At 60.5% G+C, this 53,134-nt stretch carries 45 protein-coding genes, 1 tRNA gene and 2 pseudogenes; 18 read left to right on the top strand and 30 right to left on the bottom strand.

From position 1 onward, the window contains the following. The first annotated feature begins 107 nt into the window (after positions 1–107). Positions 108–4,724 carry a choice-of-anchor D domain-containing protein gene (locus tag BEN47_RS10435; protein WP_083322316.1) on the top strand — a complete coding sequence of 1,539 codons (4,617 nt, stop codon included), beginning with the start codon at positions 108–110 and terminating at the stop codon, positions 4,722–4,724. A gap of 54 nt (positions 4,725–4,778) precedes the next feature. Here the strand turns inward: BEN47_RS10435 and BEN47_RS21440 are convergent, their stop codons facing one another. From BEN47_RS21440 to BEN47_RS22040, 5 genes and pseudogenes are all read right to left on the bottom strand, one after another. Then, on the bottom strand, positions 4,779–4,922 hold the full coding sequence (locus BEN47_RS21440) for a hypothetical protein (protein WP_158010975.1): 144 nt from the start codon (positions 4,920–4,922) through the stop codon (positions 4,779–4,781). A gap of 248 nt (positions 4,923–5,170) precedes the next feature. Next, positions 5,171–6,583 carry a TolC family protein gene (locus BEN47_RS10430; protein WP_158010973.1) on the bottom strand — a complete coding sequence of 471 codons (1,413 nt, stop codon included), beginning with the start codon at positions 6,581–6,583 and terminating at the stop codon, positions 5,171–5,173. A 180-nt stretch (positions 6,584–6,763) separates the two neighbouring features. Continuing rightward, positions 6,764–9,841 carry an efflux RND transporter permease subunit gene (locus BEN47_RS10425; protein WP_083322314.1) on the bottom strand — a complete coding sequence of 1,026 codons (3,078 nt, stop codon included), beginning with the start codon at positions 9,839–9,841 and terminating at the stop codon, positions 6,764–6,766. 199 nt (positions 9,842–10,040) lie between these two features. Continuing rightward, entirely contained in the window at positions 10,041–10,706 is a 666-nt protein-coding gene (locus BEN47_RS10420) for an efflux RND transporter periplasmic adaptor subunit (protein ID WP_239691561.1), read from the bottom strand. 116 nt (positions 10,707–10,822) lie between these two features. After that, positions 10,823–11,074 (bottom strand): annotated as a pseudogene (locus BEN47_RS22040) (efflux RND transporter periplasmic adaptor subunit); the annotation flags it as partial. 360 nt (positions 11,075–11,434) lie between these two features. Between BEN47_RS22040 and BEN47_RS10415 the strand changes: the two are divergent. Then, on the top strand, positions 11,435–11,791 hold the full coding sequence (locus BEN47_RS10415; protein ID WP_070728199.1) for an MGMT family protein: 357 nt from the start codon (positions 11,435–11,437) through the stop codon (positions 11,789–11,791). A gap of 98 nt (positions 11,792–11,889) precedes the next feature. After that, positions 11,890–14,571 carry a TonB-dependent receptor gene (locus BEN47_RS10410; RefSeq protein ID WP_070728196.1) on the top strand — a complete coding sequence of 894 codons (2,682 nt, stop codon included), beginning with the start codon at positions 11,890–11,892 and terminating at the stop codon, positions 14,569–14,571. Positions 14,572–14,720: 149 nt separating this feature from the next. On the opposite strand, the gene BEN47_RS10405 is transcribed toward BEN47_RS10410, so the two are convergent. The 4 genes from BEN47_RS10405 to xseA all read right to left on the bottom strand — a co-directional run bounded on the left by BEN47_RS10405 (position 14,721) and on the right by xseA (position 18,039). Next, entirely contained in the window at positions 14,721–15,134 is a 414-nt protein-coding gene (locus tag BEN47_RS10405) for a response regulator (RefSeq protein ID WP_070728192.1), read from the bottom strand. Beyond that, a complete protein-coding gene (locus BEN47_RS10400; RefSeq protein WP_070728190.1) occupies positions 15,131–15,952 on the bottom strand; it encodes a sensor histidine kinase in 822 nt (273 codons plus the stop codon). Before BEN47_RS10400 ends, BEN47_RS10405 begins: the two co-directional genes overlap by 4 nt. A gap of 348 nt (positions 15,953–16,300) precedes the next feature. Next, positions 16,301–16,603, bottom strand: a complete 303-nt coding sequence (gene xseB / locus BEN47_RS10395; RefSeq protein ID WP_070728186.1) for an exodeoxyribonuclease VII small subunit — start codon at positions 16,601–16,603, stop codon at positions 16,301–16,303. 83 nt (positions 16,604–16,686) lie between these two features. Then, a complete protein-coding gene (xseA, locus tag BEN47_RS10390; RefSeq protein WP_070728182.1) occupies positions 16,687–18,039 on the bottom strand; it encodes an exodeoxyribonuclease VII large subunit in 1,353 nt (450 codons plus the stop codon). 311 nt (positions 18,040–18,350) lie between these two features. On the opposite strand from xseA, the gene BEN47_RS10385 reads away from it, so the two are divergent. The 3 genes from BEN47_RS10385 to BEN47_RS10375 all read left to right on the top strand — a co-directional run bounded on the left by BEN47_RS10385 (position 18,351) and on the right by BEN47_RS10375 (position 23,233). Next, positions 18,351–20,402: a M13 family metallopeptidase gene (locus BEN47_RS10385; RefSeq protein ID WP_070728179.1), complete on the top strand. Its 2,052-nt coding sequence runs from the start codon at positions 18,351–18,353 to the stop codon at positions 20,400–20,402. A gap of 161 nt (positions 20,403–20,563) precedes the next feature. Continuing rightward, positions 20,564–22,663 (top strand): M13 family metallopeptidase, encoded by a 2,100-nt coding sequence (locus BEN47_RS10380; protein ID WP_083322311.1) that lies wholly within the window; start codon positions 20,564–20,566, stop codon positions 22,661–22,663. Positions 22,664–22,834: 171 nt separating this feature from the next. Further along, entirely contained in the window at positions 22,835–23,233 is a 399-nt protein-coding gene (locus tag BEN47_RS10375) for a BLUF domain-containing protein (protein WP_070728176.1), read from the top strand. Between the two features lie 23 nt (positions 23,234–23,256). Here BEN47_RS10375 and BEN47_RS10370 read toward each other — a convergent pair whose 3' ends face one another. From BEN47_RS10370 to BEN47_RS10360, 3 genes and pseudogenes are all read right to left on the bottom strand, one after another. Then, entirely contained in the window at positions 23,257–23,976 is a 720-nt protein-coding gene (locus BEN47_RS10370) for a peptidylprolyl isomerase (RefSeq protein ID WP_070728173.1), read from the bottom strand. A gap of 118 nt (positions 23,977–24,094) precedes the next feature. After that, positions 24,095–25,261: a zinc dependent phospholipase C family protein gene (locus BEN47_RS10365; RefSeq protein ID WP_158010971.1), complete on the bottom strand. Its 1,167-nt coding sequence runs from the start codon at positions 25,259–25,261 to the stop codon at positions 24,095–24,097. Positions 25,262–25,551: 290 nt separating this feature from the next. Then, positions 25,552–26,845 (bottom strand): annotated as a pseudogene (locus BEN47_RS10360) (metal-dependent hydrolase family protein). Between the two features lie 72 nt (positions 26,846–26,917). Here BEN47_RS10360 and BEN47_RS22650 point away from each other — a divergent pair. The 3 genes from BEN47_RS22650 to BEN47_RS10345 all read left to right on the top strand — a co-directional run bounded on the left by BEN47_RS22650 (position 26,918) and on the right by BEN47_RS10345 (position 29,997). Next, positions 26,918–27,247 (top strand): acyl-CoA-binding protein, encoded by a 330-nt coding sequence (locus BEN47_RS22650; protein WP_070728169.1) that lies wholly within the window; start codon positions 26,918–26,920, stop codon positions 27,245–27,247. Then, a complete protein-coding gene (locus BEN47_RS10350) occupies positions 27,171–28,205 on the top strand; it encodes a hypothetical protein (protein ID WP_070728166.1) in 1,035 nt (344 codons plus the stop codon). Before BEN47_RS22650 ends, BEN47_RS10350 begins: the two co-directional genes overlap by 77 nt. Positions 28,206–28,590: 385 nt before the next feature. After that, entirely contained in the window at positions 28,591–29,997 is a 1,407-nt protein-coding gene (locus BEN47_RS10345) for a S8 family peptidase (RefSeq protein ID WP_070728216.1), read from the top strand. Between the two features lie 89 nt (positions 29,998–30,086). Here the strand turns inward: BEN47_RS10345 and BEN47_RS10340 are convergent, their stop codons facing one another. From BEN47_RS10340 to BEN47_RS10330, 3 genes are read right to left on the bottom strand one after another with little or no spacing between them, the layout of a single operon-like run. Further along, positions 30,087–30,317 carry a CDGSH iron-sulfur domain-containing protein gene (locus BEN47_RS10340; protein WP_070728162.1) on the bottom strand — a complete coding sequence of 77 codons (231 nt, stop codon included), beginning with the start codon at positions 30,315–30,317 and terminating at the stop codon, positions 30,087–30,089. Positions 30,318–30,346: 29 nt separating this feature from the next. Beyond that, on the bottom strand, positions 30,347–30,712 hold the full coding sequence (locus BEN47_RS10335) for a four helix bundle protein (protein ID WP_070728159.1): 366 nt from the start codon (positions 30,710–30,712) through the stop codon (positions 30,347–30,349). 33 nt (positions 30,713–30,745) lie between these two features. Continuing rightward, a complete protein-coding gene (locus tag BEN47_RS10330; protein ID WP_070728155.1) occupies positions 30,746–31,273 on the bottom strand; it encodes a GNAT family N-acetyltransferase in 528 nt (175 codons plus the stop codon). Between the two features lie 115 nt (positions 31,274–31,388). On the opposite strand from BEN47_RS10330, the gene BEN47_RS10325 reads away from it, so the two are divergent. After that, entirely contained in the window at positions 31,389–31,859 is a 471-nt protein-coding gene (locus BEN47_RS10325; protein ID WP_125921615.1) for a hypothetical protein, read from the top strand. A 15-nt stretch (positions 31,860–31,874) separates the two neighbouring features. On the opposite strand, the gene BEN47_RS10320 is transcribed toward BEN47_RS10325, so the two are convergent. Beyond that, positions 31,875–32,336: a hypothetical protein gene (locus BEN47_RS10320; protein WP_070728150.1), complete on the bottom strand. Its 462-nt coding sequence runs from the start codon at positions 32,334–32,336 to the stop codon at positions 31,875–31,877. A 125-nt stretch (positions 32,337–32,461) separates the two neighbouring features. On the opposite strand from BEN47_RS10320, the gene BEN47_RS10315 reads away from it, so the two are divergent. Then, the gene (locus BEN47_RS10315; protein ID WP_070728147.1) at positions 32,462–33,085 is read left to right on the top strand and encodes a deoxynucleoside kinase; all 624 of its coding nucleotides are present in this window, start codon (positions 32,462–32,464) and stop codon (positions 33,083–33,085) included. A 134-nt stretch (positions 33,086–33,219) separates the two neighbouring features. Here the strand turns inward: BEN47_RS10315 and BEN47_RS10310 are convergent, their stop codons facing one another. From BEN47_RS10310 to BEN47_RS10300, 3 genes are all read right to left on the bottom strand, one after another. Next, positions 33,220–33,924 (bottom strand): DUF2461 domain-containing protein, encoded by a 705-nt coding sequence (locus tag BEN47_RS10310; protein ID WP_070728143.1) that lies wholly within the window; start codon positions 33,922–33,924, stop codon positions 33,220–33,222. 92 nt (positions 33,925–34,016) lie between these two features. Beyond that, a complete protein-coding gene (locus BEN47_RS10305; protein ID WP_070728141.1) occupies positions 34,017–34,841 on the bottom strand; it encodes an MOSC domain-containing protein in 825 nt (274 codons plus the stop codon). 108 nt (positions 34,842–34,949) lie between these two features. Then, a complete protein-coding gene (locus BEN47_RS10300; protein ID WP_125921614.1) occupies positions 34,950–35,585 on the bottom strand; it encodes a tetratricopeptide repeat protein in 636 nt (211 codons plus the stop codon). A gap of 207 nt (positions 35,586–35,792) precedes the next feature. Here BEN47_RS10300 and BEN47_RS10295 point away from each other — a divergent pair. Continuing rightward, a tRNA-Lys gene (locus BEN47_RS10295) sits at positions 35,793–35,865 on the top strand. A gap of 163 nt (positions 35,866–36,028) precedes the next feature. Here the strand turns inward: BEN47_RS10295 and BEN47_RS10290 are convergent. The 10 genes from BEN47_RS10290 to BEN47_RS10255 all read right to left on the bottom strand — a co-directional run bounded on the left by BEN47_RS10290 (position 36,029) and on the right by BEN47_RS10255 (position 47,150). After that, positions 36,029–36,973 carry a Rossmann-fold NAD(P)-binding domain-containing protein gene (locus BEN47_RS10290; RefSeq protein ID WP_070728133.1) on the bottom strand — a complete coding sequence of 315 codons (945 nt, stop codon included), beginning with the start codon at positions 36,971–36,973 and terminating at the stop codon, positions 36,029–36,031. Between the two features lie 131 nt (positions 36,974–37,104). Further along, positions 37,105–37,368 carry a hypothetical protein gene (locus tag BEN47_RS10285; protein ID WP_070728130.1) on the bottom strand — a complete coding sequence of 88 codons (264 nt, stop codon included), beginning with the start codon at positions 37,366–37,368 and terminating at the stop codon, positions 37,105–37,107. A 146-nt stretch (positions 37,369–37,514) separates the two neighbouring features. Then, the gene (gene carB / locus BEN47_RS10280; RefSeq protein ID WP_070728213.1) at positions 37,515–40,745 is read right to left on the bottom strand and encodes a carbamoyl-phosphate synthase (glutamine-hydrolyzing) large subunit; all 3,231 of its coding nucleotides are present in this window, start codon (positions 40,743–40,745) and stop codon (positions 37,515–37,517) included. A gap of 89 nt (positions 40,746–40,834) precedes the next feature. Beyond that, the gene (locus BEN47_RS20925) at positions 40,835–41,242 is read right to left on the bottom strand and encodes a hypothetical protein (protein WP_125921613.1); all 408 of its coding nucleotides are present in this window, start codon (positions 41,240–41,242) and stop codon (positions 40,835–40,837) included. Positions 41,243–41,332: 90 nt separating this feature from the next. Next, positions 41,333–42,415: a glutamine-hydrolyzing carbamoyl-phosphate synthase small subunit gene (carA, locus tag BEN47_RS10275; RefSeq protein WP_070728126.1), complete on the bottom strand. Its 1,083-nt coding sequence runs from the start codon at positions 42,413–42,415 to the stop codon at positions 41,333–41,335. Positions 42,416–42,526: 111 nt separating this feature from the next. Then, positions 42,527–43,705, bottom strand: a complete 1,179-nt coding sequence (locus BEN47_RS10270) for an aspartate aminotransferase family protein (RefSeq protein WP_070728124.1) — start codon at positions 43,703–43,705, stop codon at positions 42,527–42,529. 33 nt (positions 43,706–43,738) lie between these two features. Continuing rightward, on the bottom strand, positions 43,739–44,290 hold the full coding sequence (locus BEN47_RS20920; protein WP_125921612.1) for a hypothetical protein: 552 nt from the start codon (positions 44,288–44,290) through the stop codon (positions 43,739–43,741). A 7-nt stretch (positions 44,291–44,297) separates the two neighbouring features. Beyond that, the gene (gene argC / locus BEN47_RS10265; RefSeq protein ID WP_070728119.1) at positions 44,298–45,278 is read right to left on the bottom strand and encodes an N-acetyl-gamma-glutamyl-phosphate reductase; all 981 of its coding nucleotides are present in this window, start codon (positions 45,276–45,278) and stop codon (positions 44,298–44,300) included. After that, positions 45,268–46,458 carry an argininosuccinate synthase gene (argG, locus tag BEN47_RS10260; RefSeq protein ID WP_070728116.1) on the bottom strand — a complete coding sequence of 397 codons (1,191 nt, stop codon included), beginning with the start codon at positions 46,456–46,458 and terminating at the stop codon, positions 45,268–45,270. Before argG ends, argC begins: the two co-directional genes overlap by 11 nt. 95 nt (positions 46,459–46,553) lie before the next feature. Further along, positions 46,554–47,150, bottom strand: coding sequence for a GNAT family N-acetyltransferase (locus tag BEN47_RS10255; RefSeq protein ID WP_070728113.1), 597 nt, complete (start codon positions 47,148–47,150; stop codon positions 46,554–46,556). A 391-nt stretch (positions 47,151–47,541) separates the two neighbouring features. Between BEN47_RS10255 and argB the strand changes: the two genes are divergently transcribed. From argB to argH, 3 genes are read left to right on the top strand one after another with little or no spacing between them, the layout of a single operon-like run. Further along, on the top strand, positions 47,542–48,351 hold the full coding sequence (gene argB, locus BEN47_RS10250) for an acetylglutamate kinase (RefSeq protein WP_317039500.1): 810 nt from the start codon (positions 47,542–47,544) through the stop codon (positions 48,349–48,351). Continuing rightward, on the top strand, positions 48,339–49,406 hold the full coding sequence (locus BEN47_RS10245) for a M20 family metallo-hydrolase (protein ID WP_070728109.1): 1,068 nt from the start codon (positions 48,339–48,341) through the stop codon (positions 49,404–49,406). The genes argB and BEN47_RS10245 overlap by 13 nt, the downstream gene beginning before the upstream one ends. A 10-nt stretch (positions 49,407–49,416) precedes the next feature. Further along, on the top strand, positions 49,417–50,730 hold the full coding sequence (argH, locus tag BEN47_RS10240; RefSeq protein ID WP_070728106.1) for an argininosuccinate lyase: 1,314 nt from the start codon (positions 49,417–49,419) through the stop codon (positions 50,728–50,730). Positions 50,731–50,779: 49 nt separating this feature from the next. Here argH and BEN47_RS10235 read toward each other — a convergent pair whose 3' ends face one another. Further along, entirely contained in the window at positions 50,780–51,202 is a 423-nt protein-coding gene (locus BEN47_RS10235; RefSeq protein ID WP_070728103.1) for an EamA family transporter, read from the bottom strand. A 142-nt stretch (positions 51,203–51,344) separates the two neighbouring features. Between BEN47_RS10235 and BEN47_RS10230 the strand changes: the two genes are divergently transcribed. From BEN47_RS10230 to BEN47_RS10220, 3 genes are all read left to right on the top strand, one after another. Continuing rightward, the gene (locus tag BEN47_RS10230; RefSeq protein WP_070728100.1) at positions 51,345–52,067 is read left to right on the top strand and encodes a PD-(D/E)XK nuclease-like domain-containing protein; all 723 of its coding nucleotides are present in this window, start codon (positions 51,345–51,347) and stop codon (positions 52,065–52,067) included. Between the two features lie 116 nt (positions 52,068–52,183). Continuing rightward, a complete protein-coding gene (locus BEN47_RS10225) occupies positions 52,184–52,774 on the top strand; it encodes a TetR/AcrR family transcriptional regulator (protein WP_070728097.1) in 591 nt (196 codons plus the stop codon). A 3-nt stretch (positions 52,775–52,777) separates the two neighbouring features. Beyond that, positions 52,778–53,134: hypothetical protein (locus tag BEN47_RS10220; RefSeq protein ID WP_204378305.1), on the top strand; the 357-nt coding region annotated here is incomplete at its 3' end.

The raw sequence follows: 53,134 nt of genomic DNA, 5'->3' as shown, positions 1-53,134 counted from the left end.
ATTGCGCCGAATCTGTTCACTGCCGCAGGCGGCGCAATAGTGTTGCGTATAAACCATAACCCCCAATACGCATTTCACCTTATATCAGACCACCGCCAAAAATTTACATGCAATGGCAGTCAGTCCGCTGGATGCGGCTGCTCACACTGTTGGCGCTGCTGCTGCCCTTGGCGGGGCGCGGGCAGGTAGTTATCAGCCAGGTATATGGCGGAGGTGGTAACACGGGTGCTACCATCAAGCAAGACTTTATTGAACTGTTCAATCGAGGGACCACTCCTGTAGACCTGAGCAGCTACACCCTCCAATACACCAGCGCGGCAGGTACGTTTTCCGTAGCGGCGAATACTAGCTTCACGCAGTTGAGTGGTATTATTCAACCTGGCAAATACCTGCTAGTTCAAGAGGCGGCTGGAACTGGAGGCACCACCAATTTGATGCCGGACATCACCGGATTTATACCTCTGAGCGGTACGGCAGGTAAAGTGGCATTGGCAAACAACAGCACGGCCGTTACGGCCACCGCTGGGCCAAATTCGACCTTTTCTAGCAACGTAGTTGATTTTGTCGGCTACAACACAACAGCAACGTCGTACGAAGGCGCCAACCCCGTGGCGGCGCTTACGAATACTACGGCCGCTATACGGGCTGGTAACGGCTGTACTGATGGCAACAACAACGGCGCCGACTTTGCAACTGGTGCCCCAACTCCGCGCAACTCCGCAACCGCTGCTGCTCCGTGCAGTGCCACGGCCACCCCAGCCGAAATCAACGTGAAGCAGGGCACCACCACCTACCTCACGGCCAGCACCTACAGCGGCTTTGCCACCACCACCATTGGCAGCACCGATGTTAAGGCGTTTACCATTGAAAACCTCGGTGGTACTATTCTTAACATTGCCAGCATTGTGGCCACCGGCGACTTCAGCGTGACGGGCACCGTGCCCACCACCGTGGCTGCCAATGGCATGGCCACGTTCAACGTCACTTTTACCCCCTCGGCTGCCGGCACCCGCACGGGCACCGTCACCATTGCCAGCGACGACAGCGACGAAGCTTCCTACGTCGTGAACCTGAGCGGCGAGGGCCAGGCCAGCGTCCCCAACCCGGAAATCAATGTGCAGGTGGCGGGCACGGACTACCTCACTGCCAGTGCGTACGCATTCGGGTCCACCCAGGTGGGAACCCCTGTTACGGCCACTTTCACTGTGCAAAACCTCAGCACTACAGACGCCCTGAGCGTGACTGCTCAAGGCGTGACGGGCAGCACTGGCGCCGGCTTTAGCCTGAGCGGCACCGCCACCCCTTATGTGGTGGCGGCCAACAGCTCGGCCACTTTCACCGTGACGTTTTCCCCCACTTCAACGGGTGCTAAAACGGGGGTAATCACCATCGCCAGCAACGACCAAAACGAAGCTAGCTACGTTATCAACCTGACGGGTACGGCCACCGCCGCGCCGCCTACGCTTACCGCCGCTACGGCTTCGTCCTTGCTGCTTGGCATTCCCAGCGTGGTGGTATTTACGGGCACGAACTTCACCAGTGCAAGTGTGATAAACTACTCCGGCGGCACGGTTTCCGGGTTCACATTTTCAAGCGCCAGTTCTATTCGGGCCACGCTCACGCCCACGGCCACCGGCGCCGGTACGGTTTCGGTGACCACGGCAACTGGTACCACGGCGACCCTGCCCATGGCCGCCACCACTCCCCCAACGGCCGATTTGTTTGAGCCTTTTGAGAGTGTTTTCCAGAGTTCCTACACCACCATGCCTACGGCATTAGCACTCAGCAGCGGCTCAGTTACAATTCTACAAGCCCTCCTTGGTAATGACGACCCGCGCAACAACAGCCAGTCGGCCCGCATCCGGGGCGGCGGCTACGTAGAGTTTGCCCGCACCGCCGGGGTCGGGACGGTTGGCTTCCTGGCTGCTCCTTTCAATGCCACCGATGCTGCTGCCTTTACCCTGAGCTACAGCATCGACGGCGGCACCACTTTTGTTCCCGTAGCGGGCACGCCTACTCCGGCGGCCTTCACGGGCACTTCGCTCACGGCGTATAGCTACACCCTAAACCAGGTAGGCAACGTGCTGGTCCGCATTGGCACTACCAATACGAATACCGGAAACAACCCCCGCGTGAACATCGACGACGTGCAGCTGAGCAACTACACCGCTCCAGTGGCCTGCGCGGCCCCGAGCACCCCCACCTTCGGCAACATCCAGCAAACTTCGGCCGAGGTGACGGTGGCCCCCGGCCCGAACGGCACCGGCCCCTTCACCGTGACGGCTACGCCCACGGCGGGCGGCCCGGCCATCACCGCCACGGGCGCTTCGCCCGTCAGCCTCACCGGCCTTGCGGCCGGCACCAGCTACTCGGTCACGGCTACTTCGAACTGCAACACCGGTTTCAGCAGCCCCAGCCAGCCTTCGGCGGCCGCTACGCTGACCACGGCGGGAGCTACCCCGGCGCCCACTCTGGCCGTAACCCAGGGCAGCACCAGCTACCCCAGCAATGGCACCGCGTACGGTTTTGGTAACCAAACGGTGGGCTCGACCAGTGCCCCGGTGGCCTTCACGCTCACCAATAGCGGCCCCGACGCCCTCACGATTAGCGGCATCAGCGCCACCGGCGACTACGCCGTGAGCGGCACGGTGCCCACCACGGTAGCTGCCAATGGCGGCACGGCCACGGTCAGCGTTACGTTTGCGCCTACCGCTACGGGCACCCGCACCGGCACGCTGGTAATCAATTCCAACGCTACCAACGCGGCTACTTACACCGTCAACCTCACCGGCAACGGCCAGGCAGCCCCGCTGGCTGACCTCGTGGTAAGCAACACCCAGGCCATCTCGGGTAGCTATAATAACGTGACCGTAACGGCCACGGGCCGGGCCACGCTGAGTGGTACGCTCACAGTAGCCGGCACCTTGCTGGTGCAAACGGGCGGTGTGCTGACGCAAAATTGCCAGGCCCTCAATGGCGCCGGCAACTTCACGCTGCAGGCCGGTGCGGGCCTGGTCATCTGCGACCCGGCCGGCATCACGACCACCGGCGCTACCGGCGCCATCCAGGTAACGGGCACCCGCTCGTACAGCCCCGGCGCGGCTTATGTCTACAACGGCACCGCTGCCCAGGTAACGGGCTCCGGCCTGCCTGCTCAGGTAGGTGGCCTGGGCGTAGCCAATGCCGCTGGCGTGACGCTGAGCCAGGCCGTGGCCGTGTCGCAGCAAGTGACCCTGCAAGTGGGCAACCTGAACACCAACGGGCAGGGGCTCACGCTGCTTTCGTCGGCGGCCGGCACGGCGTTCGTGGTCAATTCGCCCACGAGCGTGGTGAACGGCACGGCCACCGTGCAGCGCTACATCGACAACACCAACCCCGTGGGCTACCGCCATTATGCGGCCCCGGTGAGCAATACCACGCTGGCTGATGTGGCCACCGCGGGCTTCGCACCTACCTTCAACACGGCTTACAACACCAGCCCCACGCCCGGCACCGTCACGCCGTTCCCCACGGTGTTTGGCTACAACCAAAGCCGAATTGCTACGGTAAATTCAACGTATGGCGCGTTCGATAAAGGCTGGTTCTCGCCCGTAGCGGCCGACCCCATGCTGCCTAACCGCGGCTACACGGTGAACGCGCCCAATACAGCCCTCGTCGATTTTGTGGGTACCCTGAACAACGGCCTCCAGCCTTCGGGGCCGCTGGCCCGCGGCACCGATGCCCAGGCCGGCTGGCAGTTCCTGGGCAACCCGTACCCGGCGCCCCTCGACTGGAGCACCGTGGCCGATGCGCAGCGCCCGGGCATGGACGCCGCCATGTACGTGTTCCAGAGCAGCGGCCAGTACGGCGGCTCCTACCGCTCGTTTGCCAACGGCGTGGGCGGTTCGCCGCTCATTCCCATGGCTTCGGGCTATTTTGCCCGCGTAACTACGCCCGGCACCGCGGGCGCCGTGAACCTAACCAATGACAACCGCGTGACCACCGCCGCCGCAGTTCCCGCCTTTGGGCGCGGCACCGCCGATGTACGCCCCCAGCTGCACCTGCAGCTGCGCGGCACCGCGGGCCTCGACGAAGCCTACGTGTACTTTGAAGCCGGTGCCACCGCCGGTCTCGACCCTCGCTACGACGCCGTGAAGCTGGCCAACCCCAGCGGCCTGAACCTGGCGTCGGTTACCGGCAGCGAGCAGCTGGCCATCAACGGCCTGCCCACGCTGGGTGCCACTGCCCTGGTCGTGCCCTTGGCCGTGGCCGTGCCCCAGGCCGGCAGCTATTCCTTCGACGCGGCGGATGTGGCCAATCTGGTCGGTACCACCGTCACGCTGGTCGATGCCCTCACCGGCACCCGCACAGTGCTTGCCACGGGCAGCACGTATGCCTTTGCGGTGGCTGGGACTTCGGCCGCCGGCCGCTTCTCGTTGGAATTCCGCGCCAGTGGCGTACTGGCCACCCAGGCGGCCAAAGCCCTTGCGGCCCAAACCCAACTGTTCCCGAACCCGGCCTCAACGACCTTCCGGGTAGCCATGCCGCTGCTACGCCACAAGGCAGCCGTGGCTGCTACGTTGACCAATGCCTTGGGCCAAACCGTGTTGACCCGCTCGCTGAGCGCACCCGCCGGTCAAGCCATTGCGGCCGACTTTGACGTGCGCGGCCTGGCCCGTGGCGTCTACACCCTGCGCCTGACCATGGACGGCGAACAAGTGGTGCGTAAAGTGGTGGTGGAATAATCCTGCCTCCTGCACGGAGCAAAAACGGCCGGTCCCCATCGGGCTTGTCCTTACCTAAACCAAAAAAAGCGTCGGCCGGTAGGCCGGCGCTTTTTTTGGTTTGCTGGTCAAGTAGTTGCGCGCCGGCTCGCGCAGGCGCAGGGCAAACGTACCGGCGCTGGGCTGGGCCCAGGTTAGGTCGAAGAGTTGGGCGGCCACCACCACCCAGCTCTTGCCCGGGATTCGACGGCTTCGGGCCAGCTCGGCTCGGTCTTGCCCCTGACCAGCAGGTAGCTACCGGGCTCTTGTAAATACGCATGTCTACATGCTGCCGCCTACGTCCAAAAAAAGCGCCGACCCGCTAGCCGGCGCTTTCTCAATGAAGCCGTTTAGCCGAATGCCATGAGCGGCGCTTCGCGCTATTGCCCGGCAGTGCCCCTACACTAACCCACAAACTGCTTTAGATGCTACTGGCCCTGCACCATGCCGCCGCTCAGGCGGCGGAGTACCGTTTCGGCCTGCTTGGCCTGGAAGCGGATGTCGAGCAGCCGGACTTCGGCATCAAGCTGCGTGCGCTGGGCTTCGCGCAGGGCCAGGGGTGTGAGCAGGCCCAGGCGGTAGCGCTCCAGGGCGATGGCCACGTTCTCGCGGGCCAGCAAAATATTGCTTTCTTCGAGGTCCAGCAGCTGCAGCCGGTTTTGGTACCGCGCGAAAGCCTGCTCGGCATCGGCCCCAATCTGCAACTGGGTCTGGCCGAGCTGCAATTGGCTCTGCTCTTCGCCGACGCGGGCGTTTTGTTCCAGGCGGTGGCGGTTGAACCCGTCGAAAATGGGCACGGTGGCCACCACGCCGTAATTAAAGCCATTGGATAAGGTAGTAGCAGTGCCTTGCTCTCGCGAACCGGGCAAAAAAGCTGCGCCGTTGAAATTGCTGGTCCGAATATACCCGGAGGTCAAGTCAATTTGTGGGTAGCGAGCGGCCCGCGCCAGCTTGCGGTCGTACGTTGCCACTTCGGTATTGATTCGGGCTTGCTGCAGCCGTGGATTCGCCTTTTGAATGGCTTGGATGATGGCCGCTTGGTCCAAGTCGCGCGTTACCACAATGGAGTCGGTGGGCTGAAAGTCGAGGCGTGCCGCACGGCCTAGCAAATTATTAAGATTGATTTTGGCCGTGGTAAGCAGCTCCTGCTGCTGAATGAGCAGCGACTGGTCGGCGTTGTAATCTACACGGGCTGTGAGCACTTCCACTTTGGCACTCACGCCCACATCCACCCGGGCCTGGGTGAGGTCGATGCGGGCTTGGCCAATTTTCAGGGCTTCTTCAATGGACTTGATTTTGCCCGCTTCGCGCACCACCGAGTAGTAGGAATCGGTGATGCTGGCCACGGTTTCTTCGGCGGTGGCGCGGGTGAGCTGGCGCTGGCCTTGATTCAAGGATTTCAGGCGGTCGTAGGCGATGAACATTCCAAAACCATCAAAAATAGTCCACCTCGCGGCCACATTGTTGTTGCCCTGGATAGTAGGAACGTTGTTGTTGACGCGTGGGTCTCCCTGGCTAAACTCCTGCCGCAAGTTGTTGCGGTTGTAGGTGCGGGCGAGGTTGCCGTTCACTGTGGGCAGCTGGCCGGCGTTGCCACGGGTCACGTTGTTTTCGGCAATCTCCTCATCGGTGCGCGCAAGCCGGATATTGAAGTTGTTCTCCAGCCCCAGCTGAATGGCCTGCGCCAGCGTGAGCGGCGGCGCGTCGGCCACCGTTACGGGTTTGGCCGTTTGGGGCTTGGCGGTGGGCTTTTCAATGGATTGCTTCGGTATGAACACTGGCTGTTGGGCCTGCGCCGCACCAGTAGCAGCAAAAAGAAGAAGAAAAAGAAAACGGGACATGAGGAGCAGAAAGAACATAAAACTCTCCTCCTTACCAAGGAGGGGACGTTTCAGCGAAGCTGAAACTGGGGTGGTTGTGGCGTTGAGCAAACAGCATCCGCATCGTGCAACAACTTCACCACCCCCGTCCGAGCCTGCGGCTCGAACATCCCCTCCTTAAAAAAGGAGGGGAGTTTGGCCTTATACCGTTGCGGCTTCGGCTGGTTTTGGCTTGTGCTTTTTGGCCGTGGCGAAGTAGGAGTACATCACCGGCACTATGTACAGTGTGAGGACCGTGGCAAACAGCAGCCCGCCCACCACGCCAATGCCCATGGCCCGGCGGCTGAGCGCGCCCGCCCCTGTGGCAATGGCAATGGGCAGAATACCCAGAATAGCGCACAGCGAGGTCATCAGAATGGGGCGGAAACGGGCCGTAGCGCCTTCAATAAGGCCGGTCATGTAGTCCACGTTGAACTTCTCGACGCGCTGGTTGGCAAATTCCACGATGAGAATACCGTTTTTGGTCACCAGGCCAATCAGCATGATGATGCCGATTTGCGAGAACAGATTCAGCGTCTGGTTGAAGTACCACAGGCTGAGCAGAGCGCCGGAAAGGGCCAGCGGCACCGTCACCATGATGATGACCGGGTCGCGGAAGCTCTCAAACTGCGCGGCCAGCACCAGGTAAATCAGCACCAGGGCCAGGCCGAAGGCGAAGAGCAGGGACGAAGAGCTTTCCTCGAAGTCGCGGGAAGTGCCCGATAGCTCGGTGGTGAAGGTATCGTCGAGGTTTTGCTCGGCAATGGCGCGCATGGCCGTGATGCCGTCGCCCAGGGTTTTGCCGGGGGCCAGCGAGGCCGAGAACGTGGCCGAGTTGTAGCGGTTGAAACGGTAGAGCTGGGGCGGCGTGCTGCTTTCCTCCAGGCGAATGACGTTGTCGAGCTGCACCAGTTCGCCGGCGGCGTTTTTCACCGAAAGCAGGCGCACATCCAGCGGCTGGTTGCGGTCTTCGCGGGCCACCTGGCCGATAATCTGGTACTGCTTGCTGCCCCGAATGAAGTAGCCGTAGCGCTGGCCACTGAGGCCGGCCTGCAGGGTCTGGGCAATGCTCTGAACCGAAATGCCCAGGCTCTGGGCTTTCTCACGGTCGATGTTGACGCGCAGCTCGGGCTTGTTGAACTTCAGGTTCACGTCCACGAACTGGAAGGTGGGGTCCTGGCGGGCCAGCTCCAGAAACTTGGGCACCACTTCCCGCAGCTTTTCAAAGTCCTGGGTTTGCACCACGAACTGCACCGGCAGGCCGCCGCCGCCGCCGCCAATGCTCTGGTCCTGCGACACCGAGGTGCGGGCGGCGGGCAAATTCTTTACGCCCGCGCTCAGGGTCGTGGCCACCTGGTCCTGCGTTATTTTCCGCTGGCCGGCCTCGTTCAGCAGCACCCGCGCAAAGCCCGAGTTGGAGCCACCGCCAAAGCCCGGTGAGGTCACTGTGAACACGCTGTTCAGGTTTTCGGCACCCACCGAGTCAATCGCCAGCTTGGTGAGTTGGCTGATGTAGTCGTCCATGTACTCGAACGAAGCTCCTTCCGGGCCGGTGGCGTTCACGTTCACGCGGCTGCGGTCCTCCACGGGGGCCAGCTCCGAGGGAATGATTTTCAGGAAGCCCCAGATGCCGCCGCCCGTTACTACTATCATCACCCAGGCCAGCCAGCGGTTGCGCAAAAACGAGCGCAGGCTGTCCTGGTAAGCGCTTATCATCTTCTCGAAGAACGGCTCGGTTTTGCGGTAGAACCAGTTGTGCGTTTCCTGGCGCTTCAGCAGCTTGGCGCACATCATGGGCGTGAGCGTGAGCGACACGAAGGCCGAAATCAGCACCGAGCCCGCCACCACGATGCCGAACTCGCGGAACAGCCGCCCCGTGATGCCCGTGAGGAACACCACCGGCAGAAACACCGCCGCCAGCACCACCGTCGTGCTCACCACGGCCACCAGAATTTCCTCGGTGCCCTTGATGGCCGCTTCCTTGGGCTCTTCGCCGTCCTCGATGCGGGAATAGATGTTTTCCAGCACCACAATGGCGTCGTCCACCACCAGGCCAATGGCCAGCACGATGGCCAGCAGCGTGAGCACATTGATGGAGAAATCGAGCAGGTACATTACGAAGAAAATACCAACCAGCGACACCGGAATGGCCACCACCGGGATGATGGTGGAGCGCCAGTCGCGCAAGAACAGGAAGATGATGACCACCACCAGCACAAACGCCTCGATGATGGTGTGCTCCACCTCGCTGATGGAATTGCGGATAAAGACCGAGTTGTCGATGCCCGTCTGCAGCTTCAGGTCGGGCGGCAGGTCCTTGCCAAAGACGCGCAGGCGCCGGTTGAACTCGTCAGCGATGTCGATTTGGTTTGAGCCTGGCTGCGGCACCACGGCCAGGGCCACGCCGGGCATGCCGTTCACCCGGAGAATGGTCTGGTCGTTTTCCGGGTACAGCTCGGCGTAGCCAATGTCGGACAGGCGCACGAGCGAGATGTCGTCCTTGCGGATAATCAGGTTGTTGAAGTCTTTGACCGACGTCAGGCGGCCCATGGTGCGCAGCGTGAGCTGGGTGGCCTGCCCCTGCACCGAGCCGCTGGGCAACTCCACGTTTTCGCGGGTGAGGGCCTGCTGCACGTCCACGGGCGACACGCGCAGGGCCGACAGTTTCACCGGGTCCAGCCACAGGCGCATGGAATATTTCCGCTCGCCGTACACCCGTATTTCCGACACGCCCGGAATGGTCTGGAGCCGCTCCTTGAGGGTGTTGTTGGCGTAGTCCGTGAGTTCCAGTAGGGTGCGCTTGTTGGAGATGACGTAGGTGATGACGATGGGCTGCGAGTCGGCGTTGGCCTTGCTCACCACGGGCGGGTCGATGTCGCGGGGCAGGCGGCCTTGCGCGCCCGATACCTTGTCGCGCACGTCGTTGGCCGCCGTTTCCAGGTCGGCGTCAAGGTCGAATTCCACCGTAATCTGGGTACGGCCGTCGCGCGAGTTCGACGTCATATTCTTGATACCGGCAATGCCGTTCAAGGCCTCCTCCAACGGCTCCGTCACCTGGCCCTGCATCACATCGGCCGAGGCTCCGGTGTAAGTAGCCGACACCGAAATAATAGGCGGGTCCACGCTCGGGTATTCCCGAACGCTGAGATACCGAAACCCAATCACCCCAAAAATGATGATAACCAGGCTCATCACAATGGCGAGAACCGGCCGGTTGATGCTGGTGGTGGAAAGACTCATTTGCTTGTTGGATATAGCACGATAAACTCCCCTCCTTACCAAGGATGGGATGTTCGAGCCAACGGCTCGGACGGGAGTGGTTAGGGCGTTGAACGACTCGTAGTGTCCTCGTTCAGGTATCGTTCAACGCCCTAACACCCCAGTTCAGCCTTGTGGCTGAACGTCCCCTCCTTGGTAAGGAGGGGAGCTTGACGTTCAATTACTTAATCACCCGCACCGCGTCGCCCGGTTTCACCTGCAGGATGCCGGTTCGAATTACCGTGTCGCCCACCGCAATGCCTTCCGTAATTTGAATGACCTTGTCGGAGCGAATGCCGATTTTTACTTTCTGCGGCACCATTTTGCCGCCTTTCACCGTGTATACGTTGTAGCCGCTGGCTTCCGGAATCACGGCTTCGGTGGGTACCTGCAGGGCGGTTTCGGTTTCACCCAGCTTCAGGTTTACCCGCACGAAGGCGCCGGGGCGCAGCTCGTTGTTGGTGTTGGCGAAGCGGGCGCGCACGGGCTGGGTGCGGCTCACCGGGTCAATCTGCGGGTCGATGGCGTACACCTTGGAGTCGTAGGTCTTGTTGGTAGTTTCGTCCACTACGCTCACCACGTCGCCCACCCGCACGCTGGCGGCAAAGCGGCCGGGCACGGCAAAATCAATCTTCACGGGCCGCACGCGCGACAGCGTGGTGATTTCGGCGCCGGGGCTCACGTAGGTGCCCACCGTGGCCGTGCTCAGGCCCAGCACACCGGAGAATGGCGCGCGCACGTAGGCTTTGGCCAGCGTGGCCCGCAGGGCCTGCAGGTCGGCCTGGGCCGTGAGCAGCGCGTTGTTCGACTGCTCGTATTCCTGGGCGCTGATGTATTCTTTGTCCAGCAGGGTGCGCTGCGCTTTTCTTGGTCGCGAAACAGTTTGATGTTGTATTGCTGCTTCTGGATGGCGGCCTGGGCCTCGTCGGCATTGATGCTGAACAGGAGCTGGCCCTTGCTCACCGCCTGCCCTTCCCTGATGTTGAGGCTGGTGATTTTGCCCGACAGCTCGCTTTTGATGATAACCGATTCTTCGGCCAGCACGGAGCCCGTGGCGGCTACCTGGTCGGTGAGGCTGGTGGCGGCTACCACGTACACCTGCACCGGCACCAGCTGGCCCTTGCCGCCCGCGCCGCCCGGCCCGCCTTTGCCGCCCTTGCCACCCGCCGCGCCTCCTTTTTTATCGCCTCCCGCATTGCTGGGGAAGTACTTCATTTTTACAAATACCAAGCCCGCGATGACCAGGGCCGCAATCAGCCAGCCCAGCCAGGCGCGGCTTTTGGAAGGCGGGGTTTCGGGCTCGTACTCAGGCAGGGGAGGGGCCGCACTCGGGCCCGGTGTGGTCGTCGTATCCCACTGCGGGGCAGGGGCAACGGTGGTGGTTTCAACTGGCATAGGTGGCAAGAACGCGCAAATAGCGGCGGATGTTTAGGTCGGGGCCCACCGCCCGCGCAAAGCAGCAGGAAGCGAGTAGGGGTAGCGTATATAGTGCAAATTTTGCCCGAAAGGTTGCGCGCCTCTATATAAAATAGACGTAGGCCGGCATCACCCGGACCGAAACCTATCTTCGTCCCGATGAAGCCAACTGCCCAAACCGCCCCCAAGCCCCGCAATTTTTTCCAGGATGTGCACGAAGTGGTGCGCCTCATTCCGGCCGGGCGGGTGAGCACCTACGGCACCATTGCCCACTACCTGGGGGCCCGGCACGGCGCCCGCACCGTGGGCTACGCCATGATGGCCGCCCACACCGCCGACCAGTACGTGCCCGCCCACCGCGTGGTAAATCGGCTGGGCCACCTCACCGGCCGCCTGCACTTCGCCACCCCCTTCGCCATGCAGGAAGCCCTGGAGGCCGAAGGCGTGCGGGTGGAGGAAGACCGGGTGGTAGAGTTCGCCAGGCTGTTCTGGGACCCGGGCGTGGAGCTGGCGTAGCGCCGGCCCGGCGGGGCCGCCAGCATGGCTTTATATTGGTCCCCGCTAAGCTGTATATTTGTTGTCCCCGGAGTGTGCCGGGTGCTCTTTATTCAGGTATGAAGCACTTTTTTACTGTTTTACTTACGGTTCTGTTCGCGCTGCCGGCTCTGGCGCAGAACACGTTTTCCATTCGAGGGCGCGTCCTCGACAAGGTGACCGGCGAAACCCTGCCCGGTGCCACGGTGCAGGTAACGGGCGGCGGGCAGAACACCGGCAGCGGCGCCGATGCCGACGGTTCCTTTAAAATCCCCAACCTGCCCGCCGGCACCTACACACTGCAGGCCAGCTTCATTGGTTACAAGCCGCTCACCCAAACGGTCAGGGTATCGACCCAGAACGTGGTGGCTTCCTTCGCCCTGAGCCCCGACAACGCCAGCCTGGAAGAAGTGACCGTGGTGGCCGCGCAGGCCCAGGAGCGGAGCACGCCGGTGGCCTTTTCGGCCGTGAGCGAGGTGAAGCTCCGCGAAACCCTCTCCAACCGCGACCTGCCCATGATTCTCAACGAGACGCCCGGCGTGTACGCCACGCAGCGCGGCGGCGGCACCGGCGACTCGCGCATCAACGTGCGCGGCTTCGACCAGCGCAACGTGGCCGTGCTCATCAACGGCGTGCCGGTGAACGACATGGAAAACGGCAACGTGTTCTGGTCCAACTGGGACCTGGGCGACGTAACCAAGTCGCTGCAGGTGCAGCGCGGCCTGTCGGCGTCCAAGATTGCTGTGCCCTCGGTGGGCGGCACCATCAACGTGCTCACCAAAGGCTTCGACGATAAGAAGTCGGTGCTGGCCCGCGTGGAAACCGGCTCCAACAACTACCAGAAATACTCGCTCATGCTCAGCTCCGGGCAGCTCAAGGGCAACTGGGCGTTCACGGTCTACGGCTCGCGCCGCACCTCCGACGGCTGGGTGGACAAGGCGTTCGACGACGCTTACACCTACTTCGGTACTATCAGCAAGCGGGCGGGCAAGCACAGCCTGTCGCTCACCGGCCTGGGCTCGCCCCAGAAGCACGGGCAGCGTTCCTTCCCCGCGCAGGTGGGGGTGTATTCGGATGAGAAAGCCCGCGAAATCGGCGCCAAGCCCGTTATCAACGGCAACCGCGGCTTCCAGTACAACCCGTACTGGGGCACGCTGGACCGCTACAGCCTGGGGCCGAATGGCCAGAAAACCAGCCGCGGCCAGGAGGTCCTGAACGAGCGCACCAACTTCTACCACAAGCCCCAGGTGAACTTCAACGACCTCTGGCAAGCCACCGACCGCCTGTTTGTGTCCACGGTGCTGTATGCTTCCTATGGCACGGGCGGCGGCTCCAGCGGCCTCACCGCCACCAACTCCACCACCATCGCCCAAAACAGCGCCACCGGCCAAACGGATTTTCAGAAGATTTACGACGACAACATCGGCCTGCCCACGGCCAACAACCCCAACCCGAACCCCACCCGCCGCGCCACCCAGTTCCTGATTAACAGCGTGAACAGCCACCGCTGGTACGGCTTCGTGGTGGGCGGCGACTACCTGGTGAACGACAAAGTGACCTTCTCGGCGGGCGTGGACGGCCGCAACTACACGGGCCTGCACTACCGCGAAATCCGCGACCTGGTGGGGGCTGATTTCGCGCTGGCGCCCGCCTCGGGCCGCGACCGGAACGCCGACCCCGCGGCCCGCCTGCAGGTAGGCGACAAGCTCGGCTACAACTACGACGGCAAAACCCGCTGGCTGGGCGGCTACTCGCAGCTCGAATACAAGACGCCGCTGCTCTCGGCGGTGGTGAGCGCCACGCTTTCGCAGGTGGCGTACAAGCGCATCGACTACTTCCAGCTCAGGCAAGCCGACGGCAGCCCGGTTGAAACCGACTGGACCCGTTTCACGGGCTACAGCGTGAAGGCAGGTGCCAATTACAACATCACCGAGCACGACAACGTGTTTGCCAACGTGGGCTACAACAGCAAGGTGCCGTTCTTCAACCTGCTGTATACCAACGCCGGCCGCAAGTACGACAACGTGCGCCCCGAAGGCATTTCAAGCGCTGAAATAGGCTACGGTATTTCGTACCCCAGCCTGAAAGTGACCCTGAACGCCTACTACACCCTGTGGTCCAACAAAACCACCACTTCTTTTTCCAACGCTTCCGGCGAAGCTGTGTACAGCAACGTGCGCAACGTGAACGCCCGGCACGCCGGCGTGGAACTGAGCGTGGCGCAGGAAATCAGCCGCCGCCTGCAGCTGAACGCCGCCATTTCCATGGGCGACTGGCGCTGGACCGGCAAAGGACTGCTCAACCAGACCAAGGAAGACGGCTCCTTCGTAAATCCCGACCTGGTGGACCAGCCAGTGTTCCTCGACGGTACCCACGTGGGCGACGCCGCCCAGAACCAGTTCCAGATTGGCCTGCGCTACGAGCCGTTCCGCGGCGCTTACATCCGCCCCTCGTTCCTGCTCTTCACCAAGTACTACGCCGATTTCAACCCCGAAACCATCCTCGACCCCGCCAGCAGCACCGACTCGTACCGCCTGCCCACCACCCGCAACTTCGACCTGCACATGGGCTACGATTTCAAACCCGTCCTGAATAACAAGGTGCGGCTCGGGCTGAAAGGCTCCATTCTGAACGTGTTCAATGAGTTCTACTTCACCGACGTTTCGAACCGTAGCGCTTCCAACAACGGCAGCATCGACCTGCTGCAGGCCTTCTTCAACCGCGGCCGCACCTTCACGGTGGGCCTGTCGGCCACGCTCTAAGCAACGGCTGGCCCTGGCTTAACTACCAAAAAAGCCCCCGCTTCCTACGCTGAATAGGAAGCGGGGGCTTTTCGGTACCCTACGACAGGCGGAGCCGCTACGCACCGGAAACCGCGCAAGTGTCGCGGCCGGGGCCGCTGCCACGGCAGCTACTGGCCGCTGCTGGCGGCGGCGGCCAGCACGGCGCTGCGCATCTCCTCGGGCGAGGTGTTTTTTACGAGGTAGCTATGGGCACCTTCGGCTAGCACGGTGCTCACCAGGGAAGGGTCGTCGTGCATGGAGATGATGACCACGCGCACCGCCGGGAACTGAGTACGCAGCAGGCGGGTGGTTTGCAGGCCGTCGAGAATGGGCATCTGCATGTCCATCAGCACCACGTTGGGGCGGCTGCCCTGGTCCAGTAGCTCGAGGAGCTCCTGGCCGTTGCCGGCTTCGCACACTACCTCAATGCCCGTGTAGCCGCTGAGCAGCGCCCGCAGGCCTTTGCGAAACAAGATATGGTCGTCGACGATGGCCAGGCGAACTGGCACGGTCCCGGCCGCGGGAGTGGAGGTAGGTGTCATGGATTAAGGGTAAAAGAAGGGGCGGGCGTGCCGGCTGGCAGCAGCGTAACAGGCAAAATGGCCTCGACGCGGGTTCCCACACCTGGTTCGGAATGATAATGCAATTGGCCTCCCAGCACCGCCACGCGGCTGCGCAGGTTGATGAGGCCCATGCCCACGGGCTGGCCGTGGGGGCCGGGCGGGGGCAGTTCTTCCAGCGCCGCCAGGTCGAAGCCCTGGCCGTCGTCGGAGTAGGTGAGGGTGAGCAGGCCCGGCACGGCGCCCACGCGCAGCACGATGTGCGGGGCATCGGCGTGCAGCAAGCCGTTGGTGAGCAGCTCCTGGGCAATGCGGTACACCATCAGCTCGTGCGGGGGAATGAGACGGCCCAGCGGCCCTTCCTGCTCCAGGCGCACTTCGGGGCCGCTCTCGGTGGGAACGGCCTGCACCAATGCGCGCAGGGCCTGAGCCAGGCCCAGCTGCTGCAGCGTGGCCGGCTGCAGGTTGCGCGAAATGCGGCGCACTTCGGCCACAGCCTGGTCAATCAGGGCGCTGGCTTCGGGCGCGGGCGGGCTGCCAGGAGCAAACAGGTGGAGCTTGGCCAAGGCCAGAATGGTGCCTACGCCGTCGTGTAGCTCGGCCGCTATGCGCTGCCGCTCGTCTTCCTGCGCTACCAGGGCCGCTGCCAGTGCCTGCTGCTGTGCTGCTTCCTGCAGCTGGGCCAGCTCCTGCTGCTGCCGCAGTTTTATCCGCTGGTAGCGTACCACAAACCACACCAGCCCAAGCACCAGCAAGAGCAGCGTAGGCGTTAGAAGTAATAAGGGTGGAAAGTCAGTCACATGCAGGCACCTGCCGGACAGGTAGCACAAAAGAAGAGAAAAAGAATCAGTCGGTTAATGGATGCGGGTGCAACCTAAGGCATGTAGCATACATGCAACTGTTCAGGTTGCGTTTTCTTCGCAATGGGTTTGGTACAGCGGAGAGAGACACAGGATGTTGCGGCTCGTCGCTGAACAATAACGCCCGAACGGCGCGGCTCCGGTCATTCAACGGCGAGACGCAAGATATTGCGTCGCTACCTCGTGCAAATTGCCATTAACACGCTTGGAAACAATTGAAGAAAAAGAAGTTTGTATTGGAGGCAGGAGTAAATATAAGGATGTAATAGGCACTGTTGGTTGGGCTTCCTACCAGCCGCGGCCGGGCCCGCCGCGCAGGTCGTCGTGCTCGTCGTTTTCGTCCTCATCAGCGCCTTCATCGGCTTCCTGGTCGTCCTCGTCCTCGGCCAGCTCGTCGGCCTCGTCTTCATCGTCCAGGGTGTCGAAAACGCGGTCGAGGGAAGCTTCGGCGTGGCGCAGCTTGTGGCGGCATAGCCGAATTAATTCAGCCGAGCGTTCGACGCGGGTGGTGAGGTCGTCTACGTCCACGGCATCGGTCTCGAGGGCGCGCAGGATGGTTTCTAATTCCTCGATGGCTTCGCGGTAAGTCATTGTTAGTTGCTGGTTGTCAGATGTTCGTGGTCAGCCATTGGGGCTGGCTGTCCGTTATTGGGGTGTGGCTTGCCGGCCGCTGGTTAGCTCCTGGCTGATAATTGCCGGCTGCTAATTGATAGCTCCAGCAGGCGCAGCTCGGCCCGGTGCAGGTGGCGCTCCAGCACCAATTGCAGTTGGAAGCGGCGGCGCAAAAGGTTTTCGCGGCGGCGCCGGTGGTGACGCGCGAAGCGGCTTAGCAGCTGGCGGCCGCGCTGCCGTAGGCCGCGCTGCTCCCGAGCCAGCGCCCGGCGGGCGGCGCGGGGAAGCTGGTGCCGGTAGCGGCCCAAGTACTGGGCCAGCGGCGCAGTTGTTCGCGGGGGCCTTGGGCGGCCTGGCGGACGCGGGTGTGGCAGGGCATCGCGGGCCGCATCGAGCTGCCGATGGGCGGCGTAGCGGCTGCGCCCGCTGAGCTGGTCGAGGCGGGCGTGGCGCTGGCCGAGCTGGCCGCGGGCCAGGGCCACCACCCGCTCGCCATAGCCCATAAAAGCAGCTTCGAGCCGGCCCAGCCGCTCCACCAGGAACACGGCCAGGGCGGTGGGGGTTTTCAGGGCGCGGTGGGCCGTGAGGTCCACCAGGGCCTCGTCGCGCTCGTGGCCAATGCCGGTGAGCACCGGCAGGGGAAAGGCGCCCACGGCCGCCGCCAGCCCGTATTCATCAAAGGCCAGCAAGTCGGTGCGGCTGCCGCCGCCCCGGATAATCACCACGGCGTCGAACTGGCTGCGGCGCGCCCGCACCCCGTCCAGCGCGGCCCGAATGCTGGCCGGGGCGTCGTCGCCCTGCATGGCCGCCGGAAACAGGGTGAGGGCAAAGTCATACGGCGCTTCATCGAGCTGCTGCACAAAATCCTGGAAGCCCGCCGCCGTGGGCGAGGAGATAACCGCCAGCCGCTGCGGGGCCAACGGCAGCACCAGCAGCTTCTGGCGCTCAAGCAGGCCTTTTTCTTCCAGCTGCCGTAGCGTTTTTAGGCGCAGCAGGGCCAGCTCGCCCACGGTGTAGCTCGGGTCGATGGCCACCACGTCGAGGCTCAGGCCGTACTGCTCGTGAAAGCGCACCTGCACCCGCAACAGCAGTTTCAGTCCGGCGCGTAGCGGCTGGCCAGTGTGGTGCTCAAAGGCCGGCGCTAGCTGCTGGTAGCGCTGGCTCCAGAGCGTGGCGCGGGCCTGAGCCTTGACGGGCGTGCCGCGGCTGTCGATGGTTTGCTCGGTGAGGGTGAGGTAGCAGTGCGCCCCGGCAAAGCGCGGCACGGTGAGCTCGGACACCTCCGCCACCACCCAATAGGAATCGGCCAGCTGCTGCTGCAGGGCCTGGCGCACGCGGCCCAGCAGGTCGGCCAGGCCCAGCGGAGCCGGTGGCAGGGTAGGGGGAAGCTCCGGGCGGCGGTTGTAGAGCGGCATGGGCGCAAGTTACGGGCGAGGGACGTAGCCGGGCCGGAAAAAACCGCACTCCTCTCCTTTTTTAAGGAGGGGACGCTGGCGCGAAGCGCTAGCTGGGGTGGTGAAATCGTTGAACGACAACCGGGCGACTGGCCATGGGATAATTCAAGCTCAAACTGCTCTCTAGCCGCTCCCATCCGACGTCCGCGACTCAAGCCTCACCCTCTTTAGACTAAACAGGGAATTACTGTTCTTTATTCTCTCCCTGCAACCGTCGCAAGAGCCAGGTGTCTGTAACTTCACGGCATCATTTCCCATCCCAACACTCTTATATGATTGCAACTGTAATTGCGCGGCGGCTTAGCCTGGCCGTGCTCGGATTAGGTAGCTTGGTCGCTACCACCGCGGTGGGCCAGACCACCCAGAAAGGCGTTGGCATCACTATTGCCAACATCGACCAGTCGGTGAAGCCCTGTGAGGACTTTTTTCACTACGCTTCGGGCAACTGGTTGAAAAACAACCCAATTCCGGCCGCTGAGTCGCGCTGGGGCTCTTTTAATGAGTTAGCCGATAATAACAATGCCACCCTCCGCGCCATTCTCAATGATGCCGCTAAAAACGCCGCCAAGGCCCCCAAAGGCTCCAATGCCCAGAAAGTAGGTGACTTCTACGCCTCCGCCATGGACTCGGTAGCCATTGAAGCCGCTGGCCTGAAGTACCTGCAGCCGCACCTGAATCGCATCGCGGCCATCAAGGACCTCGGCGAGATGCAGCGCTTCCTGGCCGACCCCAAGGCCCACGCCGGCAGCGTGTGGTACGGCTCGTACGTGGGTCAAGACGAGAAAATCAGCACCCAGTACGCGGTGCAGATGGGCCAGGGCGGCCTTTCGCTGCCCGACCGCGACTACTACCTCAAGGACGACGCCCGCTCGAAGGCCATTCGGGCCGCCTACGACACCTACCTGGTGAACACCTTCAAGATGCTCGGCGACAACGAGGCCACGGCCAAAAGCAATGCCGCCGCCGTGCAGCGCATCGAAACCCGCTTGGCCAAGGCCAGCAAAAGCCGCGTGGACCTGCGCGACCCCTACGCCAACTACACCAAAATGACGCTGGCGCAGGCCAACGCCGCCTACCCCAACCTCAACCTGCCGCTGGTGCTGAAGGAAAGCGGCCTGGGCGCTGCCAAAGAGGTGATTGTGGGCCAGCCCGACTTCATGAAGGAAGTGAGCGCCATGCTCAAGGAAGAGCCCATCGCCGACCAGAAGCAGTACCTGCGCTTCCATTTGGTGAGCAGCGTAACGGCCGCGCTGCCCAAGGCGTTTGGCGACGAGAGCTTCCGGTTCTCGCAAACCCTGACCGGCGCCAAAAAGCAGCAGCCGCGCTGGAAGCGCACATTGCGCGCCACCGACGGGGCCCTGGGCGAGGCTTTCGGCCAGCTTTACGTAGACAAAGCCTTCTCGCCCAAAGCCAAGGCCAGCGCCAAGGAGATGATTGAGAACCTGCGCGTGGCCTACGCCGAGCGCATCAAGGCTACGGACTGGATGAGCGAGGCCACCAAAAAGGAGGCCCTGACCAAGCTCAACGCCTTCGTAGTCAAAATCGGCTATCCTGATAAGTGGAAAGACTACTCCAAGCTCAGCATCGGCCGTGAGTCGTACCTCAACAACCTGCTGGCGGCCCGTGTGTGGGCCAACCAAGACCAAATCAGCCACTTCGGTAAGCCCATCGACCGCAACGAGTGGGGCATGACCCCGCCCACGGTGAATGCCTATTATAACCCGCCGATGAACGAAATCGTGTTCCCGGCCGGCATCCTGCAGCCGCCCTTCTACGACCCCAAGGCCGACGACGCGGTGAACTACGGCGGCATCGGCGCCGTGATTGGCCACGAAATGACCCACGGCTTCGACGACCAGGGCCGCCAGTACGATTCCAAAGGCAACCTGCGCGACTGGTGGACCAAAGAAGACGCCGACAAATTCAACGCCAAGGCCGACATTGTGGGCAAGCAGTACGACGCCTTCATGCCGCTGGACTCGGTGCACGTGAACGGCAAGCTGACCATGGGCGAGAACCTGGCCGACCTCGGTGGCCTCACCATTGCTTACGCTGCGTTTAAGAAAACCCCGCAGGCGAAGGCCGGCAAAACCATCGACGGCTTCACGCCCGAGCAGCGCTTCTTCCTGGGCTACGCTCAGATTTGGCGCAATAACTCCCGGCCCGAGGCCCTGCGCCAGCAAGTGCAGACCGACCCGCACTCGCCCGCCGAGTTCCGCACCAACGGCCCGCTTATGAACATGCCCGAGTTTTTCGAAGCCTTTGGCTGCAAAGACGGCAGCAAGATGATGCGAGCCCAGGCCGACCGCTCTAAGATTTGGTAGGCTGCCAAGAACGATTTAACAGTTAAAACAGAACGTCATGCTGAGCGCAGCCGAAGCATCTCTACCGCGAGAGTAATTAATTTCAGTATTGCGGTAGAGATGCTTCGACTACGCTCAGCATGACGTTCTTTCTTTTTTCATTTCTCTCATCCCATTCACTTATGTATCAATTCTCTTTTGTGCGGCGCGCGGCTTTTTCCGCGGCGCTGCTTGGGTTGGTGGCCTCCGCGGCCCACGCCCAAACCAAGGTGAAAACAAAGTCCAGCGCGGGCAAGCAGAAGACCGTGGCACCGGCCGGCACCGGCAAGCCCGGCATTGGCATTAACATCGCCAACATTGACAAGTCGGTGATGCCCTGCGACGACTTCTTCCAGTACGCCTCCGGTACGTGGTTGAAAAACAACCCCATCCCGGCCGCCGAAACCCGGTGGGGCTCGTTCAACGAGCTGGGCAATAGCAACCAGGCCATCCAGCGCCGCATTCTGGAAAAATCGGCCGCCGACCGCACGGCCAAGCCCGGCACCAACGCCCAGAAAGTGGGCGACTTCTACGCCGCTTCGATGGACAGCATGGCCATCGAAAAAGCCGGCCTGAAGTACCTGCAGCCGCGCCTTGCCCAAATCAACGCCATCCAGGACCTGGCCGGCATCCAGCGCTACCTCGCCGACCCCAAGGTTTTTGCCAAAGGCTGGTACGGCTTCGGCGTGGCCCAGGACAGCAAAAACAGCAGCCAGTACGCCGTGCGCATGGGCCAGGGCGGCCTCTCGCTGCCCGACCGCGACTACTACCTAAAGGATGATGCCCGTTCTAAGGCCATCCGCAACGCCTATCAGGCGTACCAGGTGAACCTATTTAAGATGCTGGGCGACGACCAGGCCACGGCCGAGAAAAACGCCGCTGCCGTCACCCGCCTCGAAACGCGCATGGCCAAAATAACCCGCACCCGCGTGGCCCTGCGCGACCCCAACGCCAACTACAACAAGATGACCGTGGAGCAAGCCACGGCCGACTACCCCAACCTGAACCTGCCCCTGCGCCTCAAGGAAAGCGGCTTAGCCAGCGCCAAGGACGTAATTGTGGGCCAGCCTGAGTTTCTCAAAGAAGTAAGCGCCATGCTGAAAGAGGAGCCCATTGCCGACCAGAAGCAGTACCTGCGCTGGAATCTGGTGAGCAGCGTGACCGCCGCGCTGCCCAAGGCCTACGGTGACGAGAGCTTCAAGTTCTCGCAAGTGCTGACCGGCGCCAAGCAGCAGCAGCCCCGCTGGAAGCGCGCCCTGCGCGCCACCGACGGTGCCCTGGGCGAGGCCTTCGGCCAACTCTACGTGGACGAGGCCTTCAGCCCCGCTGCCAAGGCCCGCGCTCTGCAAATGGTGGAAAACATGCGCGTGGCCTACGCCGAGCGCATCATGGCCACCGAGTGGATGAGCGCTGCCACCAAGGCCGAAGCGCTGAAGAAGCTCAACGCCTTCGTGGTGAAGATTGGCTACCCCGACAAGTGGAAGGACTATTCGGCCCTGAACATCAGCCGCGAAAGCGCCCTGAACAACCTTTTCGCCACCGCCGAATGGTCGTCGAAGGAGCGGCTGGGCAAGTTTGGCAAGCCCATTGACCGCAACGAGTGGGGCATGACCCCGCCCACGGTGAATGCCTACTACAGCCCGCCGATGAACGAAATCGTGTTCCCGGCCGGCATCCTGCAGCCGCCCTTCTACGACCCCAAGGCGGATGATGCGGTGAACTACGGCGGCATTGGCGCCGTGATTGGCCACGAAATGACCCACGGCTTCGACGACTCGGGCCGCAACTACGACTCGAACGGCAACCTGCGCGACTGGTGGACCAAGGAAGACGCCGAGAAATTCACGACCAAAGCCGCCGTGGTGGGCAAGCAGTTCGATGCCTTCTCGCCGCTGGACTCGGTGCACGTGAACGGCAAGCTGACCATGGGCGAAAACCTGGCCGACCTCGGCGGCCTGACCATTGCCTACGCCGCGTTCATGAAAACCCCGCAGGCGAAGGCTGGCAAAGCCATCGACGGCTTCACGCCCGAGCAGCGCTTTTTCCTGGCGTATGCCCAAATCTGGCGTTCCAACTCCCGGCCCGAGGCCCTGCGTCAGCTCATCCAGACCGACCCGCACTCGCCCGGCCAGTACCGCACCATCGGCCCGCTGCAGAACATGCCGGAGTTCCACAAGGCCTTTAGCTGCAAGGAAGGCGACAAAATGGTGCGCTCCGGTGCCGACCGCGCCAAAATTTGGTAAGCTTATTGCATAGTGCTGATTGAATCAAGGGTGAGAAATTGTTCTCCCTCTTGATAGAAGAAGGCCCGTTCCCCTTGGGGACGGGCCTTTTTATGTGCCCGGCACCACCGTTCTGGTTGCAGAATCCGGCAAGTGTCCCTAGGTTTGATGGTTAATTACGTTTCCTGCCGCATGCACCACCTTGTTTATACCAGCACCGCCACTGCCCCACTCACCGAGGACAACCTGCGTGGGCAACTCGGGCACTGGCGGGCCACCAACGCCCGTCTGGGCGTGACCGGCGTGCTGCTCTACAGCGAGGGCAACGTGCTGCAGGTACTGGAAGGAGACAGCGAAGTCATCCGCTCGCTCTTCGCCACCATTGCCCGCGACGTGCGGCACCGCAGCATAACCAAAATAGCCGACGGCCCGGTGCCGGGCCGGGCTTTTTCCGACTGGTCCATGCGCTTCCGCGCCGTGGAATCGGCGGATTACGACCGGTTTGTGCAGCAGATACATTTCGCGCCCAACCACGCCAGCAGCCTCGCCCCGTTGCTGGAGGCCTTCATGGCGTCCGACCCGCTGGACTGAGCCGCCGGCCATTGGGCTGAGGCCTATTTCAACACTTCTACCTTGAGCGAAATGTCTTTGATGGGCCACTTATCGGGCTCCACGGGCTCGTTGGCAATTTTGTCGACCACGTCCTGGCCTTCCACAATCTCCCCGAATACGGTGTATTGGCCGTCGAGCGAGGGCACGCCGCCCACGGTGGCGTAGGCTTTTACCTGGGCCGGGGTGAGCTTGCGGCCGGCCATGGCCTGCGACTGGTTGGGGTCGAGCTTTTCGCCCACCACGAAGTAGAAGTCGGTGTTGGAAGACAAGCGGCCGGGGTTTTGCTCGTCGTCGTAGCGGGCCATGCCCAGGGCGCCTTTTTTGTGAAAATGGTCGGGGCGAAACTCCGGCGGCAGGCGGTAGCGCTTCAGCCGGATGGTGCGGGCGCCGTAGGTCTGGCCGCCCTGCACGGCAAAGTCTTTCACCACGCGGTTGAACATGGTTTCGTCGAACACGCCCTTGCGGGCCAGCAGCAGGAAGTTGGCCTTGTGCACGGGCGTGTCGTCGTAGAGCTTTACCCGGATATTGCCCAGGCGCGTTTTAATGAGCACTTCCGAGCCGGGGTACTGGCGCCCGTAGGCCCGCAGCGCGGCGGGCGCGGCGCTGTCGGTGAGGCTGGCCAGGTTGGGGCCGGGGATTTCCCGGGCCGGCTTGGCGGGCGCGGTGGCGGGCGGCGCCTGGTTGCAGGCAGCCAGCAGTAGCAGAAAAACGAGGCGTTTCATGGCGTAAAGTACATCCTGGGCATTTTAGCCCGCAGACGGTGCGGAGGAAGATGCAGAACATTCTGCGGCTTTTGCGCCTTCCTTCGCACCGTCTGCGGGCTAAGAAAAAATAGCACGCTTACTCGGGCGCGTTGCCCTTCTGCTTGATTTTTTCGATGCCGTCCTTGCCTTTGGTCTTCACCTTGAGCTTGTCAACGGCCGGGGCCGCTTCTGTGGCCTCGGGAACCGGGATTGGTTCGGGCGCTTCGTCGGGCGTGTCGGCCATGCTCTTGGCCGATTTGATTTCGTCGACCACTTCTACCTTCTTGGGTTTTTGCTGGGCCAGCAGCAGCTGGTCCTTGCTCAGGGTGTTGCGTTTCCACGCCGCCAGCTCGTTGCTGAGCTTGTCCTTCTCCTCCTTGCTGGTTTTGTTGGGTGTCATCAGCTCGTTGAGGTTCGGCTTGCCTCCGTCTTGCCAGGCCGTCAGCCAGAGCGATGAAATCAGGGTAGGCGCGCCCTTGAGGCGGTAGTTTACCATGCCGCCCACGGCTTTGTCGTAGGAGTCGGCAAAGGCGTCGGAGTAGCGACGCGACGTTTTGCCGTTGCGGTGCGTGAAGGTGAAGCGCACGTCGGGCTTCATCACTTTTTCAATCTTGGTGGCGCGGTCAAACGTCTCGCCCACGAAGCCGAAGCTTTCCTGCAGCACGCCCCAAATGGCCGCCAGCGGGTCCTTCACGTACTTAGCCGGCTCGCCCACCAGGTTGTAGCCGTTGATAAACCGCTCGGGCAACTGGCTTTCCCAAAGGCTGTGCAGGCCTTTCTGGTCGGTGAGCTGGCCGTCGTAGTTGATGGTGGTGTGGAGTGGCACAAAGGCATCGCCCACGTAGTGGCTGAGCTCGGCCGAGTACTTGATGATGGCCACCGTGTCGCGCATCCGGAAGGCCTCGGTGAGGCTGGCCTGCGTTTCCAGCACCACCCACGGCACGGTGCCGTACTTCTTCAGCGTGTCGGCCGAGAATTTTTCCACGGCCTTGTCGTACTGCCGGGGCATGCGCCCAAACGGGTCGGATTCGGAGTAATGGTCGATGTCGATGAAGTGCTTGGGCGCTTCGGAGGGGTCGGTGTTGCGGCGCTCGTCGGGCGACGTGCTCAGGCGCACAATTTCGGCCATGTGCCGGTAGTAAAAAGCCTGCATCGACGCGGGCAGCTCATATACTGCTACCTGCGTAATGGTGCGGTGGCCAAAGAAACCCCAGGCGCCGGCAGTACCGTGGGCAAGCAGTAGCGCCGCAAGCAAGAGCGGCAAGAGGGTTTTTTCATGAAAAATAGAATGATTTTTGGGCGGAAATAAGTTGCCCCAGCCAAAGTTCGGCACTGGCTTTCATATTCACCGCGAATGCCTCGCGTAGTATTCGGATTAAGGTATAACTAGCTGTGAAATACAATAATAGCTGCGTAGCTAGGCGTCACTGCCGCCGCTGCGCCATCAGTTTGCCAGTATGCAGCCATTCAGGCCCACCCACAACCAAAAGCGGGAGAAGGAACGGGCTTTGTTCAGGCCCGTTCCTTCTCCCGCCGTACCGCCGAAGCGCCGCGTTATTCCTGCCGGTACGTCTTCCCGGCCTTCATCACGAAGCGCGGCCGCATCATGGCCGAAATATCCTGCAGCGGGTTGCCATCCACCGCCACAATGTCGGCCAGCTTGCCTACTTCCAGCGTGCCCAGGTCGCTGCTGCGGCCCAGCAGCTCGGCAGCGCTCAGCGTGGCACTCCGGATGGCCTCCGCAGCCGGCATGCCCGCCTCGGTCATGTAGCCAAACTCCAGCGCGTTTGCGCCGTGGCGAAACACGGCGGCATCGGTGCCGAACGCAATTTTAACCCCGGCCTTGTAGGCCGCCCGAAGGTGCCCTGCAGCTTGGGGCCGATGGCCAGCGCCTTGGGCGTGACCAGGGCCGGGTAATAGCCGGGGATTTTGGCGGAGTCGGCCACCGACTTGCCCGCCGTGATGGTGGGCACGTACCAAGTGCCGTATTTCTTCATCAGCTTCATGGTTTCGTCGTCCATCAGCGTGCCGTGCTCGATGCTGGTGACGCCGGCCCGAATGGCGCGCTTCATCCCCTCGGCGCCGTGGGCGTGGCAGGCCACGGCCAGGCCCAGGTCGCGGGCGGTTTCCACCACCGCCCGGATTTCGGCTCGGTCATCTGCGGGGCCGAGCCGTCTTTGGCCACCGAGAGCACGCCGCCGGTGGAAGCTATTTTGATGAGGTCGGCGCCGCGCTTGTACTGCTCGCGTACCGCCTGCCGGCCCTGGTCGGGGCCGTTGATGATGCCCTCGGCCGGGCCGGGCACGCCCATCAGGTTGGAGCGGTAGCCGTTGGTGGGGTCCATGTGCCCGCCCGTGCCCGAAATGGCCTTGCCCGCCGTGACGATGCGCGGCCCCACCACCAGCCCGCGGTTGATGGCGTTGCGCAAGCTCACGTTCACGCCCGAGCCGCCCAAGTCGCGCACCGTGGTAAAGCCCGCCATCAGTGTTTTGTTGACGTGTTCAATGGCTTCGTAGGCCACGTCGGCGGGGTTTTGGGTGAAATCCTTAACGAAATTGTCTTTGCTGGTTTCGCCCTCCACGTGCACGTGGCAGTCAATCAGGCCGGGCAGCACGGTGCGGTTGGTCAGGTTAATAACCTTGTCCTGGGTGCCAGCGGCGGCGGTGTAGCCGCTTTGCACGGCCACAATCCGGTCCTTTTCTACCACAATGGTTTGCTGGCTCAGCAGCTTGCCGCTGCGCACATCCAGCAGGCGCCCGCAGTGCAGGTAGGTCTTTTGGCCAAAAGCAGCGGGGGCCGTGAGCAGAAGCGCGGCCGTAGCCCAGGTGTGAATAAATTTGCGCGTCATACGTTTGCTTAAGTGAGCCGCCAAGGTACAACGGGGCTCCCCACTTAAAACAATAGCATTTCACCCTTTCCTATGACCACCCAGGAAGAATTCGACGCCGCCAGCCAGCGCGCCCAGCAGCTGCCCACCAAACCCTCCAACACGGTGCTGCTGCAGCTCTATGGCCTCTACAAGCAAGCCACCGAAGGCGACGTGACCGGCGACCGCCCCGGCGGCTTCGACTTCAAAGCCATTGCCAAATACGACGCCTGGACCGGACTGCGCGGACGCCAGATGAGCATGACGTTTTCTTATCACCACCTCGCCATTTCACCACCTCACCGCTGTGGACATCTCCCGCAAAAAGCCGCCGTACCCTATCACGCCTGCCCTGCGGGAGTACCTGCGCACCTACGACCGTGAGGCCCCGCTGCCGGTGTCTTACGACGACCTGCGGCACTTCAGCAACTCCTTCCCGCTGCTCGACCGCACCGGGCGCGATACCCTCTGGCAAACGGTATTCTTCGAGCCCCAAACCCTGCGCGAGCTCAGCCAGGGCCTGACGCAGGTGTACGCGCTGCTGAAAACGGCCGGCGACCTGTCCTTCACCGAGCACCTCGTGGCCGACCGCATTGACTACTGCGAGTTTGGCAATTCCCGGCCGTTTCGGGTGCGCATCGTCAATCTGTTCAACGACAATTACGACTACTTCTACGTAAAGCGGGCCGATGCCTCGCGCCTCTATGGTTTGGAGCTGGAGCACTTGCTCTCGCCCAATTCCATGAACTTTCTGGTGAACGGCGATACCCTTGTTGAAGAGCACATTGCCGGCATTCCCGGCGACGATTTTATTCGCCTGCGCCTCAGCCAGCCGCACATCAACCAAGTGCGCATCGCCAAGGAATTCGTGAAATTCAACGAGCGCTGCTTCGTACGCCTCCTCGGCGACATGCGCGCCTACAACTACGTCATCGACGTAACCCCCGACTTTGAGGACGAGCAGTACCGCGTGCGCGCCATCGACTTCGACCAGCAGAGCTACGAAGGCCGGCGGGTGATGTACCTGCCGCAGTTTTTCAAAGACAACGCCGCCGTGGTGGCCCTCTGCGCAACGCTGCTCAAGCCCGAAACCCTGCGCCAGTACCAAACCGAAGAGCGCGCTCTGATGGCCCGCCGCGCCCGCGCCGAGCGCCACCGCCTCCGCGACCTGCTCGACGTAATGCGCCGCCACGAACTCGCCCCGCTCGAAAAAGTGGCCCAGCTCAAAGCCGAGCTCAACCGCTTCCACCGCACCGAAGGCTTTGATAAATGCGACTCGATGGGCGATATCGTGCGCCAGAACCTGTGGCTCATGCTGGGAGCCGGGGCCAAGCTCGCCTAGAAAGCAAGGCCACCGGGCGAAAATGGAGACTAGCCACCGCATGAAATGGTTTTCGGCGGGTTGGGCTAGTCGCAAAAAGCCATCACAGGGCATTCTGAGCTATAAATCAAGCCGCTGCTGCAGCAGGCTAAAAATGGTGGTGCGGGTTTAATTTGAAGCCGGCTGAATTGTTTCAGCGGAGAGCTTTTTATGGGTTATTTGCAATATGTTGGGTTTGAAGTATTTTTTGGTTAAATTTAATTAATTGATTAATTAATAATTTATTCGGGCATTTTTGATAAAAATGTTATTAATATGAAAGATATACCCATACATTGCAAATATCTTTTCAATACCCACACGCACAAATTTTTTCGTCAACCCCAAAAAAATTCTTTTTATGAAAATGAACTACCTCGCCTTAACTGGCAAACCCCTAATGGCTGCGGCCCTGTTTTCCGCCTTCGCTTTGTCGAGCTGCGAAAAGAGTGTAGAAGCTCCCGAGCCCACGACAAATGCCGTGAGCAGCGATGCCAGCCAGTACGGTCAGCCCGGTGTGAATTATATTGCCAACGAGGTGTTGGTGAAGTTTAAAGCCGGCACTTCGGCCACTGCCAGGGATGCTGCCTTGTCTCGGGTAAACGGCCAGGTGGCCGAAACCATCCTCACCAAAGCCATGCAACGGGCGGGTGAGAAAGAAGCCGTGTTGGTGGTGCGCACGCCTCTGGCCGCGGCCGAAGCCATTGGCCGCCTTAAGGGCGAGGAAGTGGAGTACGTGGAGCCCAACTACATCTACACCCACCAGGCCGTATCCACCGACCCCAAGTATACCGACGGCTCCCTGTGGGGCATGTACAGCGCCACGTCCTCGCCGGCCAACCAGTTCGGCAGCGGCGCGGCCAACGCCTGGGCCGCGGGCCACACCGGTTCGGCTTCGGTGGTGATGGGCGTGATTGATGAGGGCATTCAGTTCACCCACCCCGACCTCGACGGTCAGGTATGGACCAACCCGTTTGACAAGGCTGACGGCATCGACAACGACGGCAACGGCTACGTGGACGACATCCACGGCTGGGACTTCGACGGCAACAACAACACCGTTTACGACGGCGGCAGCTCCGGCGGCACCGACGACCACGGTACGCACGTGGCCGGCACCATCGGCGCCAAGGCCAATAACGGCCAGGGCGTGGTCGGCATGAACTGGAGCACCACCATCATTTCCTGCAAGTTCCTGGGCCGCCGCGGCGGCAGCCTGTCCAACGCCATTAAGGCCGTGGACTACCTGAACGACTTGAAAGCGCGCCACGGCATGAACATCGTGGCCAGCAACAACTCCTGGGGCGGCGGCGCCTTCTCGCAGGCGCTGAAGGATGCCATTGACCGTGCCAACACGGCCAACATCCTGTTTATTGCGGCGGCCGGCAACGGCGGCAGCGACGGCGTGGGCGACGACAACGATGCCACGCCGAGTTACCCGTCAAGCTACACGTCGGCTAACGTCATTGCCGTGGCCGCCATCACCAAGCTCGGGGACAAGTCCTCGTTCTCCAACTTCGGCGCCACTTCGGTCGATATCGGTGCCCCCGGTTCGGCTATCTGGTCCAGCACGGCCTTCAGCATCTACGAGTCGTACAACGGTACGTCGATGGCGACCCCGCACGTAACCGGCGCGGCGGGCCTGTACGCCGCCCAGAACCCGGGCGCTTCGGCGGCCACCATCAAGGCAGCCATCCTCAACAGCGCCACTCCTACGGCTTCGATGACCGGCAAGTGCGTCACCAACGGTCGTCTCAATGTGAGCGGCTTCTAAGTCTTGCTGTTTGACTGTTAGAGCCAATTATTTGTAAAAAAAGCCTGCTGAAAAGCAGGCTTTTTTTGTGTTGAGACGTTGTAGTCAAACTACACAGCTGGCTTAGGCGCGGGCAAGTCAAACGCTACGGCGTCGTGCTCGAAATGGCCTTTGTGCGAGCCGTCGCAAAACGGCTTCTGTTTCGAGAGCCCGCAGCGGCAGATGCTGATGCGCTGGCGGCCGCCCAGCCCGTAGGGCTGGCCTTGGGCGTCAACTAGTTCAATGTCTTCGCCTTCTACGCGGAGGGAGCCATTGGAGAGAACGGTGAGTTTGATGGACATTTTAGGAATTATGAGTTGAGAGTTATGAATTATGAGTCGGGCGATGTTTTGGATTTGGTGGTTATCAAAATGCTGGAAAGGATTTTTATAATCTCTGCATTATGGGCGTGTATCGATTCGAAAGCTGCTTCGGGAAGGTAATCATTGTCGCGCAGCAAGCGCAGCCAATAAGAAGTTTCGCGCGCTTCTTTGGCAGCAATGTTTAGTTTGTGAATGAAGTCAGCAGTAGAGCTGGCTGCTAGGGCTTCTTCCACGTTGGCCCCAATCGAAGTACCGCTGCGCAAAAGTTGTTTGGACAGGACATATTCCTGCTGCTCACCCACCAAAAACTTATAAGCTTTGATGATGCGCGAGGCAAAATCATACGTCTTCTGCTGAATAATGCTCGCCTTCATGTCCGAAACAACTCATAACTCATAATTCAAAACTCATAATTCTTTCCGCATGATGTAGTCGTTCATGAAATACGGCCCGATGGCCACGTCCACTTCGCGCTGGCGGGCAAAGCCACGCCGTTCGTAAAACGCAATGGCGGGGTTGTAGCGGTTCACGTTCAGGTCCAGGAACGTGCCGCCGGCCTGGCGGGCCGCGTTTTCAACGGCCTCAATTAGGTGCACGCCCAGGCCTTGGCCTTGCCGGGTGGGCAGCACGTAAATCTTGTGCAGCTTGTAGCCAGTGCCGGCCTCTTCCTCGGCTGGCAAGGGGCTGAAGGACGCGAACCCAGCCGGCTCGCCGGCCACGTAGGCCAGCAAAAACGAGTGGTGCTGCTCGGCCATCTGCCGCTTGAGCGAGGCCGGCGTGTAAATCACCCGGTACATATAGTCTATCTGCTCGCGCGAAATGATGAACCGGTAAGTGGGCTCCCAGGTCGCTTCGGCCAGCTGGATAATGGTCGGGATGTCGTGGAGCGTGGCGGGCGCTATGCGCGGCGGCGCGATGGGGGCGTCAGGAGTCATAAGCAGTAAAACACGAAATTGGGGCCAAAAAACCGAAACCGGCCCGCCCAATTCCATACGATTGGCCCGCTCCTTGCGTTAAAGCGCCCATTCCCGTTTTTCTTTTTGCTTTCTTATGAAATCTGCCTCCTGTCTTTTGCTGCTGCTGGCCAGCCTGCCCGTGCTCAGCCACGCCCAAAGCTCCGCCGCCGACAGCCAGCACCAGCGCGGCGAGCTCACCGGTGCCCGCCCCTCGGGCGACCTACTAGCCCGGCCCCGGCCCCAGGCTGCTCCGCGCCGCGCCGCCGCTTCTTCCGACCTCATCCAGCAGCACCTGCTGAAAACCGACGTGAATCTGGCCCGCGTGGAAGCCCAGCAGCTCCCCGGCCTATATGAGCGGTTCATTGGCACCACCCGCGACGAGCGCCGCAGCTGGAGCTACCCCGACTGGGACAACGCCGCCATCGTGCTGGCCCGCCTCAACCAGCGCTACGAGCAGGTGCGCGCCGCGCTGCCTATTGAAGAGCGGTTGCGTATTCGCACCATGCAGGGCGAGTTTCATTCCCTGCGCGGCGCCCGGCAGGCCAAAGACAGAACCGACAAATAATCCCTGCTGCTGCTGCTACGGGAGGGGCGGCGGGGCAGCGGGGCGACTGCCGCCCTGCTGCTGCAGCCAAGCCAGGGCCACATCCCAGTCCTCAAACAGCTCAATGGCCATGTGCGGCCGCAGCGCCGCCACAAATTTTTGGGTAGCGAACTGGTTCTCCAGGTCCGGTGAAAACACATAGGCCAGGGCTTTTACGCCGGCCGCCACGGCCACCGGCAGCCACTCGTATTGCAGCCAGGGCAGGGCGTCGCTCCAGTCGCCCCCGGTGTTGCTCTTGTCGTTCAGAATAAGGGAGAAGCGGAGCTGGTCGCGCCATTGTTCCCCCTGGCGCACGCCGCGGATGACTTCTGCCCCGGTGAGGTGGCCGTGCCAACGCACGTGCAAGAGCTCATCGGCCGGGTAAAAGGAGTATTCGGCCAGGGCCAGGCCGTGGTCGTCCTGCAGGGTAAGCAACTGGGTAGAAGGGCCGGAGAGCATGGGTAAGGCAGCAAAATTCCCCTGATGCTGGTAAATATAGCTAGTGCGCAATGATTGGGGTAGTATAGGGCCGTGCTGCTACCTTTGGGTCTCTGCTTTTCTCTCGTCTTTTTCGTTCATAGCGCATGCACATTGCCATCGTCGGCAACATTGGGGCCGGTAAAACCACGCTGGCCCATAAGTTGGCCCAGCATTTTCGCTGGGAAGTATTTTTGGAAGACGTGGACGACAACCCTTACTTGAAGGATTTCTACCACGACATGCCCCGCTGGGCGTTCCACCTCCAGGTGTACTTCCTTAATGGCCGCTTCCGCCAAACCCAGCGCATCAAGGAGCTGCAGAAGGCCGGCAAAGGCATCATTCAGGACCGCACCATCTACGAAGATGCTCACATTTTCGCCGCCAACCTGCACGATTCCGGCCTGCTCGAAACCCGCGACTACAACAACTACTACGCCCTGTTTGAGTCGATGGTGGACCTCGTGGCTCCGCCTGACCTGCTGCTGTACCTGCGCGCCGATTTGCCCAAGCTCATCAGCCAGATTGAGAAGCGCGGCCGCGACTACGAGAACAGCATCAGCATCGAGTACCTCAAAAACCTCAACGAGCACTACGAGCAGTGGATTAGCACCTACAGCGCCGGCCGCCACCTCATCGTAGACGTGAGCGAGCTGGATTACGTGCGCAACCCCGAGGACCTCGGCAGCATCATTGACAAGATTAATAACACGCTCTTCGGCTTGTTTTAACTCCTTGGAGCGCCGCTAAGCTTCACTGTTTGGCACGAAAAAAGTCTCGCTTTCTGCATCAGAAAGTGGGGCTTTTTTCTCGTTGCTCCAGTCGGCCCGGACCGTTCTGAAGGCGTGCTAAAAATTCAGGTAAGCTACCTCGTTTCAGCACCAATGCCGTTTCGTTCCGCTACCGGCAGCGCCTCGTTTAAAAAATCCACCAGTGGGCGGGCCGCGGCGATGCCGGCCACAATTTTCGCCACAAAATCAGGGGCCAGCACTTCCGCATCGGTGTAAAAACGACCCGCACCGTAGGTTTTGAGGCGAAGCCACGCCAGGTCGGGGTCCTGGGCCGAGTAGCCCCGTGGCGGGCGCGTGAGCTGCGGGCCGGTGGTGTCGAGGCCGTCGGGAAAGTGGGCGAGCAGCGCCGGTGTTTGCCGCCGCCGGTGAAACTCGTCGCCGTTGTAGTGAATTTCCTGCCGGATGGCCGCCAGCATGGCCGGCGTGGGGTGGAAGGTGCCCGCCCCCAGCCAGTTGCGCCCCTCGGGCTGAATGGCCACAAAATAGCCCGCCCGGGGCGCGTGGCGGCCGCCCAGCTTCAGGCCCGCACCCATGCGGCGCTTGTAGGGCTCCGGGTCGCGGTGGGCCCGGTCGTTCTTATGCAGCCGGAACAGGACCTCCGCCGTGGTCAGGTCCGCCAAATCGGGGTCGGTGGGGGCTACTCCGGCCAGCACCTGCCGCACCAGTTCGGTGCAGGCAGCGCGGGCCCGTTGGTAGTCGGGGCGGTGGGCCGCCATCCATTCCGTGGTGTTGTTGGCCGCCAGCCGGGCCAGGAAGTGCAGCAGATAATCGAGTTCCATGCGAATTGCCAGGCATGCGGCCCGGAAAAGCAGAACGCCATTGCCGCTCCTCAAGTTGCAGTCCGCAGGTACCAAAGGCACCGTCTGACGCGTTATTTGCGGCTGAGGACCGTCACGGCATCGCCCACGCGCAAGCGCCCCACCCCGGCCCCGGTCACATTCTGGCCGAACATGGTGCTGCCTTCTACCTGGCGGTAGGTGGCCAGGGTGCGCAGTGGGTCGCCCACGGGGCTTTTGGTGGCCGACTGCTGGTCGATGGTCGTGAGCACGCAGCGGCCGCAGCCCCGCACCGCCCGAAACGGCACGGCGCCAATCTGGAAGTTTTCCCAGGCATCGTCCTCGTAGGGCGCGCCGCCCCCAAACACCAGGTTGGGCCGGAAGCGGTTCATGGGCACGGGCTGGGCGAGGCGGGTGTTCAAATCGGCCAGTGCAGCGTCGCCAATGAGCAGAAAGGGGTAGCCATCAGCAAAGCTCACCAGCTGGCCTTCGGGGTTGAACTCTGGCTCCACCTCGCGCCGCACCATGTCCGACATGTACACCAGCCGGCAGGTGCGCCCCAGGGCTTCGGCCAGCCATTCGTCGGCTTCGGGCGTGCCGCGCCAGGCCCAGGCCATGTCGTCCCAAATCGTGACGAACAGCGTGCGCTCCGGCGTAGCCTCCAAGGGAATGAAGAGCGGCAGCAAATCGGGCCGCTGGCGGTGGCTAATCATAAAGCCATTGTAAGCCGGGGCCACCGTCAGCAGGGCCAGCTCGGGCAGCTGCCGCTGGGTCATGAAGCGGTTGCACTCGTCCACCAGCAGCCAGCGGCGGTCGTGCCGCAGGCCTCGGGCCGTCACCTCGGCTTCGGGTACGGCATACCCCCCAAGGGATTTGACAGGGTAGAGGTACAGAGCAGTAAGAGTGAGCGCAGCAGACATGCCACAAAAGTACCCGCTGGGGGTGAAATGGTGAGGTGGTGAGTTTGACGTTTTAACCGCGCCGCTTGCGCGAGCAAAACGTCAAACTCACCACTTCACCATCTCACCTCATTCCACCACCAGCACATCGGCTTCGCGCACAAACGCGACCCGCTGCTGCCACTGCACCCGGTACCAGATGTCTTGGCGCCCCAGCACCAGCAGGCGGTCGCCGATGGCCGCCGTGCTCAGCCACGCCGCGCCGGCGCTGGGCCCACCCATGAGCGCGGCCCCGGCCCGGGCCACCAGCCCCGCCGGCTTGGGCCGCAGAAAGTGGAGGTAAGCCCCCAGCAGGCCCAGGTACACCGCGTAGCCCACCCACGCCGTGCGCGGGCTCCGGCGCCACAGCAGCCAGATGGCGCTCACCAGCGCGCCGCCCAGCAGCAGCTGCAAGCCCGGGTAGTAGTAGCGCTGGGCCTGCACCCGCAGCTCCTGCTGCCACGTGATGGGGTAGCCCACCAGGCGGTGCTGCGCCGCCAGAGTGGCCAGCTGTCGCCAAGTGCGCACGCGGGGCTCCCGCGCCTGGGCCAGGCTCAGGTAGAGCAAAGCTGCCGGGTAGTGGCCCAGTTGCTGCTGCGCGTACGCCATTTTCAAAAGCAACTCGGGAGAGGCCCGGCGCTGCTGCCACACCTGTTGCTTGTAAGCTGGCAATGCCACCGCGTATTGCCCCTCCGAAAACAGCGAATCGGCTCGTTGCAAAGCCACTGGAGGGCTGGATACGGAATCCTTTGTAATTTTTTTTTGGGGCAGGTTTGCACCCAACCCACAGACAGGCAGGAAGATTAATCCCAGTAAAAAGGGCCTTAAAGAAAGAGAAGAGACTTTTTTTTGAATCAAGGTTGTGTAATCCGAGAGGTGCTTGTACTTTTGTGCCCACAAACAGGGTATCGCCCTTGTGAAGTGCAAGGTACCGATTCTGTAGCTCAGCTGGTAGAGCAGTACACTTTTAATGTACGGGTCCTGGGTTCGAATCCCAGCGGGATCACAGCAAAAAGCCCCAATCTGGAAACAGGTTGGGGCTTTGTCTTTGGGGAAGTAGCCACAGCTGCGGCAAGTTTTCGGGCACGGGGTTTTGAGTGCCAGCCACACCCGAAAAGGTCCCGCAGAGGAATCTTCTGCGGGGCCTTTTCATGGCATCGTGCAAACGGCTACTTCAGCAGCTCGTGCAGCACGGTTTGCATGGAGATGGTGCGGTTGCCGGCTTCCTGGACGATGAGCGAGCCGGGGGCGTCGAGCACGGCATCGGATACTTCTACGTTGCGGCGCACAGGCAGGCAGTGCATGAATTTGGCCTTGTCGGTATAGGCCATGTGCATGGGCGTTAGCATCCAGTCGGCGTCCTGCGTCAGAACTTGGCCGTAGTCCTGGTAGCTGCTCCAGTTTTTGGCCTGCACATAGTCGGCGCCTTCCAGGGCCCTGCGCTGGTCGTATTCGATGCGGGCGCCTTTGGTAAATTTGGGGTCCAGCTCGTAGCCCTGGGGATGGGTGATAACGAAATCAATCCAATCGATTTCCGAGAACCAGTCGCAGAAGGAGTTGGGCACGCACTGCGGCAGTGCCCGCACGTGCGGGGCCCAGGTGAGCACCACTTTCACGCGCTCCTTCTGCTTGGTTTCGGCCACGGTGATGAGGTCGGCGAACGACTGTAAGGGGTGCAGCGTGGCGCTTTCCAGGCTGATGACGGGCACGGTAGCGTACTGCAGAATCTTGTTGAAGACGACTTCGCCGTAGTCCTCGGCCTTGTCTTTGAGGGTGGGGAAGGTGCGCACGCCCAGCACGTCGCAGTACTGGCTCATCACCGCGATGGCGTCCTTGATGTGCTCCTGAGTGCCGCCGTTCATCACCGCGCCGTCGGCCATTTCCAGGGTCCAGGAGTCGGCTCCGGCGTTGAGCACCCAGGCTTGTGCGCCCAGGTTGTAGGCCGCCTTGACGGAGCTGAGCCGGGTGCGCAGGCTGGGGTTGAAGAAGATGAGGCCGACGGTTTTGTTGCGCCCGATGTGCTGGTAGCCGTAGGGGTTGGCCTTGATTTCCAAGGCTTGCTGCAATAGAGCTTTGTAGTCGCCCGCATCGGCGAAGGAAGTGAAGTTTTTCATGGTTTTAGGAGAGTGGCCGAGGCCCAAAGAAACGTCATGCTGAGCTTGCCGAAGCATCTCTACCGCTTTGTTGAACTCTGATAAAGACCAGCCATGCGCTGGCAGAACAACATCAGCCCAAAGTAGCTGAGTTATTCTGACTCGTCCGGCTTGAAGTCATTCCAAGGCTCCGCAGGTTGGTCATTGATAAATACTTCGGGATAATCATATTCACCATCCACAAACAATTGAATATCCGCATCGCGCCACACCTTGACATGATAGTAGCCGTGCAATCCTTCAGGTTGATGCAGCTTTAACGTATCCCCTTTCCGCAGATAAAATACCTCTGCCCAAGGTTCAATTTGAACAGCTAATTTAATTTTTTCTGCGTTTTCAATGGTTAAAATATTCATCTGAATGAAGCGAAGATTAGAAGCTGTTTGGGCTAATAAAAACAGTCATGCTGAGCTTGTTGAAGCAACTCTACCGCTTCGTCCTCACGACAGGAGTTAGCCAGAAGGTAGAGATGCTTCGACTGCGCTCAGCATGACGTTCAATATTACATCGCCTTATACTCCCCCCAACTCTTAATCTTCAAATCCTTCATTCCCAGCGTGCAAAACGCTTTGATAAACGCCTTGGCCAGCCGCGCATTCGTCAGCAAGGGCACGCCGGAATCCACGGCGGTGCGGCGGATTTTGTAGTCGTTATCCAGCTCGCCTTTGGAGAGGTTTTTCGGGATATTAATTACCAGGTCGATTTTCTTCTCTTTCAGATACGTCAGCGCGTTGGGCTCCTGCATATCATCGGGCCAAAATAGCAACGAGCTGGGGATGCTGTTTTCGGCGAAGAAGCGGTGGGTGCCCTGGGTGGCGTAAATATGATAGCCGCGCTTCACCAGTAGCTCGGTGGCGGAGAGCAGCGCCACTTTCGACTGGATGGGGCCGCCGGAAATGAGCACCGTTTTCGCGGGGATTTTGTAGCCTACGCTCAGCATGGCTTTCAGCAGGGCCTCCTCGGCGGTGTCGCCCAGGCAGCCCACTTCGCCGGTGCTCACCATGTCCACGCGCAGCACCGGGTCGGCGCCGGGCAGGCGGGTGAAGGAGAACTGCGGGGCCTTCACGCCCACGAAGGGCAGGTCGTAGACCCGCTCGCTCTCGTCGCGGGGCACTTGCTTGCCCAGCAGCACTTGGGTGGCCTTTTTGATGAGGTTGTTGCCCGAGATTTTCGACACGAAGGGGTAGCTGCGCGAGGCCCGCAGGTTGCACTCAATCACGCTGATGGCCCCGTTTTTTTCCAGAAACTGAATGTTGAACGGGCCGCTGATTTCGTAGCGGCGGGCCACCTTCTCGGCAATGATTTTGAGCTTGCGGATGGTGCCCACGTACACCCGCTGGGGCGGGTAGTACATGGTGGCGTCGCCGGAATGCACGCCGGCAAACTCGACGTGCTCGGAAATGGCGTAGCTCACGATTTCGCCCCGGTCGGCCACCGCGTCCAGCTCAATTTCCTTGGCTTCCTGCATGAATTCGGACACCACCACCGGGTATTCGGCGCTCACTTCCCGGGCCGCTTTCAGGAATTCTTCCAGCTCGAAGGCGTTGGAAACCACGTTCATAGCCGCGCCCGACAGCACGTAGCTCGGCCGGATGAGCACCGGGTAGCCCACTTCGCGCACAAACTCGTTCATGGCTTCCAGCGAGGTCAGCTCCTTCCAGCGCGGCTGGGCAATGCCCAGCTCGTCCATGATGCGCGAGAACTTGTGGCGGTTCTCGGCCTCGTCGATGTGGGCGGCCGTGGTGCCCAGAATGGGCGCCTGGGCTTCTTCGAGGCGCATGGCCAAGTTGTTGGGAATCTGGCCGCCGGTGCTCAGAATCACGCCGCCGGGCTGCTCGAAATCCAGAATGTCCATCACCCGCTCGAAGCTCAGCTCCTCGAAGTAGAGCCGGTCGCTCACGTCGTAATCGGTCGAAACGGTTTCGGGGTTGTAGTTGATGAGGATGGTTTTGTAGCCCTCCTCGGCGGCCGTTTGCACGGCCTGCACGCCGCACCAGTCGAACTCGACCGACGAGCCGATGCGGTACACGCCCGAACCCAACACCACGATGGACTTCGCGGTTTCGCGGTCCAGGTCGTTTTCGGTGCCGTGGTAGGTGGTGTAGAGGTAGTTGGTTTTGGCCGGGAATTCGGCGGCCAGCGTGTCAATCTGCTTCACCACGGGCAGCACGCCCAGGGCCTTGCGGCGGGCGCGCACACGCAGCTCATCTGCCTTCACATCACCTTCGCCCAGCAGCTGCACGGCAATCTGCTGGTCCGAGAAACCGGCCCGCTTCACCTCGCGCAAGAGCTTGTTTTCCAGGCCATCGAGGCCGGTGGCGCGGCCGGCGGCCAGCCGCTGGCCCAGCTCGAAAATGGTGAACAGGCGCTGCAAAAACCAGTGGTCAATCCTGGTCAGCTGGTGCACCTGCTCCAGCGAGTAGCCGGCCTCGAAGGCGCTGTTTATGGCGAAGATGCGCTCCTCGTTCGGCTCGCTCAGGAGCTGGTCGATGGTGTCGGGTTCAATGCTTTCGGGCCGGTTGGCCACGAAGCCGCGCTTGCCGGTGTCGAGCATCCGCAGGCCCTTCTGGATGGCTTCCTCGAACGATTTTCCTATCGCCATCACCTCGCCTACGCTCTTCATGGCCGAGCCAATCTGGCGGTTCACGCCCGAGAATTTGCCCAGGTCCCAGCGCGGCAGCTTCACCACCACGTAGTCGAGGGCGGGCTCGAAAAAGGCCGTGGTGGTCTGCGTGACGCTGTTTTTCAGCTCGGCCAGCGAGTAGCCCAGGCTCAGCTTGGCGGCCACGAAGGCCAGCGGGTAGCCCGTCGCCTTCGAGGCCAGCGCCGACGAGCGCGAGAGGCGGGCATTCACCTCAATCACGCGGTAATCTTCAGAAACGGGGTCGAGGGCGTACTGAATGTTGCACTCGCCCACGATGCCCAGGTGCCGGATGGTTTTGATGCCGATGCTGCGCAGCTTGTGGTACTCGCGGTTGCTCAGCGTCTGGGACGGGGCCACCACGATGCTCTCGCCGGTGTGGATGCCGATGGGGTCGAAGTTCTCCATGTTGCAGACCGTGATGCAGTTATCGAACTCGTCGCGCACCACTTCGTACTCCACTTCCTTCCATCCCTTCAGCGATTCTTCCACCAGAATCTGGTCCGAAGTCGTGAACGATTGCCGGGCCAGGGCCCGCAGCTCGTCCATGTTGTTAGCGAAGCCGCTGCCCAGCCCGCCCAGCGCAAACGCGGCCCGCACGATGATGGGGAAGCCGATGGTTTCGCCGGCGGCCAGGGCGGCTTCCATGGTCGTGCAGGCCACGCTGCGGGCCGAGAGCACGCCAATCTGGTCGAGCTTGACCTTGAAAATCTCCCGGTCCTCGGTGTCGATGATGCTCTGCACGGGCGTGCCCAGCACCCGCACGCCGTACTGCTCGAACACGCCGGCGCGGTACAGGGCCACGGCGCAGTTCAGGGCCGTCTGGCCGCCAAAGGCCACCAGAATGCCATCGGGCCGCTCTTTTTTGATGACTTCCTCCACGAAGTAGGGCGTCACGGGCAGGAAGTACACGTCGTCGGCCATGCCGTCGGAGGTCTGCACGGTGGCAATGTTGGGGTTGATGAGGATGGTGCGGATGCCTTCCTCCTTCAGCGCCTTGAGGGCCTGCGAGCCGGAATAATCGAACTCCCCGGCCTCGCCAATTTTCAGCGCGCCGGAACCGAGGATGAGTACTTTGTTGGGTTTGGTCATTAGGTCGTGCAACGTTCGCCTCACCCCCCGGCCCCCTCTCCGAAAAGGAGAGGGGGAGCCAGACGTTTAAGGAAATGCTTGTTAAGTGATTATTGGCTTACCTTCTTGCTTATGTATCTTATGTTCATTGTTTCACACTCATAGAATATCATTTCAGCGTCACCAAAAACTAGAAGCGTACCCATTCCGTGACCCACTGTTGCCGCTATAGTTTCTTTTGTATCTAAAAATTTAGCATCTATTCTTTTGTTTTCACTGATAACATAACAAGTAGTATTAGCTATGCCGTTATTTTCAGTAGACGCTAGAATTTCGTGTTCTTCGATACCTCGTACAGGAGTAAATAGCGACGATTCAAGAAAATTATAATGAGATAAGTCTTTAATAAATTTCGCTCTGTTCTTTTCCGATGAGACGAATTGAATGTAACGTTCGCGCTTAGCTTTATTCACAAACCTTTTAATTACTTTGATTTCTAGGTTGATGTTTGAAGCCATAATGTAGTCCAGTAATTAAATTAAAATGTTTGGGTGGTCGCGGCTCCCCTTCTCCTTTTCGGAGAAGGGGCCGGGGGATGAGGCGTTTCGCTAGGCTGTATGCCCCTCCTTATACTCCGTCACCGCTTTCAAAAAGTCATCAAACAGAAACTCTGTATCCTCCGGCCCGCCGGCGGCTTCGGGGTGAAATTGCGTGGAGAAGAACGGCTTGGACGTGTGCCTGATGCCTTCGCAGGTGCCGTCGTTCAGGTTCTCGAACAGCATCTGCCACTCGGCGGGTAGTGTTTCGGTATCCACCGCGAAGCCGTGGTTCTGGCTGGTGATGTAGCAGCGCTGGGTGCCGGTGAGCTTCACGGGCTGGTTGTGGCTGCGGTGGCCGTATTTGAGCTTGAAGGTGTCGCCGCCCGCCGCGAGGCCCATGAGCTGGCTGCCCAGGCAGATGCCGAAAATGGGCCGGTCCTGGGCCAGGGCCTTTTGCAGGTGCCGGATGGTGGCTTCGCACATTTTGGGGTCGCCGGGGCCGTTGCTCAGGAACAGGCCGTCGTAGGCCAGGGTCGTAAAATCGTAGTCCCAGGGCACGCGAATCAGCTCCACGTCGCGCTCCAGGAAGCAGCGGATGATGTTGGTTTTGGTGCCGCAGTCCACGAGCACGATTTTGTGCCGGCCGCCGCCGTAGCGCCGGATACCGGCCGGGCTCACCTGCGCCACGAGGTTGTCGCGGTTGGGGTCGTGGAAGGGCACGTCGTCCTCGGCCACGATTTTGCCCAGCATAGCGCCTTGCTCGCGTAGCTTCTTGGTGAGCATCCGGGTATCGACCCCGCAGATGCCGGGAATGTTGTACTCCTTGAGCCAGTAGCCGAGGCTTTTGGCGGCGTTCCAGTGGCTGTGCTCCTCGGAGTAATAATTGACGACCAGCCCGGCAATGTGAATCTTGTCGGACTCGAAAATCTTCGAAATCGACTCGTAGAGTTCCTCGCCGGGTACGCCGTAGTTGCCCACCATCGGGGTGGTGAGCACCAGAATCTGGCCGGCGAAGGACGGGTCGGTGAGGTTTTCGGGGTAGCCCGTCATGGCCGTGCTGAACACGACCTCGCCGGCGGCGGAGGTGAAAGCGCCGAAGGATTCGCCGGAGATGGCGGTGCCGTCGGAGAGGATGAGTTTTACTTGATTCATACGATTGACCCCACCCCCTAGCCCCCTCCCCTCTGGGAGAGGGGGAACTAGTTTCTAGTTTTTAGAACCAGAAACTAGTTGGATGCAAATGGATGAGCAAAGAGGGTGAGACTAGAGACTAATTTTAGAGCTAGTTCCCCCTCTCCCGGAGGGGAGGGGGCTAGGGGGTGGGGTGATGGCATACAGCGCCGCCAAAAACATATCAACCTCCGTCCGCGTGATATTCAGCGGCGGCAGCAGCCGGAGCACCGTAGGGTCGGAAGCATTGCCCACGAAAATATGATGCTCCGTCAGCAGCTTGTCGCGGATTTCCTTGATGGGAAAATCATACTGAATACCCACCATCAGGCCGCGGCCGCGAATTTCCTCGGCCCCGGAATTGGCTTCGAGTTCCGTGCGCAGGTAGTGGCCCAGCTCGGCGGCGTGCGCAACCAAATCTTCCTGCTCAATGACTTCGAGCACGGCCAGGGCGGCGGCGCAGGCCAGGTGGTTACCGCCGAAAGTGGTGCCCAGTAGGCCGTAGGAGGCTGGCAGCGCGGGCGCAATCAGGATGCCGCCGATGGGGAAGCCGTTGCCCATGCCCTTGGCCACGGCAATGATATCGGGCCGGATGCCAGCGTGCTGATGGGCGAAGAACTCGCCGCTGCGCCCGTAGCCGCTCTGCACCTCGTCGGCAATCAGCAGCGCGTTGTGCGCGCCGCACAGCAGCGAGAGGCCCTGCAGGAAGTCATCGGAAGGCCTGATGATGCCGCCCACACCCTGAATCGGCTCGATAATCACGGCGCAGACATCGCCGCCGCGCAGGATTTCGGCCACTGCTTTCAGGTCGTAATTGACAAAGGAAATGGCGTGGTCGGCGTTGAAGGGGGCCACAATCTTGGGGTTGTCGGTGGCGGCTACCGCGCCCGAGGTGCGACCGTGAAACGCGCCCCGAAAGGCGATGACCCGCTTTTTGCCGGTGTGGAACGAGGCTAGCTTCAGCGCATTCTCGTTGGCCTCGGCCCCGGAGTTGCACAGAAACAACGCGTAATCCGGGTAGCCCGACACGCGGCCCAGCTTTTCGGCCAGCTCGCGCTGAATCGGAATCTGCACCGAGTTAGAGTAGAAGCCGATGTTTTGCAGCTGCGCCGTCAGGCGCTGCACGTAGTGCGGGTGGCTGTGGCCGATGGAAATCACGGCGTGGCCGCCGTAGAAATCCAGGTACTCCTGGCCCTGGTCGTCCCAAAGTTTCGCGCCAAGTGCGCGCACGGGCATGATGTTGACGAGAGGATAGACGTTGAAAAGCTCCATGTTGAATTCAGCAGTTAAACTACAAAAAAGGCCTTATTTTGACTTTACCTGCCGTATGCTTGCGTATATTTTCAGTATTAATTCCTGCTTATTATAAGGAATATTTTTGCCTGAAATAGCAAGCCATCGATTAGAGCTACAATTCGAAATAGTTACTTTGGTTATTCCAACACCAGTCTTCACAGGTACAATTGTGATTGCTGCCAGCCCATTAACTGTATCAATTCGTGCTTGATGTAACGTATCTGGCTTGTTCAAATATTTGTAATCACCTCTCGCAACTCGCCGTTTAGCGTATACTGTTTCACTTCCTAAGTCGCAGATTGTGTCGATAACAGATGACTCAAAGCCACTATCAAATTCTAGAATCACAGAATCGTTTGCTGCTAATGCAATACTGCCTGGTGTTGAGTCTATTCCTTGTTGATAAATGATTTTTGCTCCTTTGGGCGCGTCAAACACCCAATAGTCATACAACTTATATGTAATCCATTTTGGGTTGTGTTTGTCAAAACTGTCTTGATTATTGCAACTGGTAAGTCCACAAAAAGCCAGAAAGACGACACTGAGAAGAATAAGGTGCATAGTGTTTCTAAAAAAACGAAGCCTTACTCATCAACCCCGTCGTTTCCGGCAGGCCAAACAGCAAATTCATGTTCTGCACCGCCTGGCCCGACGCGCCTTTCACCAAATTATCAATTACCGAGGTAATTAATAATTGCTTGCCCTGTTTCTGCACATGCAGCAGGCATTTATTGGTGTTCACCACTTGCTTCAAATGAATTTCCTTGTCCGAAACCGCGGTGAACGGCGCGTCAGCATAAAACTGCTTATACATCTCCCGCGCTTCGTCCTGCGTCAAATCGGAGGGCGTGTAGACGCTGGCGAAAATGCCCCGCGCGAAATTGCCGCGGTAGGGGATGAAGTGAATTTCCGCCGCGGATTGCGGCTGCAGTTGCGCCAGACTCTCGCCGATTTCGCCCAGGTGCTGGTGCGTGAAGGGCTTGTAGATGGACACGTTGTTGCTGCGCCACGAGAAATGCACCGTTTCCGAGAGGCCCTGGCCCGCGCCGGTCGAGCCGGTGATGGCCGACACGTGGATGTCGTCGGTGAGCCGGCCGGCCTGGGCCAGCGGCAGCAGCGCCAGCTGGATGGCCGTGGCGAAGCAGCCGGGATTGGCAATGCTCTGGGCCTGCTGGATGCGGCTTTTGTTCAGCTCCGGCAGGCCATAGACGAACTCGCGGCCGGCAAACTCGGCATCGGCCGTGAGGCGGAAATCGTTGCTCAGGTCGATGATGTGCGTGGTTGCGGGCAGGGTGTTTTTGTGCAGCCAGGCTTTGGAATTGCCGTGGCCCAGGCACAGAAACACCACGTCCTCGTCGCCGGCCAGCTCGGAGGCAAAGGTCAGGTCGGTTTCGCCCACCAAATCGTCGTGCACCTGGTGCACCGGGTTGCCCGCGTTCGATGAGCTTACGATGCCGCCCAGCTCCACGAAGTCGTGGTGCAGCAGAATGCGAATCAACTCGCCGGCCGTGTAGCCGGCCCCGCCCACGATGCCGGCCTTAATTTCCATCGTGCAGACTGGCGCTAATTTTCAGCTGGTTACCGAAAATCTTGATGAAACCACGGGCGTCACGGGCATCCCAGGCGTTATTTTCCTCGCCGTAAGTCGCCACTTTCGACTGCATCATATCATATTTCGACTCGATGCCGAGCAGGTCAAATTGGTAGGGCTTGAGCTGCACGAACACCTTGCCCGAGACGTGGCTTTGCGACGATTCCAGGAAGGCTTCCATGTCGCGCATCACCGGGTCGAGGTACTGCGCCTCATGCAGCAGCGTGCCGTACCAGTTGGCGATGTAGTCTTTGTGCAGCAGCTGCCAGCGGGTGCTGATGTGCTTCTCCAGCAAGTGGTGCGCCTTGATGAGGATGAGCGGCGCGGGTGCCTCGAACCCCACCCGGCCCTTGATGCCCAGGATGGTATCGCCCACGTGCGTGTCGCGGCCGATGGCGAAGGCCGCGCCCAGCTCGTTCAGCCGCTGAATCAGGGCCACCGGGTCCATCGTTTCGCCATTCAGGGCCACCGGCTCACCGCGCTCGAAGGTGATTTCCATGCGCTCCGAATCCTGCCGCTGCAACTGCGAGGGGTAGGCGCTTTCGGGCAGGGCCTCGTGCGAAGTCAGCGTTTCGACGCCGCCCACGCTGGTGCCCCAGATGCCTTTATTGATGGAATATTTCGCCTTCTCCCAACTCATTTCGAAACCCGCTTTTTGCAGGTATTCAATCTCGGCCTGGCGCGACAGCTTCAGGTCGCGGATGGGTGTTAGGATTTCGGTTTTGGGGGAAATGACCGAAAAAGCCACGTCGAAACGTACCTGGTCGTTGCCGGCCCCTGTGCTGCCGTGAGCAATATAATCGGCCTCGTTGGCGCGGGCGTACTCGGCAATGGCCAGCGACTGGAACATGCGCTCAGCGCTCACGCTCAGCGGGTAGGTATCATTTTTCAGCACGTTGCCGAACAGCAGATAGCGCAGGCAATCGTGGTAGAAGCGCGTGGTCACGTCAATCACCTCATGCTTCACCGAGCCCAGCTCGTAGGCCCGCGCCTCGATGGCGGCCAGCTCCTCGGCCGTGAAGCCGCCGGAATTGACAATGACGGTGTGTACTTCCAGGTCCAGGTCGCGAGACAGATAAACGGCGCAAAACGAGGTGTCGAGGCCGCCGCTATACGCTAGAATGGCTTTTTTCTTCATTTTCAATGTGCGGTAAGCGTTAGCTTGCCGTTAGATAAATGGTGAGTTAACGCTTGGCATTCAGAGTACGGCAAGCTATAGCTTACCGTACAGTGCTATACTACCGCGCCTGATTCAGAGGAGCTTGGGACAACATTAAACTCGGGCACCTGCAGCTGCACCAGCTGCTTCTCAGGTGTGTCATAAAGCATGCCGGTGCAGAGGCACAGCTTGCGCTCGTTCTCCATCAGGATGCTGTAGTTTTTGCAGCTTTTGCAGCCCTTCCAGAAGTCTTCGCTGGTGGTCAGCTCCGAGAAAGTGACGGGCTCGTAACCCAAGTCGGTATTTATTTTCATCACGGCCAAGCTGGTCGTGATGCCGAAAATTTTGGCCTGCGGGTACTTGCTGCGCGACAGCTCGAACACGGCCTGCTTGATGGCCTTGCCCACGCCGCCCTTGCGGATTTCGGCGTTTACAATCAGACCCGAGTTTACGACAAAGGTCTTGTCATCAAAGGTTTCGATGTAGCAGAAGCCCGCCAGCTCGTCGTCCACGAAGGCGATGATGCTATCGCCGCTGGCCATTTTACGGGCCACGTAATCCGGCTCGCGCTTGGCGATGCCGGTGCCCCGCGTTTTGGCCGATTCAACGTACCATTGGCATAATAAGTCAGCGTACTGAGCGTCCGCTGCTGTTGCAACCCGAATTATCATTGATTTTTAAGAACTTAGGGATAGATGCGCGGCTGTCCGGACCACGCGTTTCTCCCGCGTGATTCCTGCTAAAGCCCAAACCTGTCTGTAAGTAGAGCGGATACTATCCTGGCTCAAAGGGGCTGGCCAAGGGGCCAACATGCGGCTGCTGAAGCCGCTAGGGTCGTCGCACCAAGGCGCAAGCCGTTCTGCACACGCCTGCTCCACCCAGCCAAACGGCGGCAGCGAGCAAAGGAGAAGAGCAAACGGGGAGGGGCATGGCGGGTAACTTTCGATTCGGCGCTTTAACGAACGGCCGAACCAAGAGGTTCAATTCTGCTGCAAAGCTAAAAGCCCCTACTTTTGCCTGCAACATTTCCCGGTTATTTTTTGGAATCAGTGCTTTTCGCTGTTGGGTTTGCTGAACTGTGAAGAAATAATGAAAGCGGCGTTAAAAATTTATAAGATTGGCGGCGGCATCATCGACCGCGTATCCGACTTGCTGGAATTCCTGCGCCTGTTTGCCAATGTGAGCGGCCCCAAAATACTGGTGCACGGCGGTGGCAAAGGCGCCAGCGAAATGATGGCCCGCCTGGGCATCGTGCCGCGGATGCTGCACGGCCGCCGCATCACCGACGCTGTGACTCTCGACATCGTGACGATGTTCTACGCGGGCAAAACCAACAAGCAAATAGTGGCGGCACTCCAGGCAGTTGGGGTTAATGCGCTGGGCCTCAGTGGTGCCGATGGCAACGTGATTCTGGCCACCAAGCGCCTGGTACGGGAAGTTGACTACGGCTTTGTGGGGGATTTGAGCGAGGAGAGCATCAATGCCGATATGGTGCGCCAGTTTTTAGAAATAGGGCTGACTCCTGTCTTTTGCCCGATTAACCACGACGGCCAGGGCCAATTGCTGAATACCAATGCCGACACCATTGCCGCATCGTTAGCAAAAGCCCTGAGCAAGCAATATTCAGTAGAGCTGCACTTTTGCTTCGAAAAACACGGCGTATTAGCCGATATTATTGATGAAAAATCAGTTATTCCAACTATTACATTGGCTAATTATGCCGAATTGAAAGAAAGTGGAATAATTGCCGATGGCATGCTGCCCAAATTAGAAAATGCATTTGATGCCTTGCAGTTTGGCGTAGAAAAAGTAATTATTGAGCATGCGCTCTACATTGATGGAGCACTGAAAACCACCTTATGTCTGAATTAATAAATCAACTGAGCGAGGATGCCGTTGATTTACTGATTCGGCTAATTAAAACTCCCTCGTATTCACGTGAGGAAACGGATACGGCTGGCCTGATTCAGGCGTTTTTAATTGGGCACGGCATAGCAGCGCAGCGGCAGCAGAATAACGTGTGGGCCACTTCCGCGCACTTCGATGCGAATAAACCGACCATTCTGCTCAATTCGCATCACGACACGGTGAAACCAGGCGTGGGCTGGACGCACGAGCCATTTGGAGCCGTACGGGAAGGCGATAAGTTAATTGGCCTCGGCAGCAATGATGCGGGTGCTTCGGCCGTTAGCTTACTGGCAGTTTTTCTGTACTTGCAGGGGCAGGGAAACGCCTTCAATCTAATTTGCGCGATTACGGCGGAAGAAGAAATTTCGGGTGTTAACGGTATTAGAAGCGTGCTGCCGCAGTTTGGAGAAATTGCCTTGGGAATTGTGGGCGAACCCACGGGCATGAATCTCGCCATTGCCGAAAAAGGCCTGCTGGTGCTGGACGCCACGGCCTACGGAAAAACCGGCCACGCCGCCCGTGAAGAAGGCGAAAACGCGCTCTACAAAGCCCTGGATGACGTGCAGTGGCTGCGGCACTACCAGTTTCCCCGGCTGTCTCCGCTGCTGGGACCAGTGAAAATGACCGTGACGCAGATAAGTGCTGGCCAACAGCACAACGTAGTGCCCGACCGCTGCCACTTTGTGATTGATGTGCGCACCAACGAGCTATACCAGAACCAGGGAATTCTGGACGTTATTCGGGCTAATGTGCAGTCGGAAATTGTGGCGCGGTCCACGCATCTGAATTCTTCCAGTATTAGCGAGATTCACCCGCTAGTGCGCCGGGGGGTGGCCATGGGCAAGCAGATTTATGGCTCGCCCACGCTCTCCGACCAGTCGATGATGCCCTTTGAAACCCTCAAAATGGGGCCGGGACAAAGTGCCCGCTCACACACGCCGGATGAGTATATTTTGCTGAGTGAAATACGCGCCGGTATTCGGGATTATATCGAATTACTGGCTGGATTTACGTTTTAAGTAGTGTATTATGAAAATTTGGGAGAAAGGTTTTTCGGTTAATGAGACCATTGAGAAATTTACGGTGGGCCACGACCGGGAATTGGATGTGTACCTCGCGCCCTTCGACCTGCTGGCCTCCAAAGCCCAGGCTAATATGCTGGCCAAAGTGGGTCTGATTTCCGAAACCGAGCGTCAGCAGCTTATTGGCGGGCTCGATGAGTTGCTGGCGCAGGTGGCCGCTGGCACGTTTCTGATTGAAGCCGATTTTGAGGACGTGCACTCGAAAATAGAGCATTACCTGACGGAGAAGTTCGGGGATGCGGGCAAGAAAATTCACACCGCCCGCTCGCGCAATGACCAAGTGCTGACGGCCATTCAGCTTTTCATTAAAGACTACACGGAGCGAATTGCGGCGAAGTTGCTGGCGCTGGCTAAGGTGCTGCTGCAACAGGCCGAGGTGCACAAAAACGACCTACTGCCGGGCTACACGCACTTTCAGGCGGCTATGCCGAGCAGTTTCGGCCTGTGGTTTTCGGCCTATGCCGAGCATTTGCTGCTGGACTTGCATTTGTTTGAAGCCGCATACGCGGTGGCCGACCAAAACCCGCTGGGTTCGGGCGCGGGCTTTGGCAGCAGCTTCCCCATTGACCGCGAAATGACCACCCGGGAAATGGGTTTTGGCAGCGCGGCCGTGAGTGCGGTGGGCGCCCAGATGCTGCGCGGCAAAACCGAGAAAACCCTGGCCTTTGCCATTGCCGGCGCGGCGGGCACGCTGGGCAAACTGGCCTATGACCTGGTGCTCTACAATAGCCAGGACCTGGGCTTTGTGACGCTGCCCAAGGAGTTCACCACGGGCTCGAGTATCATGCCGCACAAGAAAAACCCCGATGTGTTTGAACTGGTGCGCGCCCACGCCAACCGCCTGCAGGCGCTGCCCAACGACATTATCCTGGCCACCAGCAACCTGCCCAGCGGCTACCACCGCGACTTCCAGCTGCTGAAGGAGCTGCTGTTTGGGCCCATGATGCAGTTCGCGGACCTACTCGATATTTTGCTGTTTGCACTGCCCGAAATCAAGATTAAGCCCGGCGTAATTGAGCAGGCCAAATACGACCCCATTTTCTCGGTTGAAAATATCAATCAACTAATTATTGCCGGCGTGCCGTTTCGGGATGCGTACCAGCAGGTGGGGCGGGCCGTGGAAGATGGCAGCTACATGCCGCACCGCGAGTTCCAGACCACGCACCTGGGCAGCATTCACAACCTGGGGCTGGCCGAGATTGCGGGCAAAGCGCAACGGTGGAAGGAGGGTAGCCGCCTGTTTGCACGAGCCGCGTACTAGCGAGCACCCGGCGCCGGCAGTGGGATTCGGGCTTGCGCAATGGGGCGTGTTAGCGCCACACCAGCACAACGGTACCGGCCAGAATAAGCCCGGCGCCGAGGGCACTACGCACCGAAATGGTTTCGCCCAAGAACACGACTGCCAGCAGCAGAGCCAGCGCCACACTCAGCTTATCTACCGGGGCCACTTGGCTCACGGGCCCCAGCTTGAGGGCCCGGAAGTAGCACAGCCACGACGCGCCGGTGGCCAGGCCCGACAGCACCAGGAAAAGCCAGGTGCGCCCCGACAGGTCCGACAGGCCGGCCGTGGCCCCGCGTGCCAGGGCTATGGCCCAGGCCAGCAGCAAAATGACCACCGTGCGAATGGCCGTGGCCAAATCGGAATCGACCCCTTTGATGCCGATTTTTGCGAAAATGGCCGTGAGGGCCGCAAACAATGCCGACAGGAGGGCGTATGGAATCCAGGAAGCCATGGTGCTATGCATTGAGGTTTTGAGAGCCGGGCGCGCAACCCGCTGAGCCGAAGTACGAACCTGCGCTCAAAACCGCCGCCTGCCGCTCGCGAGGGGACCTGCGCGGAGCCATCCTGTGCTTTTATCTGTTACCTTTTCACCTATGCCCGAATCAGCCGTTCCCTACCGCCGCCCCGACTTGTTGCGTCTCGATTACGATACGTACCGCGCCCTGCCTGCCATTGCGAACTCGGACCTGTCGCGCCTGCGCGATGCGCTCGACGGACGGCCCCCGCGGCCCCAAACCAGTTCCAATGAGGGCGCCCTGAGCTTTGGTACGGCGTTTCATACCGCCCTGCTCGAGCCAGCCGACTACGTGCCCGGTCTGCCCGGCCTGAACGATACGCTGGTGTGGTGGCTGGTGGAGGGCGTGAAGCTCGATACCCGCCTGGTGGAACTGCTGGCGCTGGGACAGCCGGAAACCAGCGTGCTGTTTACCGAGCCCGAAACCGATACGCTCTGCAAGCTGCGCGCCGACCTCATCGTGGACCAGCCCGACCAGCCGTTCACCATCATCGACTTCAAAACCACCATGGCCCGCGACGCCGACCATTTCCTCTGGCAATGCTCGGCCTACGACTACGACCGCCAGGCCGCTTTCTACACCGACGCGCTGCGCGCCGAGCGGTTTTTATTGGTTGGCGTGCAAAAGGTAGAGCCCTTCGGCGTGTTCACCATTGAAGTGAGCGAGCAGATGCTGACCGAAGGCCGAACGAAATACCAGCGCCTGCTGCGCCTACTTAAAGCCCCCGCCACCGCGCCGGCTTACCGGGCCGAAGCCGTGCAGGCGGCCGTGGACGCCCTGGGACTAAGCCAGGAAGAATAGCCCGGAGTTATAAAGCCGACGAGAATTACCAAAGCCTCTCCTGACAACAAGAGAGGCTTTTTTTGGAGCAAATTATTACTTACTGATTAGTAAGTAAGTTGTATATTTGCCCCGTCATGTCAACTCCATCAGCTACAAAACTATCGCCCGATACCCGCACGCGCATCCTCGACCTGGCCGAGGAACTGCTGCTGGAGCGGGGCTTCAATGCCTTCAGCTACCAGCACCTGGCCAAAGAGCTGGGTGTGAAGCCGGCGGCCATTCACTACCATTATCCCAGCAAAGACGACCTCGGCACGGCCATCGTGACCCGGCAGCTGCGCCGCTTGCGCAAGTGGCGCGACCTACCCCGCGTAGCCGACCTGTCCCCCAGGGAGCAGTTCGACGCCCTGCTGGCCGTGTATGAGAACCACCTGGGCCACGACCGCCGGGTGTGTCTGTTCGGCGCCCTGGCAGCTGATTTCCGCACCTTGCCGGTGCCCATGCAGGCCGAGCTGCGCACCTTCAACCGCGAGTTGACGGAGTGGCTGGCGCAGGTGCTGGCCGTGGGCCGGGCCACGGGCGCCCTGCGCTACGTGGGCAGCCCGGCCGCCAAGGCGGCGCAGGTGCTCACCACGCTTTCCGGGGCGCTGCAAGTGGCCCGGGTGCACGACGAAACTCCTTTTCAGGTTATTGTAGGCCAGCTGCGGCTGGAGCTTTTTTCTTGAGCCATGGTTAATACTTATTCGCCCGTCTACACACTGTGCGCCGCCGAGGCGCAGGTAGTAACAATTTCGCAGGTCCGCTATCCATCACCGCCCGCCGGCCTGCGGTGGCTGCGGTGGCAACTCAGAATACTGTGGGCTGTGGCCCCACCGCTGGCGTTTCGGCAGGCGTGGCGGCTGTTTTGCACGCCGCGCCGGCTGCCGCTCAAAGCCTGGGAGGGGCCCGCCCTGGCGCTGGCGCGCCGCCGCACCGTGGCCGCCGAATCGGGGCAGGTGGCGGTGTACGGCGTTGCGTGGCGTAATTTTGGGCCTTGCTGTTTCTCTATAATACCGCCCTGGGTCTATACGGCCTGCTGCTGCGCC

The sequence above is a fragment of the Hymenobacter lapidarius genome (assembly GCF_001816145.1).
Lineage (GTDB): Bacteria > Bacteroidota > Bacteroidia > Cytophagales > Hymenobacteraceae > Hymenobacter > Hymenobacter lapidarius.
Note: the sequence above shows the minus strand (reverse complement) of the source record. Positions and strands in the feature narration are given on the sequence as shown.

Bases quoted from the DNA above. Each gene is read 5' to 3' on its own strand.
- BEN47_RS10435 (WP_083322316.1), top strand. From the start codon at position 108: ATGCAATGGCAGTCAGTCCGCTGGATGCGGCTGCTCACACTGTTGGCG.
- BEN47_RS10430 (WP_158010973.1), bottom strand. From the start codon at position 6,583: ATGTCCCGTTTTCTTTTTCTTCTTCTTTTTGCTGCTACTGGTGCGGCG.
- BEN47_RS10425 (WP_083322314.1), bottom strand. From the start codon at position 9,841: ATGAGTCTTTCCACCACCAGCATCAACCGGCCGGTTCTCGCCATTGTG.
- BEN47_RS10415 (WP_070728199.1), top strand. From the start codon at position 11,435: ATGAAGCCAACTGCCCAAACCGCCCCCAAGCCCCGCAATTTTTTCCAG.
- BEN47_RS10410 (WP_070728196.1), top strand. From the start codon at position 11,890: ATGAAGCACTTTTTTACTGTTTTACTTACGGTTCTGTTCGCGCTGCCG.
- BEN47_RS10405 (WP_070728192.1), bottom strand. From the start codon at position 15,134: ATGACACCTACCTCCACTCCCGCGGCCGGGACCGTGCCAGTTCGCCTG.
- xseB (WP_070728186.1), bottom strand. From the start codon at position 16,603: ATGACTTACCGCGAAGCCATCGAGGAATTAGAAACCATCCTGCGCGCC.
- xseA (WP_070728182.1), bottom strand. From the start codon at position 18,039: ATGCCGCTCTACAACCGCCGCCCGGAGCTTCCCCCTACCCTGCCACCG.
- BEN47_RS10385 (WP_070728179.1), top strand. From the start codon at position 18,351: ATGATTGCAACTGTAATTGCGCGGCGGCTTAGCCTGGCCGTGCTCGGA.
- BEN47_RS10380 (WP_083322311.1), top strand. From the start codon at position 20,564: ATGTATCAATTCTCTTTTGTGCGGCGCGCGGCTTTTTCCGCGGCGCTG.
- BEN47_RS10375 (WP_070728176.1), top strand. From the start codon at position 22,835: ATGCACCACCTTGTTTATACCAGCACCGCCACTGCCCCACTCACCGAG.
- BEN47_RS10370 (WP_070728173.1), bottom strand. From the start codon at position 23,976: ATGAAACGCCTCGTTTTTCTGCTACTGCTGGCTGCCTGCAACCAGGCG.
- BEN47_RS22650 (WP_070728169.1), top strand. From the start codon at position 26,918: ATGACCACCCAGGAAGAATTCGACGCCGCCAGCCAGCGCGCCCAGCAG.
- BEN47_RS10345 (WP_070728216.1), top strand. From the start codon at position 28,591: ATGAACTACCTCGCCTTAACTGGCAAACCCCTAATGGCTGCGGCCCTG.
- BEN47_RS10340 (WP_070728162.1), bottom strand. From the start codon at position 30,317: ATGTCCATCAAACTCACCGTTCTCTCCAATGGCTCCCTCCGCGTAGAA.
- BEN47_RS10335 (WP_070728159.1), bottom strand. From the start codon at position 30,712: ATGAAGGCGAGCATTATTCAGCAGAAGACGTATGATTTTGCCTCGCGC.
- BEN47_RS10330 (WP_070728155.1), bottom strand. From the start codon at position 31,273: ATGACTCCTGACGCCCCCATCGCGCCGCCGCGCATAGCGCCCGCCACG.
- BEN47_RS10325 (WP_125921615.1), top strand. From the start codon at position 31,389: ATGAAATCTGCCTCCTGTCTTTTGCTGCTGCTGGCCAGCCTGCCCGTG.
- BEN47_RS10320 (WP_070728150.1), bottom strand. From the start codon at position 32,336: ATGCTCTCCGGCCCTTCTACCCAGTTGCTTACCCTGCAGGACGACCAC.
- BEN47_RS10315 (WP_070728147.1), top strand. From the start codon at position 32,462: ATGCACATTGCCATCGTCGGCAACATTGGGGCCGGTAAAACCACGCTG.
- BEN47_RS10310 (WP_070728143.1), bottom strand. From the start codon at position 33,924: ATGGAACTCGATTATCTGCTGCACTTCCTGGCCCGGCTGGCGGCCAAC.
- BEN47_RS10305 (WP_070728141.1), bottom strand. From the start codon at position 34,841: ATGTCTGCTGCGCTCACTCTTACTGCTCTGTACCTCTACCCTGTCAAA.
- BEN47_RS10290 (WP_070728133.1), bottom strand. From the start codon at position 36,973: ATGAAAAACTTCACTTCCTTCGCCGATGCGGGCGACTACAAAGCTCTA.
- BEN47_RS10285 (WP_070728130.1), bottom strand. From the start codon at position 37,368: ATGAATATTTTAACCATTGAAAACGCAGAAAAAATTAAATTAGCTGTT.
- carB (WP_070728213.1), bottom strand. From the start codon at position 40,745: ATGACCAAACCCAACAAAGTACTCATCCTCGGTTCCGGCGCGCTGAAA.
- BEN47_RS20925 (WP_125921613.1), bottom strand. From the start codon at position 41,242: ATGGCTTCAAACATCAACCTAGAAATCAAAGTAATTAAAAGGTTTGTG.
- carA (WP_070728126.1), bottom strand. From the start codon at position 42,415: ATGAATCAAGTAAAACTCATCCTCTCCGACGGCACCGCCATCTCCGGC.
- BEN47_RS10270 (WP_070728124.1), bottom strand. From the start codon at position 43,705: ATGGAGCTTTTCAACGTCTATCCTCTCGTCAACATCATGCCCGTGCGC.
- BEN47_RS20920 (WP_125921612.1), bottom strand. From the start codon at position 44,290: ATGCACCTTATTCTTCTCAGTGTCGTCTTTCTGGCTTTTTGTGGACTT.
- argC (WP_070728119.1), bottom strand. From the start codon at position 45,278: ATGGAAATTAAGGCCGGCATCGTGGGCGGGGCCGGCTACACGGCCGGC.
- argG (WP_070728116.1), bottom strand. From the start codon at position 46,458: ATGAAGAAAAAAGCCATTCTAGCGTATAGCGGCGGCCTCGACACCTCG.
- BEN47_RS10255 (WP_070728113.1), bottom strand. From the start codon at position 47,150: ATGATAATTCGGGTTGCAACAGCAGCGGACGCTCAGTACGCTGACTTA.
- BEN47_RS10245 (WP_070728109.1), top strand. From the start codon at position 48,339: ATGTCTGAATTAATAAATCAACTGAGCGAGGATGCCGTTGATTTACTG.
- argH (WP_070728106.1), top strand. From the start codon at position 49,417: ATGAAAATTTGGGAGAAAGGTTTTTCGGTTAATGAGACCATTGAGAAA.
- BEN47_RS10235 (WP_070728103.1), bottom strand. From the start codon at position 51,202: ATGGCTTCCTGGATTCCATACGCCCTCCTGTCGGCATTGTTTGCGGCC.
- BEN47_RS10230 (WP_070728100.1), top strand. From the start codon at position 51,345: ATGCCCGAATCAGCCGTTCCCTACCGCCGCCCCGACTTGTTGCGTCTC.
- BEN47_RS10225 (WP_070728097.1), top strand. From the start codon at position 52,184: ATGTCAACTCCATCAGCTACAAAACTATCGCCCGATACCCGCACGCGC.